The organism is Nocardioides epinepheli (genome assembly GCF_037936805.1).
Taxonomy (GTDB): Bacteria; Actinomycetota; Actinomycetes; order Propionibacteriales; family Nocardioidaceae; genus Nocardioides.
The window spans coordinates 115,343-173,013 of sequence record NZ_JBBMMC010000010.1; the positions used below are offsets into that span (position 1 = coordinate 115,343).

The 57,671-nt window shown below is 72.0% G+C and carries 45 protein-coding genes and 1 riboswitch (2 of these 46 running past the window's edge); of the genes, 30 read left to right on the forward strand and 15 right to left on the reverse strand.

What is annotated here, in order from left to right:
* Positions 1-269, reverse strand: the 5' portion of a protein-coding gene (locus WMR31_RS14835; RefSeq protein WP_340539631.1) for a TetR/AcrR family transcriptional regulator. 334 nt of this gene lie to the left of the window's left edge; the window shows 269 of its 603 coding nt (coding positions 1-269); it begins with the start codon at positions 267-269; the stop codon falls past the left edge of the window.
* Positions 270-458: 189 nt separating this feature from the next.
* Here WMR31_RS14835 and ligA point away from each other — a divergent pair, with 189 nt between their 5' ends.
* The 3 genes from ligA to WMR31_RS14850 are packed head-to-tail and all read left to right on the forward strand — an operon-like array spanning position 459 to position 4,543.
* A complete protein-coding gene (ligA, locus tag WMR31_RS14840; protein WP_340539705.1) occupies positions 459-2,573 on the forward strand; it encodes an NAD-dependent DNA ligase LigA in 2,115 nt (704 codons plus the stop codon).
* A 54-nt stretch (positions 2,574-2,627) separates the two neighbouring features.
* On the forward strand, positions 2,628-3,263 hold the full coding sequence (locus tag WMR31_RS14845; protein ID WP_340539632.1) for a helix-turn-helix domain-containing protein: 636 nt from the start codon (positions 2,628-2,630) through the stop codon (positions 3,261-3,263).
* A complete protein-coding gene (locus WMR31_RS14850) occupies positions 3,260-4,543 on the forward strand; it encodes an MFS transporter (RefSeq protein WP_340539633.1) in 1,284 nt (427 codons plus the stop codon). The genes WMR31_RS14845 and WMR31_RS14850 overlap by 4 nt, the downstream gene beginning before the upstream one ends.
* 7 nt (positions 4,544-4,550) lie before the next feature.
* Here WMR31_RS14850 and WMR31_RS14855 read toward each other — a convergent pair whose 3' ends face one another.
* Together WMR31_RS14855 and WMR31_RS14860 are read right to left on the reverse strand one after the other, a co-directional pair.
* On the reverse strand, positions 4,551-5,669 hold the full coding sequence (locus WMR31_RS14855) for a hypothetical protein (protein WP_340539634.1): 1,119 nt from the start codon (positions 5,667-5,669) through the stop codon (positions 4,551-4,553).
* Positions 5,662-6,186: a SigE family RNA polymerase sigma factor gene (locus tag WMR31_RS14860; RefSeq protein WP_340539635.1), complete on the reverse strand. Its 525-nt coding sequence runs from the start codon at positions 6,184-6,186 to the stop codon at positions 5,662-5,664. Before WMR31_RS14860 ends, WMR31_RS14855 begins: the two co-directional genes overlap by 8 nt.
* Positions 6,187-6,279: 93 nt before the next feature.
* Between WMR31_RS14860 and WMR31_RS14865 the strand changes: the two genes are divergently transcribed.
* Together WMR31_RS14865 and WMR31_RS14870 are read left to right on the forward strand one after the other, a co-directional pair.
* A complete protein-coding gene (locus WMR31_RS14865) occupies positions 6,280-6,798 on the forward strand; it encodes a MarR family winged helix-turn-helix transcriptional regulator (RefSeq protein ID WP_340539636.1) in 519 nt (172 codons plus the stop codon).
* The gene (locus WMR31_RS14870; RefSeq protein ID WP_340539637.1) at positions 6,795-8,960 is read left to right on the forward strand and encodes an MMPL family transporter; all 2,166 of its coding nucleotides are present in this window, start codon (positions 6,795-6,797) and stop codon (positions 8,958-8,960) included. Before WMR31_RS14865 ends, WMR31_RS14870 begins: the two co-directional genes overlap by 4 nt.
* A gap of 96 nt (positions 8,961-9,056) precedes the next feature.
* On the opposite strand, the gene WMR31_RS14875 is transcribed toward WMR31_RS14870, so the two are convergent.
* Genes WMR31_RS14875 through WMR31_RS14885 form a run of 3 tightly spaced genes read right to left on the reverse strand, consistent with a single transcriptional unit; the run spans position 9,057 to position 11,165 of the window.
* Complete coding sequence (locus WMR31_RS14875) at positions 9,057-9,215, reverse strand: hypothetical protein (RefSeq protein ID WP_340539638.1); 159 nt, start codon at positions 9,213-9,215, stop codon at positions 9,057-9,059.
* Between the two features lie 44 nt (positions 9,216-9,259).
* Positions 9,260-9,961, reverse strand: a complete 702-nt coding sequence (locus WMR31_RS14880) for a VOC family protein (protein ID WP_340539639.1) — start codon at positions 9,959-9,961, stop codon at positions 9,260-9,262.
* Positions 9,962-9,998: 37 nt separating this feature from the next.
* The gene (locus WMR31_RS14885; RefSeq protein WP_340539640.1) at positions 9,999-11,165 is read right to left on the reverse strand and encodes an acyl-CoA dehydrogenase family protein; all 1,167 of its coding nucleotides are present in this window, start codon (positions 11,163-11,165) and stop codon (positions 9,999-10,001) included.
* A gap of 70 nt (positions 11,166-11,235) precedes the next feature.
* Between WMR31_RS14885 and WMR31_RS14890 the strand changes: the two genes are divergently transcribed.
* Positions 11,236-11,949 (forward strand): TetR/AcrR family transcriptional regulator, encoded by a 714-nt coding sequence (locus WMR31_RS14890; protein ID WP_340539641.1) that lies wholly within the window; start codon positions 11,236-11,238, stop codon positions 11,947-11,949.
* Positions 11,946-12,362 carry a DoxX family protein gene (locus WMR31_RS14895; protein ID WP_340539642.1) on the forward strand — a complete coding sequence of 139 codons (417 nt, stop codon included), beginning with the start codon at positions 11,946-11,948 and terminating at the stop codon, positions 12,360-12,362. Before WMR31_RS14890 ends, WMR31_RS14895 begins: the two co-directional genes overlap by 4 nt.
* Before the next feature lie 181 nt (positions 12,363-12,543).
* Here the strand turns inward: WMR31_RS14895 and WMR31_RS14900 are convergent, their stop codons facing one another.
* On the reverse strand, positions 12,544-13,812 hold the full coding sequence (locus WMR31_RS14900; RefSeq protein WP_340539643.1) for a low temperature requirement protein A: 1,269 nt from the start codon (positions 13,810-13,812) through the stop codon (positions 12,544-12,546).
* 91 nt (positions 13,813-13,903) lie between these two features.
* Positions 13,904-14,434: an AAA family ATPase gene (locus WMR31_RS14905; RefSeq protein ID WP_340539644.1), complete on the reverse strand. Its 531-nt coding sequence runs from the start codon at positions 14,432-14,434 to the stop codon at positions 13,904-13,906.
* 129 nt (positions 14,435-14,563) lie between these two features.
* Between WMR31_RS14905 and gatC the strand changes: the two genes are divergently transcribed.
* From gatC to WMR31_RS14970, 13 genes are all read left to right on the forward strand, one after another.
* On the forward strand, positions 14,564-14,863 hold the full coding sequence (gatC, locus tag WMR31_RS14910; protein ID WP_340539645.1) for an Asp-tRNA(Asn)/Glu-tRNA(Gln) amidotransferase subunit GatC: 300 nt from the start codon (positions 14,564-14,566) through the stop codon (positions 14,861-14,863).
* A gap of 41 nt (positions 14,864-14,904) precedes the next feature.
* A complete protein-coding gene (gatA, locus tag WMR31_RS14915) occupies positions 14,905-16,395 on the forward strand; it encodes an Asp-tRNA(Asn)/Glu-tRNA(Gln) amidotransferase subunit GatA (protein WP_340539706.1) in 1,491 nt (496 codons plus the stop codon).
* Positions 16,392-17,912 (forward strand): Asp-tRNA(Asn)/Glu-tRNA(Gln) amidotransferase subunit GatB, encoded by a 1,521-nt coding sequence (gene gatB, locus WMR31_RS14920; RefSeq protein WP_340539646.1) that lies wholly within the window; start codon positions 16,392-16,394, stop codon positions 17,910-17,912. Before gatA ends, gatB begins: the two co-directional genes overlap by 4 nt.
* Before the next feature lie 158 nt (positions 17,913-18,070).
* Positions 18,071-18,192, forward strand: a riboswitch (cobalamin riboswitch).
* 82 nt (positions 18,193-18,274) lie between these two features.
* A complete protein-coding gene (locus WMR31_RS14925) occupies positions 18,275-19,873 on the forward strand; it encodes a prenyltransferase/squalene oxidase repeat-containing protein (RefSeq protein ID WP_340539647.1) in 1,599 nt (532 codons plus the stop codon).
* Between the two features lie 2 nt (positions 19,874-19,875).
* On the forward strand, positions 19,876-20,868 hold the full coding sequence (locus WMR31_RS14930) for a PT domain-containing protein (RefSeq protein ID WP_340539648.1): 993 nt from the start codon (positions 19,876-19,878) through the stop codon (positions 20,866-20,868).
* Positions 20,865-21,935, forward strand: coding sequence for an energy-coupling factor transporter transmembrane component T (locus WMR31_RS14935; protein WP_340539649.1), 1,071 nt, complete (start codon positions 20,865-20,867; stop codon positions 21,933-21,935). Before WMR31_RS14930 ends, WMR31_RS14935 begins: the two co-directional genes overlap by 4 nt.
* Positions 21,932-23,548 (forward strand): ABC transporter ATP-binding protein, encoded by a 1,617-nt coding sequence (locus tag WMR31_RS14940; protein ID WP_340539650.1) that lies wholly within the window; start codon positions 21,932-21,934, stop codon positions 23,546-23,548. The genes WMR31_RS14935 and WMR31_RS14940 overlap by 4 nt, the downstream gene beginning before the upstream one ends.
* Complete coding sequence (locus tag WMR31_RS14945; RefSeq protein ID WP_340539651.1) at positions 23,545-24,408, forward strand: ECF transporter S component; 864 nt, start codon at positions 23,545-23,547, stop codon at positions 24,406-24,408. The genes WMR31_RS14940 and WMR31_RS14945 overlap by 4 nt, the downstream gene beginning before the upstream one ends.
* A gap of 396 nt (positions 24,409-24,804) precedes the next feature.
* Positions 24,805-26,157, forward strand: coding sequence for an exopolysaccharide biosynthesis polyprenyl glycosylphosphotransferase (locus WMR31_RS14950; protein ID WP_340539652.1), 1,353 nt, complete (start codon positions 24,805-24,807; stop codon positions 26,155-26,157).
* The gene (locus tag WMR31_RS14955) at positions 26,157-27,452 is read left to right on the forward strand and encodes a glycosyltransferase (protein WP_340539653.1); all 1,296 of its coding nucleotides are present in this window, start codon (positions 26,157-26,159) and stop codon (positions 27,450-27,452) included. Before WMR31_RS14950 ends, WMR31_RS14955 begins: the two co-directional genes overlap by 1 nt.
* Positions 27,449-28,732 carry a glycosyltransferase family 4 protein gene (locus tag WMR31_RS14960; RefSeq protein WP_340539654.1) on the forward strand — a complete coding sequence of 428 codons (1,284 nt, stop codon included), beginning with the start codon at positions 27,449-27,451 and terminating at the stop codon, positions 28,730-28,732. Before WMR31_RS14955 ends, WMR31_RS14960 begins: the two co-directional genes overlap by 4 nt.
* Positions 28,729-32,997 carry an Ig-like domain-containing protein gene (locus WMR31_RS14965; RefSeq protein WP_340539655.1) on the forward strand — a complete coding sequence of 1,423 codons (4,269 nt, stop codon included), beginning with the start codon at positions 28,729-28,731 and terminating at the stop codon, positions 32,995-32,997. Before WMR31_RS14960 ends, WMR31_RS14965 begins: the two co-directional genes overlap by 4 nt.
* On the forward strand, positions 32,994-35,129 hold the full coding sequence (locus WMR31_RS14970) for an oligosaccharide flippase family protein (protein ID WP_340539656.1): 2,136 nt from the start codon (positions 32,994-32,996) through the stop codon (positions 35,127-35,129). The genes WMR31_RS14965 and WMR31_RS14970 overlap by 4 nt, the downstream gene beginning before the upstream one ends.
* On the opposite strand, the gene WMR31_RS14975 is transcribed toward WMR31_RS14970, so the two are convergent.
* Genes WMR31_RS14975 through WMR31_RS14985 form a run of 3 tightly spaced genes read right to left on the reverse strand, consistent with a single transcriptional unit; the run spans position 35,126 to position 38,392 of the window.
* A complete protein-coding gene (locus WMR31_RS14975; RefSeq protein ID WP_340539657.1) occupies positions 35,126-36,004 on the reverse strand; it encodes a sulfotransferase family protein in 879 nt (292 codons plus the stop codon). The genes WMR31_RS14970 and WMR31_RS14975 overlap by 4 nt on opposite strands.
* The gene (locus WMR31_RS14980) at positions 36,001-37,470 is read right to left on the reverse strand and encodes an O-antigen ligase family protein (protein ID WP_340539658.1); all 1,470 of its coding nucleotides are present in this window, start codon (positions 37,468-37,470) and stop codon (positions 36,001-36,003) included. The genes WMR31_RS14975 and WMR31_RS14980 overlap by 4 nt, the downstream gene beginning before the upstream one ends.
* Positions 37,460-38,392 (reverse strand): sulfotransferase, encoded by a 933-nt coding sequence (locus tag WMR31_RS14985; RefSeq protein ID WP_340539659.1) that lies wholly within the window; start codon positions 38,390-38,392, stop codon positions 37,460-37,462. Before WMR31_RS14985 ends, WMR31_RS14980 begins: the two co-directional genes overlap by 11 nt.
* 155 nt (positions 38,393-38,547) lie before the next feature.
* Between WMR31_RS14985 and WMR31_RS14990 the strand changes: the two genes are divergently transcribed.
* The 4 genes from WMR31_RS14990 to WMR31_RS15005 all read left to right on the forward strand — a co-directional run bounded on the left by WMR31_RS14990 (position 38,548) and on the right by WMR31_RS15005 (position 45,540).
* Positions 38,548-39,717 (forward strand): hypothetical protein, encoded by a 1,170-nt coding sequence (locus tag WMR31_RS14990; RefSeq protein ID WP_340539660.1) that lies wholly within the window; start codon positions 38,548-38,550, stop codon positions 39,715-39,717.
* A 183-nt stretch (positions 39,718-39,900) separates the two neighbouring features.
* On the forward strand, positions 39,901-43,485 hold the full coding sequence (mfd, locus tag WMR31_RS14995; protein WP_340539661.1) for a transcription-repair coupling factor: 3,585 nt from the start codon (positions 39,901-39,903) through the stop codon (positions 43,483-43,485).
* Positions 43,482-44,225 (forward strand): hypothetical protein, encoded by a 744-nt coding sequence (locus WMR31_RS15000; protein ID WP_340539662.1) that lies wholly within the window; start codon positions 43,482-43,484, stop codon positions 44,223-44,225. Before mfd ends, WMR31_RS15000 begins: the two co-directional genes overlap by 4 nt.
* Positions 44,218-45,540: a MazG nucleotide pyrophosphohydrolase domain-containing protein gene (locus WMR31_RS15005; protein ID WP_340539663.1), complete on the forward strand. Its 1,323-nt coding sequence runs from the start codon at positions 44,218-44,220 to the stop codon at positions 45,538-45,540. Before WMR31_RS15000 ends, WMR31_RS15005 begins: the two co-directional genes overlap by 8 nt.
* Positions 45,541-45,773: 233 nt before the next feature.
* On the opposite strand, the gene WMR31_RS15010 is transcribed toward WMR31_RS15005, so the two are convergent.
* The 3 genes from WMR31_RS15010 to WMR31_RS15020 form a co-directional block, all read right to left on the reverse strand.
* On the reverse strand, positions 45,774-46,124 hold the full coding sequence (locus WMR31_RS15010; RefSeq protein WP_340539664.1) for a hypothetical protein: 351 nt from the start codon (positions 46,122-46,124) through the stop codon (positions 45,774-45,776).
* Positions 46,125-46,808: 684 nt separating this feature from the next.
* Complete coding sequence (locus tag WMR31_RS15015; protein WP_340539665.1) at positions 46,809-49,490, reverse strand: esterase-like activity of phytase family protein; 2,682 nt, start codon at positions 49,488-49,490, stop codon at positions 46,809-46,811.
* Between the two features lie 76 nt (positions 49,491-49,566).
* Positions 49,567-50,862: an APC family permease gene (locus tag WMR31_RS15020; protein ID WP_340539666.1), complete on the reverse strand. Its 1,296-nt coding sequence runs from the start codon at positions 50,860-50,862 to the stop codon at positions 49,567-49,569.
* A 9-nt stretch (positions 50,863-50,871) separates the two neighbouring features.
* Between WMR31_RS15020 and WMR31_RS15025 the strand changes: the two genes are divergently transcribed.
* On the forward strand, positions 50,872-51,777 hold the full coding sequence (locus WMR31_RS15025) for a hypothetical protein (RefSeq protein ID WP_340539667.1): 906 nt from the start codon (positions 50,872-50,874) through the stop codon (positions 51,775-51,777).
* Entirely contained in the window at positions 51,774-52,901 is a 1,128-nt protein-coding gene (gene menC / locus WMR31_RS15030; RefSeq protein ID WP_340539668.1) for an o-succinylbenzoate synthase, read from the forward strand. Before WMR31_RS15025 ends, menC begins: the two co-directional genes overlap by 4 nt.
* 319 nt (positions 52,902-53,220) lie before the next feature.
* Here menC and WMR31_RS15035 read toward each other — a convergent pair whose 3' ends face one another.
* Positions 53,221-54,075, reverse strand: a complete 855-nt coding sequence (locus tag WMR31_RS15035) for a matrixin family metalloprotease (RefSeq protein WP_340539669.1) — start codon at positions 54,073-54,075, stop codon at positions 53,221-53,223.
* Between the two features lie 186 nt (positions 54,076-54,261).
* Between WMR31_RS15035 and eno the strand changes: the two genes are divergently transcribed.
* The 4 genes from eno to WMR31_RS15055 form a co-directional block, all read left to right on the forward strand.
* Positions 54,262-55,539, forward strand: coding sequence for a phosphopyruvate hydratase (gene eno / locus WMR31_RS15040; RefSeq protein ID WP_340539670.1), 1,278 nt, complete (start codon positions 54,262-54,264; stop codon positions 55,537-55,539).
* A gap of 31 nt (positions 55,540-55,570) precedes the next feature.
* Positions 55,571-56,224, forward strand: a complete 654-nt coding sequence (locus WMR31_RS15045) for a septum formation initiator family protein (RefSeq protein WP_340539671.1) — start codon at positions 55,571-55,573, stop codon at positions 56,222-56,224.
* Complete coding sequence (locus WMR31_RS15050; RefSeq protein ID WP_340539672.1) at positions 56,221-56,724, forward strand: DUF501 domain-containing protein; 504 nt, start codon at positions 56,221-56,223, stop codon at positions 56,722-56,724. Before WMR31_RS15045 ends, WMR31_RS15050 begins: the two co-directional genes overlap by 4 nt.
* 121 nt (positions 56,725-56,845) lie before the next feature.
* Positions 56,846-57,671 carry the 5' portion of a Ppx/GppA phosphatase family protein gene (locus WMR31_RS15055; RefSeq protein WP_340539673.1) on the forward strand. It continues 110 nt past the right edge of the window, so the window shows 826 of its 936 coding nt (coding positions 1-826); it begins with the start codon at positions 56,846-56,848; its stop codon lies beyond the right edge, outside the window.

Consider the following 57,671-nt stretch of genomic DNA (forward strand, 5'->3'; position numbering starts at 1 on the left):
CTGCGCAGGCTCCCGGTGTCGGGCAGCACCGGAGTGCCCTTCATCGAGGTGAGCGCATCGACGACGAGCGCCTCCTTGGTGCTCCAGCGCCGGTAGAGCGTGGCCTTGGAGGCGCGGGCGGCGCTGGCGACGGCGTCCATGGTGAGGCGGTCGTAGCCGACGTCGATGAGCACGTCGAGGGTGGCGTCGCGGATCTCCTGCTCGCGGTCGCCCTCCACCCGGGGCCGCGTCGCGGCCTCGGCCGAGGTGTCGCCGGGGGCGGGAGTCATCGGGAGGTCCTCTCACAAGATGGAACGGAACAGTTTCGTACTGATGAAGACAGTACGACCTCGTTTCATTCCCGGCAAGTCGATTTCTCTTGATCGACCGCCTGACCGCGTCGGAGTCATCGCCCGGTCGTTCCGGAGTGCAGCCGGACGAGTGTCCGCGGCACCCGGCAAGATGTCCTCGTGTCCGAGATCTCCCACGTCGACAGCAGTGACTCCTCGGCCCCGAAGGCTCCCGGCGACGAGGCACGCGAGGAGCACCGCCTGCTCGCCGAGGAGGTCGAGGACGCGCGCTGGCGCTACTACGTCCTGGACTCCCCGACCCTCGACGACGCCGACTTCGACCGCCGGATGCGCCGCCTGGAGGAGCTCGAGGAGGCGTTCCCCGAGCTGCGCACCCCGGACTCGCCGACGCAGAAGGTCGGGGGAGCGGTCTCCACGGAGTTCACCGCCGTCGACCACCGCCAGCGCATGGAGAGCCTCGACAACGCCTTCTCCTTCGACGAGCTGGCGTCCTGGTACACCCGCCTGGGTCGCGACGGCATCGATTCGCCCGCGCTGCTGTGCGAGCTGAAGGTCGACGGCCTCGCCATCAACCTGCTCTACGAGAACGGTCGCCTGGTCCGCGCGCTCACTCGCGGCGACGGGCGCACCGGTGAGGACGTCACCCCCAACGTCCGGACGATCGAGTCGGTGCCCGACCGGCTCACCGGCACCGAGGAGTTCCCGGTCCCCGGTCTCGTCGAGGTGCGCGGAGAGGTCTTCTTGCCCGTGGCGGCCTTCGAGCGGCTCAACGAGTCGATGACCGAGGCCGGCAAGCCGCCCTTCGCCAACCCGCGCAACGCCGCCGCCGGATCGCTGCGGCAGAAGGACCCACGCGTCACCGCGACCCGCGCGCTCGGGATGGTCTGCCACGGCACCGGTGCACGCGAGGGCTTCGAGCCGAAGGCACAGTCGCAGTCCTACGAGGCTCTGGCGGCCTGGGGACTCCCGGTCTCCGAGCAGGTGCGGGTGGTGCCCACCCTCGCCGACGTCGAGGCCTACATCGAGAACGCCGGGGAGAACCGGCACACGATCGTGCCCTACGAGATCGACGGCGTGGTGGTCAAGGTCGACGACGTCGCGCTGCAGCGCCGGCTCGGCTCCACCAGTCGCGCTCCCCGCTGGGCGATCGCGTTCAAGTACCCGCCTGAGGAGGTCAACGCCAAGCTGCTCGACATCCGGGTCAACGTCGGGCGCACCGGCCGGGTCACTCCCTACGGCGTCATGGAGCCCACGCGAGTCGCGGGCTCGACGGTGGAGAACGCCACCCTCCACAACGCCCACGAGGTCAAGCGAAAGGACGTCCGACCCGGCGACACGGTGGTGCTGCGCAAGGCCGGCGACGTGATCCCAGAGATCGTCGGTCCGGTGCTGCCGCTGCGGCCCGAGGGGCTGGCCGAGTGGGTGATGCCGACGCAGTGCCCGGCCTGCGGCACCGCGTTGGCCGAGCAGAAGGAGGGCGACAAGGACCTGCGCTGCCCCAACCACGAGAAGTGTCCCGGGCAGGTGCGCGAGCGGGTGTTCTTCGTCGCCGGGCGCAGCGCCTTCGACATCGAGGGCCTCGGCTACGAGGCGGCCACGGCCCTGCTCGACGCCGGCGTCATCGACAACGAGGGCGACGTCTTCTCCCTCACTGCCGACGACCTGCTCCGCACGCCGCTGTTCACCCGGGCGCCGAAGAAGGGCGAGGAGGGCCCGCAGCTGAGCGCCAACGGGCAGCGCCTGCTCGACAACCTCGGCGCGCGGCTCGAGGTTCCGCTGTGGCGGGTGCTGGTGGCGCTCTCGATCCGTCACGTCGGCCCGAGCGCGGCGCGCGCCCTGGCCCAGGAGTTCGGCTCGATGGAGGCGATCCGGGCGGCCACCGAGGAGCAGCTCGCCGCCGCGGAGGGCGTCGGGCCGACCATCGCCGAGGCGGTGATCGCCTGGTTCGAGGTGCCCTGGCATGTCGCCATCGTCGAGAAGTGGACCGCGGCCGGCGTCGCCATGGCCGACGAGCGCGACGAGTCCACCCCGCGCACCCTCGAGGGCCTGACCGTCGTCGTCACCGGATCCCTCGTCGACTTCAGCCGCGACTCCGCCAAGGATGCGATCCTGGCCCGTGGCGGCAAGGCGGCCGGGTCGGTCTCGAAGAAGACCGACTACGTCGTGGTCGGCGAGAACGCCGGGTCCAAGGCCGACAAGGCCGAGCAGCTCGGCGTCCCGGTCCTCGACGAGGACGGGTTCAAGGCGCTGCTGGAGTCCGGACCCCCGCCCGCATCAGACTGACCCCAGCATGCGGAACACTTGTGCATAATAAGTGTGCACAACTATCCTGCACGCATGGGTCTCGAACGCCCCGGCCCGAACGACGACCATGCCGGCTCTTCCGATCACTCCGGTCAGTCCGGCCTGCGGCTGGACGCGGCCGCGCTGAAGGTGCTGGCCCATCCACTACGCTCACGGCTGCTGTCGGCACTACGTCGCGGCGGCCCGGCCACCGCCACCGACCTCGCCGCGGACCTGGAGACCAACTCGGGCGCCACCAGCTACCACCTGCGCAAGCTGGAGTCGGTCGGGCTGGTGGCCGACACCGGCAAGGGTGAGGGCAAGCGGCGTCTGTGGGCGGCAGCCACGGACACTCACCAGTGGGTCGCCAGCGACTTCAGCGGTGACGAGGACTCCGAGACGGCGCTGAACTGGCTGGTGCGCGACTACCTGCGTCACCTGGCGGAGCGGTTCGGGCGATGGCTCGACGTCGAGGCCGCCTGGCCGTCCGCCTGGCGCGACGCGGTGGGCATGAACGACGACTTCGTCGTCGTGACCGCGGCTCAGCTCCAGCAGCTGACAGACGAGATCGGCGAGGTCGTCGCCCGCTACCGCCGTGCGGGGGAGGGCGATCCGGAGGCGAGGCGGATCGCGGTGTACTCGGTGACCTTCCCGATCGACCTCGACGAGGACCCCGAGGATCGCGCGTGACCACCCACCTGTCGCCGAGCGCGGCACAACGCGTCTTCCTCGTCCTGACGGCCACCCGGTGGCTCCCGGTCGGCTTCGTGATCGGCGTCTTCACGCTGTTCGCGATCGAGCGCGGGCTCACCGTGCAGCAGACGCTCAGCTACGGCGCGGCCCAGGGCCTCGCCGTGGTGCTGCTCGAGCTGCCGACGAGCGGCTTCGCCGACGCCTTCGGGCGCAAGTCGGTCCTGGTCGTGGCCGGCGTGATCGACGTGATCACCGGCGTGCTGTACCTGACGGCGACCTCGTTCTGGCAGTTCATGGTCGCCGCGGCGTTCATGGGGATCTACCGGGCGCTCGACTCCGGGCCGCTGGAGGCCTGGTTCGTCGACACCGTGCACGAGTCCGAGCCGGGCGCCGACGTCGACCAGGCGCTGGCCAGGCAGGGCACGATCGTGGGAGTCGCGATCGCCGGGGGCTCCCTCGCGTCGGGCGGGCTGATCGCCTGGCACCCGGTCGCGGGGGCCAGCGCGCTGGCACTGCCGATCGCGGTGTCCATCGGGTTCGCGGTGCTGCACCTGGTGCTGACGCTCACGCTGGTGCGCGAGTCGCCGCGATCGGTGACCGGGTCCCGGGTCGAGCAGGCCATCGAGTCGGCCAAGCAGACCCCGACGGTCATCAAGGACGGTCTGAGCCTGCTGCGGCACAACCCGATCCTGGCCGGCATCGTCGGGGTCGAGCTCTTCTGGGTGATCGGCATGACCGTGTTCGAGTCGATGCTGCCCATCCGCCTGGCCCAGCTGCTCGGAGGCGAGGCCGAGGCCGGCGCTCTCCTCGGCCCGGTCGCCGCGGGTGGCTGGGCCGTGTTCGCTCTCGGGTCCACCCTCGCCGGGCGCCTGATGCGCCGGTGGGGTGTCGTGCGCGCCGCGATCGCCGCGCGGATCCTGAACGGGCTGGGCGCCGCCGTCATGGGCCTGATGCTCGGGCCGGCCGGGCTCGTCGGCGCCTACCTCGTGACCTATCTGCTGCACGGCATGGGCGGAGCGCCCCACGCGACCCTGCTGCACCGCGAGGCCACGGCACGCAACCGCGCGACGGTCCTGTCGATGAACTCGATGGTGATGTTCGCCGGCGGCGCCGTCGCCGGTCCGGCGATCGGCTGGCTCGCGGAGGCCACCTCCGTACAGGCGGCTATGGTGACCGCCGGCCTGGTCAGCGTGCTGGGTGCGGCGCTCTACCTGCCGGCGTTCCGCCACGAACGCGGCGCAGCGTCGCTCGCCGATCCTGACCTTCTGCGTGGCTGAGTGACTTCTATTGCACGTCGCCGGCCAGCAACAGGTCGTCGCTCGGATCCTTGTCGACTCCGCCGACTGGCGGTGGAGTCTGGTTCGGGCGCACCACGAGATCGAGTTGTCGCGACGAGCACTCTCCGGTCGTGGGCACGCAGGTGATCAGTTCACCCCCGTCGGTCACGGCGAAAGGAACGTCGGCGGGGGTCCACCCGAACTCTGCGGCACCGCTGTCCAGCCTGACCCGAGTTCCATCGGCGAGGTCGTAGACGAAGCTCTCTCCGTCGCCGCGGTACCAGCGCGCGTATCGGCCGTTCGGCGAGATCGCGAAGCGCGAGTCGGGGCTTTCAGAGGCCTCCGCCTCGGCAAGCCGCTCACCCGTGGTCGGATCGATCACGAACGACACATCTGTATCCAGATCGGTTCCCGCGATCGGACCCGGCCGTGGAAGCTCATCCGACGGCCTCGCCGTGGCGGTTCCGGTCGCCAGATCGACCACCGCGGCGCCCTCGGCGGCATCCACCACGAGGTACTGCCCTGTCATCCAGGTCACCGCTCCCTTGCTGACCTCGACGGGCAATCGGACGCGATGCACGTCACGATCGGTCGCAACGTCGTGGACGACTGCGGTCGTTACCGCCCCGCGTCGTTCGATCCAACCCAGATACGGCAACGCCGGATCGGCCGAGGCATCCCTGGCCTTCGGCTCGGTGGAGAGTGGGGTGAGACGTCCATCCGCGGTCACCAACGAGAAGCGTGGGTCGCCCCGTCGGGATCCAGGGTCCTCGTGTTGGACGACGAGCCCCGCTGAGGTGAGGTAGAGAGCCTGCACCGCGCGTGCGGGAACGGTTGCTGAATGCGCACCGCCGTCGACGTAGACGACGTTGCCGATCGCAAAGGCGGCGCCGATCCCGTCCGCCGTGGCAGGCGCCGGGTCGAGGCCACGTCGGTCGTCACCGGGACGGAGCAACGCAACGCCGCTGCCGAGTGCGATCACAGCGGCCAGGGCCGCGGCGCCGATGGCGCTGCGACGACGACGCCGTAGCTGCCGTCCTCGCGTGAGCACGGCCGCGGCCGGAGGGGCCGGGATCTCGAGATGCTCGGCCTCTCGGTTCATCAGGTGGGTCAGTGGCTCAGTCATGGTGGGCTCCGTTGGTCTGGGGGAGGGCGTCCTCGCCGAGCAGCACGCGGAGCTTGGCCAGGGCATCGGAGGTCTGGCTCTTCACGGTGCCGGTCGAGACGCCGAGGGCGGTCGCGGTCTGGGAGACGCTGAGGTCGTCGTAGTACCGCAGGACGACGACGGCGCGCTGTCGCGGCGGCAGCTGGCCCAGCGCCGCGATCACCGCGGGCCGGTCCGTCGGGTCGTCGACGTGGATGTGGGCCGGTTCGGGGAGCTCTGCGGTGGGTCGCTCGTTGCGCCACGATCTTCGGCGGAACCAGGCGGTGGCGGTATTGACCAGGGTGGTGCGGGCATATCCGGGTGCGGCCTCCAGCGAGCGCACCTTGCCCCACGACGCGTAGGTCTTGGCCAGCGCTGCCTGCACCAGGTCCTCGGCCTCGGCCCGATCGCCGAGCAGGAGATAGGCTGTGCGGTACAGCGACGGCCAGGCGGCATGCACCATCTCGGTGAAGTCGTCGTCGCTCGGCGGTCGTGCCATCGGGTCTCCTGGTGCCGGTGCTGGGTCACCCTGACAGATGCGCCGTGGACGGGATCGGTTGGTCGTACGCACCGATCAGTAACATTCGGCTCAATGACCACACGTCCCACCGGCTCGCCCGGACGAGATCCGATCGCCGAGGCCCGCCGCCAGTGGCTCGCCCACGGCTGGGACGACGCCGCCGACGGGATGGCGGCGGTCACCTCGGTGATGCGGGCCCAGCAGCTCATGCTCACCCGCATCGACACCCTGCTGCGTCCCTTCGGTCTCACCTTCGCCCGGTTCGAGCTGCTGCGCCTGCTCAGCTTCGCCTCGGAGCAGGAGATGACGATGCTGCGCGCCGGGCATCGGCTCCAGGTCCATCCCACCTCGCTCACCAGCCTCGCCCGCCGCCTGGTGGACGACGGCCTGGTCGAGCGGAAGTCGAATCCCGACGACGGACGCTCGGCCATCCTCAAGCTCACCTCCCAGGGGCTCGAGCTGGTCGAGGAGGCCACCGCTGTCCTCAACGCCGAGGTTTTCGAGCACGTCGGCCTGACCGCCGACGACATCGCCACGCTGGTCGAGGTTCTCGGCCGCTACCGCCAGGACCAAGGAGACTTCGCCGGATGACCCCACCCCAGCATGGTTCGAGAACCAGCCGTCGGCTGCCGCACCTGGTGGGTCCCAGGCTGAGCTGGGTCGTGGTGCTGGTCGCCGTGCTGCTCTCGGGTCTCGCGCTGGCGTCCGGCATCACCGCCGAGGAGTCCGAGAACGGGGTGGCCAATGTGCCCACCGACGCCGAGTCGGTCGAGGCCGGCCGGCTCGCCGACGAGATCGCGGGATCCGACGTCGTGCCGGCGTTCGTCGTCGTGGATCGCAAGGGCGAGCCGCTCACCGGCGAGGACCGGGGCGTCATCGAGAAGCTAGTCGGCGAGCTGGCCGGCATCTCGCAGGAGGCCCTGGGCGCCGAGGGGGGCAAGTCCGCAGAGGTGTTCCCGATCCCGGCCGAGGACGGAGCCGCCTTCCTGATCGGGGTTCCTCTGCCGGCCGGGGACACCGACACCGTCGAGCCGTTCGTCACCGACCTGCGTGACGCACTCGAGAACGCCGGCCTGCCCGATGGCCTGCGGGCCCAGGTGACCGGTGGTCCGGCGTTCGCCGTCGACCTCTCGCAGGTCTTCGACGGCGCCGACATCCGTCTGCTCGCCTTCACCGCCGCGGTGGTCGCGCTGCTCCTGCTGCTCACCTATCGCAGCCCCTGGCTGTGGCTGGTGCCGCTGGCGGTGGTCGGCGTCGCCGACCGGGTCGCGCTCACCGTCGTCGCGATCGGCACCAAGGTTCTCCCGTTCACTACCGACGGGGCCTCGGTGGGCATCACCTCCGTGCTCGTCTTCGGGGCCGGCACCAACTACGCACTCCTGCTGATCGCGCGCTATCGCGAGGAGCTGCGGCGGCACGAGGACCGCTACGAAGCGATGCGGGTGGCGATCGACCGCGCGGGACCGGCGATCCTCGCCAGCGGTGGGACGGTCATGGTCGCGCTGCTGTGCCTCGGCTTCGCCGACAGTCCGGCCAGCCGCAACATCGGCCTGGGCGGAGCACTGGGCATCTTCACCGCGCTCGTCTACGCGCTGCTGGTGCTGCCCGCGGCGATGACGGTGCCCGGACGCCGGCTCTTCTGGCCGTTCGTGCCCCGCGCCGGCGACGACCGCGAGCACGGTGGTACCTGGTGGAAGGTCGCCGGTCTGGTGACCGGCCGGCCGGTCCTGGTGGCGCTGGGCAGCGTGGTGGTGCTGGTGCTGCTCGCCCTTCCCCTCTTCGGCCTGCGTGCGGGGCTGTCGGAGACCGAGCAGTTCCGTGCCGAGCCGGAGTCGGTGGGTGGACAGGAGGTGCTCGGTGAGCACTTCCCGGCCGGCTTCTCCCAGCCCACGACGATCGTCGCCGACGCCTCGGCGGCCGGCGAGATCCGCGACGCCGTCTCAGAGCTTTCCGACGTCCGGGCGGTGGAGGAGGGCGGCGACCGTGAAGGGCGTGCCCTCCTCAACGTCACCCTGACGACCGAGCCGGCCAGCGGCGCGGCCTTCGACGCGATCACCGAGATACGGGATGCGGCGACGGCGGTCGATCCGGATGCGTTGGTAGGCGGCTCGGACGCCGAAGCCCTCGACGCCGACGAGGCGGCCGCGCGCGATCGGCTCCTGATCATCCCGTTGGTGCTGCTGGTCGTGCTCGGTGTCTTGCTGTTCCTGCTCCGATCGGTCGTCGCCGCGGTCGTGCTGGTGGCGACGGTCGTGGCGACGTACGCGGCCGCGATGGGGGCGGGCTGGCTGGTCTTCGAGCACCTCTTCGGCTTCCCAGCGCTCGATCTGACGATCCCGTTGCTCTCGTTCCTGTTCCTGGTGGCACTCGGCGTCGACTACAACATCTTCCTCGTCACCCGGGCCAAGGAGGAGGCTGAGGTGGAGGCCGCGGAGGGACACCTCGACAGCGGTCGCGCGATCTCGGTGGCGCTGGCGGTGACTGGCGGTGTCATCACCAGCGCCGGCATCCTGCTCGCCGCGGTCTTCGCCGTACTGGGGGTGCTCCCGCTGATCACGCTCACCCAGATCGGCGTGATCGTCGGCATCGGCGTCCTGCTCGACACCCTGCTGGTGCGCACCCTGCTCGTGCCGGCCCTGGTGACCCTGCTTGGGCGCTGGTTCTGGTGGCCGGGGCGTCTCTCCCGGAGTCACGGCCCGAGCGAGCCGCGGCGCGATGCTGAGAGCGAGTCGGCTAACGCCGGGCGTCCTTGACGAACAGGTGACCGGCGAAGCCGAGTCCGGCGCCGATGATGGCGCCGGGCGCGATGCCGATGGCTGTCCGAGCGTGTCGGACCCGGCTCCACCGGACTAGTGCCGGCTCCCGTACTTGAAGCCGTGAGCCGCCCAGCCCAGACCGCCTCCGATGATCGCGCCCGGCGCGAGCCAGAGGAAGTCGAAGATCACGAGGGCGAGCACCGCTCCCACTACTGCTCCGACGCTCGCCCAGACGACAGCTTCCGAGTTCATGCCAGCATCGTGCCAGCGTGACCCGAGTCTTGGCGTCGCCCGATTCAGTCGGTGGACAGGCTGAACTCGTTGCCGTCCGGGTCGGCGAGCACCGCGCTCGCGCCGGTACGGGTGAGCACCGAGGCGCCGAGGGAGACCAGACGGTCGACCTCCTCGTCCAATGACCCACGATCGGTGACCAGCTCGAACCATTCCGGGTTCCTGCGGTCCTTGGCTTGGACCGGCGGGCCTCCCCAGGCGACCTTCGTGCCGCCGTCGGGCGACTGGATGGCGGTCTCCTCGTTCTCGTCCCACACCAATGGCCAGTCCAGAGCGGCGGACCAGAACAGCCCGACCGCGCGGGTGCCGTCGCAGGCGACCTCGCCCAACGGGCCGCAGCCGGCGAGGTAGGAGTTCTCCTCCTCGATCACGCAGAACGCATTGCCCTCGGGGTCGGCCAACACGATGTGGCCCTCGTCGGGCTGCTGGCCCACGTCGAGATGGGTGGCGCCCAGCGCGAGAGCTGCCGCGACGACACTCTCCTGATCGGTGTCGTCGCTGGTGACGTGGAGGTGCAGGCGCCGGCCGCCGGCCGGCTCGTCACCGAGGCGCCGGAACTCGAGCCCGACCTGGGTGCCGCTGCCGAGCACGAACGCCGCCGACCCACGCCAGACGGGGTCGGGGCGGCCCAGCACGGCGGCCCAGAACCGCGCCAGGAGGGCAGGGTCGGCGGCGTCGGAGGTCACCGCACGAAGTCGGGAGGCCATGACGTCGACGGTAGGCCGACGTCATGGCGGGTGCGACCTATTTGTTGCCGGCCAGCAACTGGCGCGCCATCACGATGCGCTGGACCTGGTTGGTGCCCTCATAGATCTGGGTGATCTTGGCATCGCGCATCATCCGCTCGACCGGGAAGTCCTGGGTGTAGCCATAGCCGCCGAGCAGCTGGACGGCGTCGACGGTGATCTCCATGGCGACGTCGGAGGCCAGGCACTTGGCCGCCGCGCCGTAGAAGGGGAGGTCGGGGTCGTCGCGCTCGGACTTCGCGGCGGCGACGTAGACCATCTGGCGGGCGGCCTCGAGCTTCATCGCCATGTCGGCGAGCATGAACTGGATGCCCTGGAAGTCGGCGATCGACTTGCCGAACTGCTGACGCTCCTTGACGTAGCCGACCGCGAAGTCGAGGGCGCCCTGGGCGATCCCGACCGCCTGCGCGCCGATCGTGACGCGGGTGTGGTCGAGGGTGCGCAGCGCGAGCGCGAGGCCGGTGCCGGGCTCGCCGATCATCCGGTCGGCGGGGATGCGGACGTTGTCGAAGAGGAGCTCGCGGGTGGGGGAGCCCTTGATGCCGAGCTTGCGCTCCTTCTCCCCGAAGGTGAAGCCCTCGTCGGACTTCTCCACGATGAAGGCGCTGATGCCCTTGCCGCGTCCGGCGTCGGGGTCGGTGACGGCCAGGACGGTGTAGAACTCCGAGACGCCGGCGTTGGTGATCCACGACTTCTGGCCGTTGAGCACGTAGTCGTCGCCGTCGCGCACCGCGCGAGTCTTCATCGAGGCGGTGTCGGAGCCGGCGTCGCGCTCGGAGAGTCCGTAGGAAAAGCCCTCGCCGGCGGCCAGGCGCGGCAGGTAGCGCTGCTTGAGCTCGTCGGAGCCGCCGAGGATCAGCGGCATCGAGCCGAGCTTGTTGACCGCGGGGATGAGCGAGGACGACGCACAGCCGCGCGCGACCTCCTCGATGATGATGCAGGTCGCCAGGGCGTCGGCCCCGACGCCGTCGTACTCCTCGGGCACATGCGCGGCGTGGAAGTCGGAGGCGACCAGTGCGTCATGAGCGGCCTGCGGGTAGCTCGCGTTCTCGTCCACCTCGGCCGCGTGCGGGGCGATCTTGGCCTCCACCAGCTCGCGGACGGCGGCCCGCAGCTCCTCGTGGTCGTCGCTGGTGCGGAAGAGGTCGAACTGAGAGCCGGTCATGTCACGTCCTGTGAAACTCGGTATCGTTTGGGTGATACTGAGTGTCACACATCGAGCGGAAGGTCTCAACATGGGCTCCGACACGCGCCAGCGGATGGCCGATGCCGCCTTCGCGCTGTTCGAGGAACACGGCTACGACGCGACGACGGTCGACCAGATCGTCGAGCGGGCCGGGGTGAGCCGCTCGACGTTCTTTCGTGCGTTCGGCTCGAAGGAGGAGGTGATCTTCCCCCGCCACGACGACCTCCAGGCCAAGATCACCGCGCGGCTGGAGAGCGGCAACGCCCAGACCTTCCGTCTCGCGATCGCCGAGGCGGCCGGGCTGGTGCTCGCCCAGTACCTCGACGAGGGACAGGTGGCGCTGACCCGCTATCGCCTCACCCGCTCGGTGCCCGCGCTGCGCGATCGCGAGATCGCCAGCACGCTGGGCTACCAGCGCCTTTTCCGTGAGCACGCCCGCGGGTGGCTCGCCGAGCTCGGTGGCCCCGACGTCGACCTGCACGCCGAACTGCTCGCCGCCTCGGTCGTCACCGCGCACAACGTCGTCCTGCGGCGCTGGCTGCGCGGCGAGACCGCAGCGCCCTGGCGAGAGTTCGACGACGCGATGGTGGCGGTGTTCCGCGGATTCGACCCCGCTCCGACGGGCGGGGGCTCGACCGTCGTCGTCGTCGGCTCGGACCTGCCGCCCGATGAGGTCGCCGCGCGCGTGCGCGTCGCCCTTGCCGGTTCCGACCCGACGCTCGCCCCGGCGGACCGGCTCGATGGGCCTACGCTGGGGCGATGAGGAGCCTTCCCGCCACCGTTCTCCGACTCGTCCTCGGCTCGTTCATGGTCACCGCGGGCGTCCTGCACCTGACCACCCAGCGCCAGGAGTTCACCGCGCAGGTGCCGGAGTGGTTCCCGGTCGACGACGACCTCACCGTCGTCGGCTCCGGAGTCGCCGAGATCGCGCTCGGCGCGGGCCTGGTGGCCCTTCCCGCCAAGCGGCGACTCTTCGGTGGCCTGCTCGCGGTGTTCTTCGTCGTCATCTTCCCCGGCAACATCGCGCAGTACGTCGAGGGCACCGACGCCTTCGGCCTCGACACCGATCGCAAGCGCCTGGCGCGCCTCTTCTTCCAGCCGGTGCTGGTGCTCGCGGCGCTCGCGGCCGGAGGCTGGCTGCGGCGGTCGGGCTCGCGTGGAGGCAGCGCGAGCTAGCTAGCTAGGGCATGTCTCCCTATTCATGGCGGCATTCACGGCGGCGCCGGACGCCGCCCAGGCCGCACGCTGACGGACACCGCAGCTGCTTTGAATACGCCCGGTATGCCGACGCACCTACGGCACCGTCTTCGCACGACCTAGACGACGCCGGCATCCACCAGCAATAGGGCGACACGCCCTAGCCCTGCAAGGAGGCCAGGTCGGCGGCAACGTGCCGGTGGCCGATGGTCTCGTACCCGACGACGAGGACCACCGGCGCCAGCATGACGACGATCAGGCTCCACCCCATCGACACCCCGGCGGCCGCCAGCGCCACGCCGGCCGCGAGCACCGCGATGCTCAGGCCGAGCAACAGCAGGTGGAAGGCATCGGCGGTCCGCAGGAGCAGCGAGTAGAGCACGATCAGCATCACCACGAACAGCAGCACCGGGCCGGCGACGGTGAGTACGGCCTCGGTGTTGCTCAGGTGCTCGGCCTTGCCCTCGATGACGTAGCCCGCGACGTGCAGTCCCGCACCGGTGCCGGCGATGCCGATGTACAGCAGGATGTGGCCGTATCCCCACCCGAAGCCGCGCGCGGGATTGGCGTGCAACGCCGATGCCCAGTCGATGCCGAAGTAGGTCCACCACATCCCGAACGTGAGGCCCACTCCGGCGATGACGACCAGGACCGCCTCCAGGGTCCAGCCGCCGGCCTCCTGCACCGCTCCCGACAGCGCCGCGACGGTGCCCACGACGCCCTCGCCGAGAGCGATGATGGCCAGCAGGGAGTACCGCTCGGCGATGTGGTGCGGATGCCACGGCGTCGCCATCACCACGCCCTCGCGCCGTCGGCTCCGCTCGCCGAAGATCGGCCCGGAGAGCTCGATCAACAGGGTGGGAATCGCGACGATCACGAAGACGGTCAGCGTCGTGTGCGCCAGGGCCAGCGCCACCCAGACGACTTGGGAGATCAGCAGCGATCCGATGTACCACAGCGCGACGCGGCCGCCGTGCGGCGCCTGCAGATAGACGCGTCCCCACTGGATGAGCATCGCCACGCGCATCACGACGTAGCCGAGCACCATCGTGGTGTTGTCGACGTGACCGTGGTGCAGTGAGGCGAAGAACGTCGGCAGCCCCAGCGCCAAGATGATGACGCCGACCATCTGGAGCATGGTGACGAGCCGGTAGAGCCAGTCGTCGGTGTCGAACGCGGAGGCGAACCAGGAGAAGTTGATCCACGCCCAGACCGCCGAGAAGATCGCGAAGACGAAGCCGAAGAGGCCGACGGCCAGGTGCCCGGTGGCCGCCAGATGCGCGAACTCGTTGCCGGCCACCCCGAAGGCCACGACGAACGTCAGGTCGAAGAGCAGCTCGAGGCTGGTGGCGACGCGACCGCGTTCGTGTGGATCGCGTCCGGTCATCCTGACCAGGCGGTGCGACAGATCCGTTGCGGGGTTGGACATGCAGCTCCGATCGAGCCGAGACGGGCAAGCGGGACAGCCTAACCCCGCAGCTGCCGCAGCAGGGTCGCGATCGGCGCCCATCGGTGGGGAGTCACGGGTCCCACGCCAGGACGGCGTCGCGCAGGCCTTCGCGCGGCGTTGCGCTGTCCAAGCGCAGGACCGGCTGGGTCAGGCTGGCCAGCCATTCCTCGTGAGCGACCCGGCTGCGCCCCTGGAACCCGGGGTCGTCGTAGCCGCGCGCCCAGGTGAGGAACGCCGCCCAGGCCGGCTCGTCGAAGCTCCCGCCGGCGCGTCGCGACACCTCCCGGGCCTCGAGTCGACGCAGCCGTTCGTCGGGGTCGAGGGTCAAGAACACCACCGCGTCGCACTCGGCCACGACCTCCTCGCCCCAGCCGAGCACCGAGCCCGAGAGCACCCATGCCTCGCGAGGCACGAACATCTCGCGCATCAGCGCCACCCTCCGCTCGGGGGCTCGCTTCTCCAGGTATGGCGGGTCGGTCGGCATCCAGAAGTAGTCGTCGGCGTCGGCGTGCGGGACCGCCCAGTGGTCGGCGAGCGCCCGCGCCAGCGTGGTGGTGCCCGACCCGCTCGCCCCGATGATGTGCACGCGACTCCGCTCCATGGGCCCATCCTCGCTGGCGGGCGCAGGTCGGGGGCCGGGGGATCGGAGCCCGCCCAGATGCCGGGAGACCGGCGAGCCTCCCGCTGCCCGCGAGGCGGGCCGGAGAGCAGCGGTCCTAGGATCGACGCCATGCCTGAGATCACTCGTGACGAGGTCGCCCACCTGGCGATGCTCGCCCGGATCGACCTGGACGACGCCGAGCTCGACCACCTCGCGCCCCAGCTGTCGGTCATCCTGGAGTCGGTGGCCTCGATCGCCGGGGTCGCCGGCGACGACGTGCCCGCCACCTCGCACCCGCTGCCGATGACCAACGTCTTCCGCGACGACGTCGTGGTGCCGGGCCTTACCGCCGAGCAGGCGCTGTCGGGCGCGCCCGCCTCCGAGCAGGACCGCTTCGCCGTCCCGCGGATCCTGGGGGACGAGCAGTGAGCGCCCCGAGCACCGGAGGGATCCGCCGGACCGCCGCCGAGATGGCCGCCGCCCTCGCCGACGGCAGCACCACCTCGGTCGAGCTGACCCAGGCCCACCTCGACCGGATCGCCGAGGTCGACGGCGCGGTCCACGCCTTCTTGCACGTCGACCCCGAGGGTGCGCTCGCCGCCGCCGCGCGCTCCGACGAGCGCCGGGCCGAGGGCGCCACCGCGTCCGCGCTGGACGGGGTGCCGATCGCGGTCAAGGACGTGCTGGCCACCGAGGGTCTGCCGACCACCTGCGGATCGCGGATCCTCGAGGGCTGGATCCCGCCGTACGACGCCACCGTGGTCGCCAGGATCAAGGCCGCGGGCCTGCCGATCCTGGGCAAGACCAACATGGACGAGTTCGCGATGGGCTCCTCTACCGAGCACTCCGCCTACGGGCCGACCCACAACCCGTGGGACCTCGACCGGATCCCCGGCGGCTCCGGCGGTGGTTCGGCCGCGGCCGTCGCCGCCTTCGAGGCCCCGCTCGCGCTCGGCACCGACACCGGCGGCTCGATCCGCCAGCCGGGCGCCGTCACCGGCACGGTCGGCGTCAAGCCCACCTACGGCGCGGTCTCGCGCTACGGCCTGGTGGCGCTGGCCAACTCCCTCGACCAGGTCGGCCCCGTCACCCGCACCGTGCTGGACGCCGCGCTGCTCCAAGAGCTCGTCGGCGGCCACGACCCGCGGGACTCCACGTCGGTCGACCAGCCGGTCGGCGGGCTCGTCGAGGCCGCCCGCCGCGGCGCCGACGGCGACATGAGCGGCGTCCGCGTCGGGGTCATCACCGAGCTGGCCGGCGACGGCTGGCAGCCCGGCGTCATGGCCCGCTTCCGCGAGTCGCTCGACCTGCTCGTCGACGCCGGCGCCGAGGTCGTCGAGGTCTCGTGCCCGCACTTCGTGCACGCGCTGGCCGCCTACTACCTGATCCTCCCGGCCGAGGCGTCCTCCAACCTGGCCAAGTTCGACGCCATGCGCTACGGCCTGCGGGTGCTCCCCGAGGGCATCGACAGCCCGTCGGCGGAGGAGGTCATGCGCGCGACCCGCGACGCCGGATTCGGCGACGAGGTCAAGCGCCGCATCATCCTGGGCACCTACGCGCTCTCCAGCGGCTACTACGACGCCTACTACGGGCAGGCCGGCAAGGTGCGCACGCTGATCGCGCGCGACTTCGACGCCGCCTTCGAGGACGTCGACGTGCTGGCCTCCCCGACGGCGCCGACCACCGCGTTCCGGCTGGGGGAGAAGCTCGACGACCCGCTGGCGATGTACCTCAACGACCTCGCGACGATCCCGGCCAACCTCGCCGGCGTCCCCGGCATCTCGGTGCCCAGCGGCCTCGCCGACGAGGACCAGCTGCCCGCGGGCTTCCAGATCCTCGCCCCCGCGCTCGCCGACGAGCGGTGCTACCGGGTCGGCGCCGCGCTGGAGACGTTGCTGGAGAAGAAGTGGGGTGGGCCGATCCTCGACCGCGCCCCCGGCCTGGAAGGAGCGGCGCGATGAGCACCGACACCGACGTCACGCTGGTGCCCTTCGACGACGTCCTCGCCGCCTACGACCCGGCCCTGGGGCTCGAGGTGCACGTCGAGCTGAACACGAACACCAAGATGTTCTGCGGCTGCCCGGCCGTCTTCGGCGGCGACCCGAACACCCAGGTCTGCCCGACCTGCCTCGGCCTGCCCGGCGCGATGCCGGTGGTCAACGGCAAGGCCGTGGAGTCGGCGATCCGGATCGGCCTCGCGCTCAACTGCGAGATCGCGGAGTGGTGCCGCTTCGCCCGGAAGAACTACTTCTACCCGGACATGCCGAAGAACTTCCAGACCTCCCAGTACGACGAGCCGATCGCCTTCGACGGCTGGATGGACGTGAGCATCCCCGGCGACGACGGCGAGGTCGAGACCTTCCGCGTCGAGATCGAGCGCGCCCACATGGAGGAGGACACCGGCAAGTCGCTGCACGTCGGCGGCGCCACCGGCCGCATCCACGGCGCCGACTACTCCCTGGTCGACTACAACCGGGCCGGCATCCCCCTCATCGAGATCGTCACCAAGCCGATCGTCGGGGCGGGGGAGAAGGCCCCGCTGGTCGCCCGCGAGTACGTCAAGCAGCTGCGCGACCTGATCGTGGCGCTCGGCGTCTCCGAGGCCCGGATGGACCAGGGCAACCTGCGCGCCGACGTCAACCTCTCGCTCGCGCCCCGGGGCAGCGACGTGCTCGGCACCCGCACCGAGACCAAGAACGTCAACTCCTTCCGCTCGGTGGAGCGGGCGGTGCGCTACGAGATGGGCCGCCACGCCGCGGTGCTGAACGCCGGGGACTCGATCCTGCAGGAGACCCGTCACTGGCACGAGGACACCGGCATCACCACCAGCGGCCGGGAGAAGTCCGACGCCGAGGACTACCGCTACTTCCCCGAGCCCGACCTGGTGCCGGTGGCGCCGTCGCGCGAGTGGGTCGAGGAGCTGCGCGCCACCCTGCCGGAGAACCCGACCCAGAAGCGCGCCCGGCTCCAAGCAGAGTGGGGCTACACCGACCTGGAGATGCGCGACGTCGTCGCGGCCGGCGCGGTCGAGCCGATCGAGGCCACCGTCGCGGCCGGGACCACCCCGCAGGCCGCCCGCAAGTGGTGGCTGGCCGAGCTCGCCCGCCGCGCCAACGACGCCGGCGTCGAGCTCACCGAGGTCGGCGTCACGCCCCAGCAGGTCGCCGACGTCCAGGCGCTGGTCGAGGCCGGCACCATCAACGACAAGCTCGCCCGGCAGGTCTTCGACGGCCTGATCGCCGGCGAGGGCACCGCCGCCGAGATCGTGGAGGCCCGCGGGCTCGCGGTCGTCTCCGACGACGGCGCCCTCGGCGCCGCCGTCGACGCCGCCATCGAGGCCAACCCCGACGTCGCGGCCAAGATCCGCGACGGCAAGCACGCCGCCGCCGGAGCCCTGATCGGCGCGGTCATGAAGGAGATGCGCGGTCAGGCCGACGCCGCCCGGGTGCGCGAGCTGATCCTGGAGAAGCTCGCCTGACGTCGTCCGACGCGCTGACGACGCGACTTGTTACTGACCGTTCTTACCTCTGACCTGCGCTTGCAAGAGCAGGTCAGAGGTCACAACGGTCGGTAACAAGCCCGGCCCGCGAACGGCGAGTGGGCGCACCCGCGCGACGGGAGTAGGGTGCGGGCGTCCTACCAATCACCGTCCGTGGCGGGGGAAGCCGGTCGAAGTCCGGCGCTGACCCGCAACCGTAGGCAGGACCCGAGCGATCGGGCCTGCGAGCCGGAGCACCTGTCACGGGTCGCCTCACCGAATCGCTGTCGTGGAACACAGTGGGTGCACCCAGGAAGTCAGGCCTGGGGCCCGCTGGGCTTGCAGCGGGAAGGAAACCGCACATGTTGAACGGCTCGCTGCGACGCGGCGCCGCCCTGGTCACCACCGGGCTGGCCGGCGCCGCGCTCACCCTCGGCGGCCTCGTGGCCGTCGCCCCCTCCGCCTCGGCGGCCCCCGCCGACCCGGCCCCCGCGCAGCGCGGCGCCGCCTGGCTGGCCGGCGAGCCGGCCGGGGGACTCGTGTCCAGCCAGTACGGCGGCCCGGACGGCGGCCTGACGATCGACGTCGCCCTCGCGCTCGCCGCTGTCGGCGGGAACGGCCCCGCCGTCCAGTCGATCGCCGACGGCATGGCCGGCCTGGTCGACGCCGGCGGCTACGTCTCCGGCGAGGAGTACGGCGACGCCGGCAGCACGTACGCGGGAGCGGTCGCGAAGACCGTCGTCCTCGCCCAGGCCGCTCGCCGCGACATCAGCACCTACGGCGGCGAGGACTTCCTCGTCCGGCTGGAGCAGGTGACCAACGACGAGGGCCGGATCACCGACGTCTCCACCTACGGCGACTACGCCAACACCCTGGGCCAGTCCTTCGCCGCCCGCGCGCTCTACGACGGCGGCAGCGAGGAGCACACGATCGCGCGCGACTTCCTGCTCGCCCAGCAGTGCGAGGAGGGCTTCTTCCGTACCGACCTGGGCGCGACGATCGCGGCGGACTGCGACGCCGATCCGGCCGCCGCCCCGAGCACCGACACCACCGCGCTCGCCGTCCTCAACCTGCTCAGCCAGCGCACCAACGACACGGTGGCGCCGGCGCTCGAGCAGGCCTCGCGGTGGCTGCTTGCCGCCCAGCGGCCCGACGGCTCCTTCGGCAGCGACGCCGACATCCCGACCGGGAACGCCAACAGCACCGGTCTGGCCGGGTGGGCGCTCGGCGAGCTCGGCCACGCCGACGCCGCGGCCAAGGCGGCCGTGTGGCTGCGGGCCCGCCAGGTGGTGAACCCGGTCGGGCAGCGGGTCTACCTCCCCGACCTCGGTGGCGCCGTCGCCTACGACGCGGCCGACCTCACCCTCGCCCAGAGCGGCCCGATCGAGCCGGTCGACCGCGACCGGTACCGCCGCGCGAGCGTCCAGGCGGCCCCTGCGCTCCGCTACGCCCCCGACGGCGTCTCTCGGGTCGCCCAGGCGCCGACCCGGTTCCTGCGCGCCGGCAGCACCCAGCAGGTCACCGGCTCCGCCGCGCCCGGCGACGTCGTCGGCGTCCGGACGGCGAAGCCGACGGTCACCCACGCCGGCGCCACCGGCTCGTTCCGGGTGCGGATCACCCTGCCGTCGAAGACGGGCATGGTGCGCTACCAGGTCGCCGACAGCGACGGCGTCCTCGGGACCGTCACCTACCGCGTGCTCGGCAAGGCCACGGTCAAGGTCGTCGCACCCACGTCGGTCAAGCGCGGCACGCGCGTCGTGCTGAAGGCGCGCGGCCTCGTCAACGGCGAGCAGGCCACGTTCGTCGTGGGGGGCAAGAAGGTCGGGAAGGCCGTGGTCCGCAAGGGCGTCGCCAAGCTGCGGGTCAAGGTGAAGGCCAAGCCCGGCCGGGTGAAGGTCCGGGTCAACGGCGCCTTCGCGAACCTGCGGCACGGCGCCGCCACCGTCCGGGTCACCCGCTGATCATGACCTCGACTCAGCGCACGCCGGCTCGGCGCGTGCGGCTTCGCCGACTGCTGCTCGCCCCGGTCGCCGCCCTGCTGGTGGCGGCCGGGGCGAGCGCGCCGGCGGTCCTCGCTCCGGCTCCCGCGCAGGCGGCGGCCTGCACCGGCACGACGGGGGTCACCGTCGTCGTCGACTTCAACTCCCTCGGCGGCGGGGTGCAGGGCGCCTGCGTGAAGAGCGGCGGCAAGGCCGCCGGCCTGTTCAGCGACGCCGGCTTCACGCTCCGGTTCGCCTCGCGTCAGCCGGGATTCGTCTGCCGGGTATCCGACAAACCGGCCTCCGACGAGTGTGTCAACACCGCTCCGGCCAGCGCCTACTGGTCGCTGTGGTGGTCCGACGGCAAGAGCGGGAAGTGGACCTACTCCACGCGGGGGGTCGACGGCCTCAGCGTCCCCGACGGCGGCTACGTGGGCCTGTCGTTCGACGACCAGCCGGGCAGCGACGCGCCGTCGTTCACCCCGGTGGTGCGCCAGAGCCCGCCGAGCAGCACCCCCACCCAGCAGCCGACGCACCAGCCGACCCAGCAGCCGACCCAGCAGCCGACCCAGCAGCCGACCCAGCAGCCCACCGGGCAGCCGTCGCAGCAGCCCACCGGCCAGCCGTCGACGACGCCGTCGCAGCAGCCGCCGGACGCCACCACCGGCGCTGCGACCGACAGCCCGTCGACGAGTCCCACGACGGGCGCGCCGCGACCGGGCCGGACGCCGTCGCGCTCGGCCTCGCCCACCGATCCGGCGAGCACGACGCCGGGGGAGACGCCGGCCACCGACGCGAGCACCGACTCCGCCGTCGAGCAACTGGCCGAGCCCGCGGAGGTCGAGGAGTCGAGCGAGGCCGCGAACAGCGACGACGGGGGACTGCCCGGGTGGCTGGCGCCCGTGGTGATCGTCCTGCTGTTCCTGGGAGCCGGCGCCGCCGTGCTGATCCGCAGACGGGGATCACCACAGCCGTGAGGGGCCTGCCGCGCGACCTGCACCCGGTGGCCTGGTGGCTCTGGGCGATCGGGCTCGCGACGGCGGCATCACTGACCACCAACCCGCTGGTCCTGCTCATCATCGTGGGCGTGGTCGCCTTCGTGGTGAGCTTCCGTCGCGCCGACCACCCGTGGGCCCGGTCGTTCCGGTTCTACGTGTGGCTCGGCGTGATCGCGGTCGTCCTGCGGGTCCTGTGGCGGGTGATCCTCGGCGGCGGCTACCCCGGCGAGGTCGTGCTCGACCTGCCCGAGATCCCCCTGCCGGACTTCGTCAACGGCGTCCGGCTCCTCGGTCCGGTGACCCGCGAGGCGCTGCTCGCCGGGCTGTACGACGGACTCCGCCTGGCGACCCTGGTGATCTGCGTGGGGGCCGCGAACTCGCTGGCCAATCCCAAGCGGCTGCTGCGCAGCCTGCCGCCGGCGCTCTACGAGATCGGCACGGCGCTGGTGGTGGCCGTCACCGTGCTGCCGCAGTTCACCCAGAGCATCGCCCGCGTGCGGGCCGCGCAGGCGCTGCGCGCCGGCGACACCGGTCGGGTCAAGCGGCTGCGGCGCTTCCTGGTGCCCGTGCTGGAGGACACCTTCGACCGCTCGCTCGCGCTTGCCGCCGGGATGGACACCCGCGGCTACGGCCGCTCCGGCGAGGCCTCGGTCGCCGCCCGCCGGCTGACCGGCGGGCTCCTGCTCGGCGGGCTGTGCGGCGTCGGCGTGGGCGTCTACGCGATGCTCGACCAGACGGCGCCGCGGCTCCTCGCCGCGCCGATGCTGGCGACCGGCGTGCTCGTCGCCGCGGCCGGCCTGGTCGCCGCCGGACGCCGAGTGCAGCGCACGCGCTACCGGCCCGACCGGTGGCGCGCACCCGAGATCGCGGTCGTGGTCGTCGGGCTCACCGTCGCCGGCCTGGGCTGGTGGGTCAGTCACCACCAGGTGCTGATCGCCTATCCGCTCCTCACCGCGGCCCCCGAGGTCAGCGTCGCGGCGTTGGCCGCGGCCCTGCTCGGCCTGGCCGCCGTCCTGGTGACCCCACCGCCGGCGGTGCTGCGATGAACGCCGCTGCTCACCCGGCCGCCGACCTGCTCGCCCTGCGCGGGATCAGCTTCGGATACGGCGAGCCGTCGCCGCCGGTCCTCGCCGACGTCGACCTCGGCATCGAGGAGGGCGAGCTGGTGCTGGTCTCCGGGCCCACCGGCGTCGGGAAGTCCACGCTGCTCGGCGTCGTCACCGGACTGGTGCCGCGGTTCAGTGGCGGCATCCTGTCCGGCGACGTGCTCCTGGACGGCGAGAGCATCGTCCACACCGCGCCGCGCGATCGCGCGCACGCGATCGGCTACGTGGGCCAGGACCCGGTGGCGGGCTTCGTCACCGACACCGCCGAGGAGGAGCTCGCCTACGGGATGGAGCAGCTCGGTCTGCCGCCGGAGACGATGCGCCGCCGCGTCGAGGAGACCCTCGACCTGCTCGGCATCGCCGACCTGCGCCGTCGTGACCTGCGCACGCTGTCCGGGGGGGAGCAGCAGCGGGTGGCGATCGGCTCGGTGCTCACGATGCACCCGCGTCTGCTCGTCCTCGACGAGCCGACCTCCGCGCTCGACCCGACGGCCGCCGAGGACGTGCTGGCCACCCTCACCCGGCTGGTGCACGACCTCGGGGTGTCGGTGCTGCTCGCAGAGCACCGGCTCGAGCGGGTGGTGCCCTTCGCGGACCGGATGGTGCTGCTCACCGGCGGGGGACAGGTGGCGGTGGGGGAGCCCGCCGAGCTGTTGGAGACCTCGCCGGTGGTGCCACCGCTGGTCGAGCTCGGCCGGGCGGCCGGCTGGCGCCCGCTGCCGCTGAGCGTGCGGGAGGCGCGTCGCGCAGCCCGTCGTCTCTCACTCGTCCCGCCCGACGACGTCGTCTCCTCCAACGGCGCGCGTCCGGCGCCCCTGCTCGAGGCGAGCGGGGTCGGCGTGAGTGTCGGCGGCTCGGTGGTGCTGCGCGAGGTCGACCTCACCCTGGGCGCGGGCCGGGTCACGGCGTTGATGGGACGCAACGGCGCCGGGAAGTCGACCCTGCTCTGGACCCTCCAGGGCACCCGGCGACGTCAGTCGGGTCGACTCCGGGTCGGCGCCGGTGGCACGGACTCGCCGGCCGACCCGGCGGATCTGGACGCGTCCGGACGCCGCGGCCTGGTCGGCTTGCTGCCGCAGACCGCCTCGGACCTGCTCTACCTCGAGACCGTCGCCGAGGAGTGCGCGGCCGGCGGGCCCGGCGCGCGGGAGATCCTCGACCGGCTCGCTCCCGGGATCCCCGACGACCAGCACCCCCGCGATCTCTCCGAGGGACAGCGCCTCGCGCTCGCGCTCGCGCTGGTACTCGCGCCGGAGCCCCGTGTCGTCCTGCTCGACGAGCCGACCCGCGGCCTCGACTACGCCGCCAAGGCCGAGCTCGCGGCGATCCTGCGCGACCTCGCCGCCCGGGGCCATGCGGTGCTGGTGGCCACCCACGACGTGGAGTTCGTCGCCACCGCGGCCGACGACGTCGTCGTGCTCGCCGACGGCGAGATCGTCTCGGCCGGGCCGACCCGCCGGGTGGTGGCCGAGTCGCCGGCGTTCGCGCCGCAGGTGACCAAGGTGCTCGGTGCGCCGTGGCTGCGCGTCGACGAGGTGGTGGGGCAGCTGTGAGCTCCCACGACGTCGCCGCCGTCCCGCTGGCGTGGCGGAGCCGGCTGATCCTGCTGGTGGCCTCACTGGTGGGACTGATGATGCTGTGCTGGCCGCTGCTGGTGCACGTGCCGGCCGAGGCGGCCGGCGGCGCCGACCGGGTCGACCCGCCGTTCCTGTTCCTGGTGCTGCTGCCGGTGGTGATCGCGGTCGTCATCGCCGAGATGAGCGAGGGCGGGATGGACTCGCGCGTGCTCGCCGTCCTCGGCGTGCTGGCCGCGATCAACGCGCTCATGCGGCTGCTCTCGGCGGGCACCGCGGGCATCGAGCTGGTGTTCTTCCTGCTCATCCTCGCCGGCCGGGTCTTCGGCCCGGGCTTCGGCTTCGCGCTCGGGGTCACCTCGCTGTTCGCCTCGGCACTGATGACCGCCGGGGTCGGACCGTGGCTGCCCTTCCAGATGCTCTGTGCGGCGTGGGTCGGGATGGGCGCCGGACTGCTCCCGCGCCGAATCGGTCGGCGCCGGATCACCGGCCGTGCGGAGATCGCGATGCTGGCGGCCTACGGCGTGGTCGCGGCCTATCTCTTCGGCGCCTTGATGAACCTCTCCAGCTGGCCGTTCCTGCTCGGGATCACCGTGCCCGGGCACGAGGGCAACCTGTCCTTCGACCCGCAGGCCGGGCTCGCCGACAACCTGCGCGCCTTCGGTGTCTACACGCTCCTGACCTCGACCGGCAGCTTCGACACCGGGCGGGCCATCACGACCGCGGTTGCGGTCGTCGTGCTCGGCCCGGCCGTCCTGACGACCCTTCGCCGGGTGGCTCGACGCGCGACCGTGGTGGGCTCCACCCTCGGATCGGACCCCGCGCACCCAGTGGTCTAGCCCGGCGTCGCCGGGTGCCTTGCCCGAGCTCGGGTGGAGAGGCGGACGCGAGGGTGTCCACAGCCACATTCGCCAAGGGGCACCACCCCGTCGAGGTCCGATAAGGTCTAGACACCACCGCCGCCGGGTGCAGGCAGATGCGGGCATTCGTCGCGGGTTGGGGTTGAATAGCGACTGATTCGGCGTCGACTGGCCGAGTCTCCTGGTTTGCCCAGGGAGTTGGGGGGAAGTCGAAGATCCTGGGGGGATCACCTGATGGTTTATTTGTTCGGCACGCCCGAGGTCTCACTTGAGGCCCCACGCGAAGAGCCTTCGCAGGTTGCCGGGTCGGCGTACTCGGAGCCGGCGCATTCGGAGTCCGGCACACCGCAACCGGCCTATGGTCCGGTGCCGCGGGTGCGCGCCCGGATCGTGGCGGGTCTGGCCGGCCTGCCCTGGGCGGCTCTGTTGAGCATCACGCTCGTGATCGACGTCGCCGCGATCCTGATCCGGGCCGATCTGCTCGCCACGGCCGCGGTCTTCGTCCTGGTGTGGACCCAGGTGCCGGCCGCGCGCCGACGCTCCGGACCCGCCGTCGGCGCGGTCACGATGGCGGTCGCCCGGCGTCTGGTCGTGGGCACGGCCCTGTTGGTCACCGGATTCCACGTGGTCGCCGGGAGCGCACACGCGCTTCTCGACGACACCCTCCGACTCGGCGCGGTCGCGGTGCTCGTCGCATTGCCGGCCATCGCCCTCGACGCCCGGCAGGCCCAGCCGCCGCGCGTGCTGCTTGTCGGCGACCTGCCCCAGATGCGTGGCATGGTCGCGCGCTGGATGGACGACGGCAGCGTTCGCGTGGTCGGCGGCCTCGCCCTCGGCGTCTCCAGCGAGATGGCCGCCTCCGGGCTGAGCGACCTCGGCATCGCCTCGCTCGGCACGCTCGAAGAGGTCGCCGACCACCTGCGCGGCAACCCCGCCGACCTCGTCGTCGTCGCACCCGGCGCATCGGTCACCGCCGAGGACCTGCGCCGGCTGTCGTGGCGGCTCCAGGCCACCGACACCCGGCTCGCGGTCTCCAGCGTCACCGACGACGTCGCCCCGCACCGCATCGAGATCGCCACCGTCGGCGGCTCCACGGTCGAGCTCGTCGCGGCCCCGGGCGGCGGCATCGTCTACGCCGCCGCCAAGCAGGTGATCGACCGCGTGCTCGGCATGGTGCTCCTGGTGGCGGTGTCGCCGGTGCTCGCGGTCGCCGCGCTCGCGATCCGCCTCGACTCTCCGGGGCCGGCCCTGTTCCGCCAGGTGCGCATCGGCCGCGACGGCGTCCCCTTCACCATGTACAAGCTGCGCACCATGACCACCCAGGCCGAGGACCTGCGCGAGGGGCTCGACGAGCTCGACGAGGGCAACGGCGTGCTGTTCAAGATGCGCAACGACCCGCGCGTCACCAGGGTGGGAGGCCTGCTGCGCCGTACCTCGCTCGACGAGCTCCCGCAGCTGTTCAACGTGGTGCTCGGGTCGATGTCGCTCATCGGTCCGCGCCCGGCGCTGCCCGAGGAGGTCGCCAAGTACAGCGACGGCGAGCTGCGCCGCCTCGCGGTGAAGCCCGGGATCACCGGACTGTGGCAGGTCAGCGGTCGCTCGTTGCTCAACCGTGAGCGCTCGATGTGGCTTGACACCAGCTATGTCGACGACGGCCGCGCCAGCACCGACGCCTCGATCCTGGTGCGCACCGTCACCGCGGTCGTCACGCGCCGAGGCGCCTTCTGATGCGGATCCTGCACGTCAACAAGTTCCTCTACCGGCGTGGCGGGGCCGAGTCCTACCTCCTCGACCTCGCCGCGGCGCAGCAGGCGTCGGGCCACGAGGTGTCCTTCTTCGCGATGGCGCACCCCGACAACCTCGCCGACCCCAACGACGACCTCTTCCCCACGCGGATGGAGCTCGACCCACCCCCCGAGGGTGGCCTCGAGCGGCTGCGCACCGCGGCTCGCATCGTCCACCGCCGCGATGCCCGCGCCGCGATGGCGAGGATCCTCGACCGGGTGCGACCCGACGTGGTCCACCTCCACAACATCTACCACCAGCTCTCGCCGTCGATCCTCGCGCCGATCACCGACCGCGCGATCCCGTCGGTGATGACCCTTCACGACTACAAGCTGGTGTGCCCGACCTACCAGCTCCTCGACGCCGACGGTGAGATCTGCGAGGCCTGCCTGCCGGGCAGGTTCCGCAACGCCGTGCGCCGCCGGTGCAACCGCGGATCGCTCACGGGCAGTGCGCTGTCCGCGGTGGAGTCCCGGGTGCACCGCACCACCGGCGCCTACGACGGCATCGACGTGCTGGCGTGCCCCAGCGACTTCCTGCGCGCCAAGATGGTCCAAGGCGGAATCGCGGCCACCCGGCTTGCCCACCTCACCAACTTCTGCGACCTCAGCGGCATCGAGGCAGCCACCGAGCCCGGCCGCGGTGTGCTCTACGCGGGCCGGCTCAGCCACGAGAAGGGCGTCGACGTCCTGGTCGAGGCGGCACGCCACCTGCCGCAGGGCCTGCCGATCACCATCGCCGGCGACGGCCCGGAGCGGGCTGCTCTCGAGGCACGCGCCGACGCCGTGGCCCCCGGCCGGATCACCTTCCTCGGTCGGATCTCCGGTGCCGAGGTGCACCGCCGGATGCGCGAGGCCGCGGTCGTCGTCGTCCCGTCGCGGTGGTACGAGAACCAGCCGATGACCATTCTGGAGGCCTACGGCGCCGGACGTCCCGTGGTCGCCTCGCGCCTGGGCGGCCTTCCCGAGCTGGTCGACGACGGCGTCACCGGCGCGCTGGTCGCGCACGACGATCCCCGCGGCCTGGCCGAGGCCGTGCGGATCCTGGCCCTCGACCCCGAGACCGCACACGCACACGGCCGCGAGGCGCGGCGGCGCGCGGAGGAGCGGTTCGGGCTCGCCGATCACCTCGACGGGGTCGAGCGGCTCTACGCCCGAGCCGCCTCGCATCGCGAGGCGCGCACCGGTGGCGGTACAGCCACGTCACGCCAGGCACCGGACGCGGCGAGGGCCGGGTGAAGGGCCTGCGGATCGCGATGCTCGGGACCAGGGGCCTGCCGGCCACCTACGGCGGCGTCGAGCATCACGTCGATCAGATCGGGTCCCGCCTCGTCGAGCGGGGGCACGAGGTCACCGTCTACTCCCAGAGCGGCTACGCCGGCGAGCCGGTCACCGAGCACCACGGCATGCGCGTGCGCACGCTGCCGTCGGTACCGGTCCGTGGTCTCGAGGCGATCAGCCACGCGGCGATGAGCACGCTCGACGGACTGTTCCGCCGCCACGACGTGGCCCACTACCACGCGGTCGGACCTGGCCTGGCGGCCCCGCTCGCTCGCTTCGCCTCCCGTGCCGCGATCGTGCAGACGATCCACGGACTGGACGCCGAGCGCACCAAGTGGGGACGCGGTGCGCGTTCGGTGCTCAATCTCGCGACCTGGATGAGCGCGCGGGTGCCCGATCGCACGATCACCGTGTCGCGCACCCTGGCCGAGCACTACGCCGAGCAGTACGCACGCGCCTGCACCTACGTACCCAACGGCCTCACGCCACGTACCCGGCGCACGGCCGACCTGATCACCGAGCGCTACGGACTCCGTGGCGGTGACTACGTGCTCTTCGTCGGGCGCCTGGTGCCCGAGAAGCGCCCCGACCTGCTCCTCAAGGCGTGGCGCCGCCTCGACACCGATCTCCGCCTGGTCGTCGTGGGCGGCTCCAGCCATACCGACGACTATGTGGCCGAGCTCTCCCGGCTCGCCGCCGACGACCCGCGCGTCCTGCTCACCGGCTACTGCTACGGCGCCGAGCTCGACGAGCTGTTCACCAACGCGGTCGCGTTCGTCCAGCCCTCCGAGCTCGAGGGACTCCCGCTGACCCTCCTGGAGGCGATGGGCTGCGGTCTCCCGGTCGTAGCCTCCGACATCGCGCCGCACCTCGAGGTCGTCGGCGCCGACCGGCCCGGAGCCCGGCTCTTCGCCGAGGGTGAGGTGGACTCGTTGGCAGCAGCGCTCGGTCGGGCCCTGACCGCGCCGCACCAGGAGCGCCGGGCCGCCGAGTCGGCGCGGCGGGCCACCCACGCCGCCTACGACTGGGACAGCGCCGTCGACGAGATCGAGGCCGTCTACGCCGCGTCACTCCAGGCCCGCGCGCGACGTCGTCGCTTCCGCCGCTCTGCCCACAAGTCCACACCCACCACGTCCCAGCGCGGCTCTGCCGGCCGCCTCGTCGAGGTGCCCGCGTCCGGGCGCCGCGACGACGCGACCGGATCTCTCGCATCCCAAGAACGGACCGACACCGCATGACCATCAGCTCTCGTCGGAGCGCACTCGCCCTCCGTGTCCTCGTCTGCCTCGGCCTCGCGCTCGGCACGCTCGCCTTCACCGCGACGACGCCGGCGCACGCCGAGCCGAACGTGGTGGTCAGTCCGACGCCCGACCCGAAGGCACCCCGCGTCGCCAACGGGCGGGTGTACGCGATCGACAGCTACGGTCCGCTGGTCGTGGTCGGCGGCAGCTTCACCAACGTCCGCGTGGGAGCAGGCGGCTCCGACATCCCGCGGCAGTGGATCTTCCTCTACAACCGCGACACCGGATTCATCGACACCGCCTTCGTCCCGGAGCTCAGCGGGCCCGCGCCGGCCCCTGACAACGGCCTGGTCAAGGACCAGCCCGGAGTCGAGGCGGTGCAGTTCGCCCCCGACGGACAGTCGATCTACGTCGGCGGCTGGTTCACCTCGGCCAACGGCACCCCCAAGAACCGCCTGGTGCGGCTCAACCTCGACGGTGAGGTCATTCCCGGCTTCAACCCCGACGTGAACGGCGTCGTCAACGACTTCGCGCTCACCGGTGACCGCCTGATCGTGGGCGGCAGGTTCGGCCGGGTCAACGGCCAGCCCGTCGACCGTCTGGTCTCGCTCGACCCGCGTACCGGCGCCACCCAGACCGACTTCAACCTGCCTGCCAGCGTCTCGCGCAACCAGTACGGCGCCTACGTCAACGAGCTCGACGTCTCGCCCAACGGCCGGTGGATGGTCGTGTCCGGCAGCTTCAAGCAGATCGGCAACAAGCCCCGCAACCAGCTCGCCGTGATCGACCTGGGCGGCACCCCGAAGGTGGCCAACTGGTCCACCGACGCCTATACGCCCAACTGCTCGGCGGCCAGCACCGAGGCCGGCTCCTACATCCGGGGACTCTCGATCAGCCCCGACAGCTCCTACTTCGTGGTCAACACCACCGGAGCCTTCGTCGGCGTCGAGACCACCTGTGACACCTCCGTGCGCTGGGAGCTGCCGCCGAAGGCCACCGGCGACGGCCAGACCTGGACCTGGCGGGCCAAGACCGGCGGCGACACCCTGTGGGCGGCCGAGATCACCCGTGCCGCGGTCTACGTCGGCGGACATCAGCGGTGGATGAACAACCCGCAGCCCACGCCCGGCGGCGACAACGACGGCCCCGGCTCGGTGGAGCGTCCGGGTATCGCAGCACTCGACCCCACCACCGGCGTCCCGCTCTCGTGGAACCCGGGCCGCGACCGCGGCCGCGGGGTGGAGGCGATGCACTTCGACGACCAGTTCCTCTACCTCGGTCACGACACCAACCTGTGGGACGGGGCCATCCGGCAGCGGCTGGCACAGCTTCCCTTCGCGGGAGGCACCACCAATCCGCAGCCCACCGAGGCCAAGCTTCCGGTGCAGCTGTGGTTCACCACCGGCGACAGCCTCAACCGTGCCGCGTTCGACGGCGCGACCGTCGGCGGAGCCACGTCGGTGAGCGGCCCTCCGCTGGACGGCGAGAACTGGTCCAGCAACCGCGGCGGCTTCGTCCAGGACGGCCGGCTGCACTACTTCGGTGCCGACCAGGCCTTCTACAGCCGCACCTTCGACAACGGCGTGGTCGGCGCTCCCACGAACCTGTCCACCTCGGTCGGCTACGTCGACACCAACTTCGACCAGACTCCCTACGACCAGCCCTTCGGCGTCGCCGAGACGCGCGCCGCGACCTATGCCGACGGCCAGATCTACTACGTCAAGTCGACCGACTCCAAGCTCTACAAGCGCGGCTACTCCCTCGAGAGCGGGATCATCGAGGGCAGCGAGTACGTCGTCTCGAGCAAGAACTTCTCCGGGGCCCGCGCCCTCACCTACATCGGCGAGTGGCTCTATGCCGCGTGGAGCGACGGCAAGCTCTACCGCTTCTACGCCCCCGACGGGAAGGTCGACTTCGACTCCCGCACGCTGGTCGACTCCGGCTCCGGCATCGACTGGAACAGCGTCCGCGGATTCTGGACCACCCCCGGCTACGGCCTGCCGGTCCAGCCGCCGGTGCCGGCGCCGGTGACCTGCTCCGGTGAGACTCCCTGGAAGGCCTCCTACTGGCCCAACGCCACCTTGCAGGGCACGCCGAACACCACCCGGTGCGAGGCTGCCATCGACTACACCTGGGGCACCGGTGCGCCCGCCGGCGCCGACGTCCCCGGCGACAACTTCTCCGCCAGCTGGACCCGCACCATGACCCTCACCCAGCCCGGCGCGATCAAGGTCCAGGTGGAGGCCAACGAGGGTGCTCGCGTCTATGTCGACGGCGTCCGCGTCATCGATGCGTGGACCACCGGCGCCGGCACCAACACCGGGGTCTCGCAGGCGCTCGAGCCCGGCGAGCACCAGGTGCGCGTCGACTACTTCGAGCGCACCGGCGACGCCACCGCCCGGGTCAGCACCGAGATCGTCGCGCCACCCGCGCCGCCGGCCGAGCCCGACAACCTGCCCGGCGAGACCACGATCATCGCTCCGCCCGCCACGGTCGGGGGCAACGCCCCGGTCGCCGTCACCGCGGCCGGCGAGGCTACCGACAACGTCGGGGTCACCGCGGTCCGCGTCTCGGTGCAGAACCGGGCGACCTCGCAGTGGCTGCAGGCCGACGGCACGTGGGGCTCGGCCTTCGCGCTCCACCCCGCCACGGTCGACAGTCCGGGTGCGACGTCGACGACCTGGAGCTTCGGCATGTCACTGCCGCACGGCGACTACGCAGTCGAGGCGCGCGCGGTGGACGCTGCGGGCAACGAGGACCTCTCGCCTGCACGCCGGGTGTTCACCGTGACCGACCCGTTGCCCCCCGCCGACACCGAGAAGCCCACGGTCACCGTCACCGCGCCGGTCAACGGCGAGACCGTCACCACGCCGATCACCTCGATCTCCGGCTCCGCCCAGGACGACATCGCCCCCACCGCGGTGCGGGTCGCGGTGTGGAACCGGGCCGGCACTGCCGAGACCCGCTGGCTCCAGGCCGATGGCACGTGGGGCCCGAGCTACGCGTTCCGGACCGCCACGCTGGCCACGCCCGGTGCGGCGAGCACCACCTGGTCGCTCGACGTGCCGCTGCCCGACGGGCAGTACGCACTCGACGTCCGGGCCCGCGATGACTCCGGCAAGGAGAGCGATCCCCGAGCGTGGGTGCCGTTCGTCGTCGACACGAGCCCGCCCGACGCAGCCAACCCGACGGTGACGGTCACCTCGCCCACCAACGGCGCGCAGGTGACCACCTCCACCGTGCCGGTGCGCGGCAGCGCCGCCGACGACATCGCCCCCACCGCGGTGCGGGTCGCGGTGTGGAACCGGGCCGGCACTGCCGAGACCCGCTGGCTCCAGGCCGATGGCACGTGGGGCCCGAGCTACGCGTTCCGGACCGCCACGCTGGCCACGCCCGGTGCGGCGAGCACCACCTGGTCGCTCGACGTGCCGCTGCCCGACGGGCAGTACGCACTCGACGTCCGGGCCCGAGACGCCGCCGGCAAGGAGACCGACCCGCGCGAGTGGGTGCCGTTCACCGTCAACACCGCGCCGGCCGACCACACCGCTCCGACCGTCACCGTCAAGGCGCCCGCCAAGAACGCCACCGTGACGTCGCGGACCGTGAACGCCTCCGGCACCATCGCCGACAACGTCGCGATCGGACAGGTGCGGGTCGGGATCTACGACCGGACCGCGCCGGCCGGCCGTCAGTGGCTGCAGGCCAATGGCACGTGGGGTGGCAGCTACGCCTTCCGTGCCGCCCAGCTCAGCGGCGACGGCACGTCCGCGAGCTGGTCGCTCCCGGTCAACCTCGCCGACGGCCTCTACGCCTTCGACGTCAAGGGTGTCGATGCGGCCGGCAACGTCAGCGTCTCCACGTGGCATCCGTTCGTGGTCAACGCACCCGATGCCGACACCGTGCGCCCGCGGGCCGCCCTCGCCGCTCGCGACGGCGTCGTCGTCAAGGGCAACCGGGTGACGCTCAAGGGCAACGCACGCGACAACAAGGGATTCGGCAGCGTCCTGGTCTCGGTGGCCAGGCCCGGTGCGCCGGCGAACAAGCGATGGCTCCAGGCCAATGGCACGTGGGGTGAGGTGCAGAGCTTCCGCAAGGCCAAGCTGGCCAAGCCCGGCACGCGCGACACCGGCTGGCGGTTCGGGCTCCGGCTGCCGGCCGGCACCTACCGGATCGAGGTCATGGCCACCGACAAGGCCTCGAACCTCCAGCGGTCGCCGGTCACTCGGACGGTTCGGGTCAAGGCCCGCACCAAGGCAGGGTGACCGCGGCCTCGGCCGTCAGCAGCCCGACCTCGGGCGGGCGGAGCCTGGCCGGCGACAGCGGCCGCGCGATCGTGGGGGCGATCGTCAGCAACGTGTGCAACGTGCTGGTGATCTTGGTGATCGCTCGCGCGCTCGGCAGCGGCGCGGTCGGCGAGTACACCATCGCCTTCGCCATCCGCGCGATCCTGCTGCTGGTGTGCGGGGTCGGGATGCGCACGGCGATGACCCGGTTCGTCGCCGCCCACCTGGCCCGCGAGGAGCATGACCGGGCGCGGGGCGCCGTCATGGCCGGTGTCGCGGTACCGACCGCGTTCGCGATCGTGGTGGCGGTCGCGTGGTTCCTACTCGCCGGAACCCTGGCCGCCGAGGTGTTCCACGAGCCCGCGCTGGAACTGCCGCTCAAGATCTTCGCGGCCAGCCTGCCGTACTTCGTCTTCACCGACGTCGCGCTCTCGGCCACTCAGGGTTTCCGCACCATGCGCCCCTACGTGTGGGTGGGTCAGGTCCTGGAGCCGGCGGGCCGGCTGACTCTCACCGTCGTCGTCCTGGTGGCCGCCGGTGGCATCGTCGGCGCGTCGTACGCGCTGCTCGTCGCGAGTGCCGTATCCGCCGTCGCCGCGGGCTGGTCGCTGTGGCGGATGCTGGGGCGCGTGCCGGGCTCGGGCTACCGGACCGACTGGCGCGAGCTGACGTCGTTCGGCGCGCTGAGCTGGCTGGCCTCCATGGCGACCCAGGGGCTGCTCTGGGCCGACATCGTGATCCTCGGGGTGTTCGTCAGCGCGGCCGAGGTGGGCGCCTACCAGGTGGCGGTCCGGGTGGTCCTGATCGGGATGTTCGTCATCACTCCGCTCACCGCGGCGATGGCCCCCCGGATCGCGCACCACTGGGCTCGGCACGACGCCGCCGAGGTCGCCAACGCCTACACCTCGGTGGTGCTGTGGAGCGCCCGACTGAGCCTCCCCGTACTCGCCGGCCTCGTCGCGGCGCGAGGCCCGGTGCTGGAGGTCTTCGGGACCACGTTCCCCGAGGCGGCACCGGTGGTGCTGATCCTCGCCGCCGGGGCGTTCGTGGAGTCCTTCGGCGCACCCTCCGCTGTGGTGATCAACCAGATCGGTCGCAACGGGGTCAACGTCGTCATCAACGTGTCGGCGCTGGCACTCAACCTCGGACTCAACGTGCTGTTGATCCCGCTGTGGGGGATCGAGGGCGCCGCGGCGGCCTGGGCGGTGACGATCCTGCTCAGCGCGACCGCGCGCGTCGTCGTGGTGCATGTGCTCGACGTCGCGCCCTGGCCGTGGGGACGCAGGCTCGCGGTCGCCATGCTCGGCGCGCTGATCGCGGGGGAGTGCGCGGTGGTCGCCGTGACCCTGCTGCGCGGCCATCTGGTGCTGGAGCTCGCGGTGGCCGCCGTCGTCGTCCTGCTCGTGCACATCGGGATCGTGGTGTTCCTCGGCCTCTCCCGAGCAGAGCGCCAGGCACTCTCACGACAGGTGAGCACCCGGCTTCCGGTGGTGCGGCGGTGGCGGGAGCAGCACCGGCTGCGGGACGCCGAGGCCGGCGCGGATCCGCTGCCGATCCTAGAGCTCATCAGTCCGTTCCGTGCCGACGTCCTGGCCCGCCTGGACCTCTTCTACGCCGCCCGCGACCACCAGGACCTCTATCGCGACAAGCCCGACGCCTTCATCGACCTGGCCTGGGCCGGCCCCTACGGCGGCTGGTTCCGTGAGGTGGTCGTCGCACGCGGACACCTCAGCGACACCTCGCCCGCGGCACTGCGACGGACCTTCCATGCCATCGTGGTCGACGCGATGCGGATCTCCGAGCGCTACTACCAGTCCGGCCGCTCGGTGGGTGCGGTCACGATCACGCGGCTCCCGGCCGGCGTCGACCTCGACGGCTGGTACCTGGAGGAGGACCGCTGGGTGCTGCTGGACGGCGGGCACCGAGTCGCGCTCGCCCTCTTCGACGGACGCGACACCCTGAGCCCCGACGAGTACGTCGTGGTCGACTGGGATCCAGAGCACCCGCCCCCGAACAACTCTCGGCTCATGCTCACCTCCGGGGTCCTGCCGCCCGAGGTGGTCAAGGGGCTGATCGACCAGGCCGGGGTGCAGGTGCACACCTCGTCCTAGGCCCAGCCGATCCCGGGCGCGAGCTCGGTCAGCGCGAGGAGATCGTCGGACACCGCGCTCTCGACGGCGGCGCGGAAGTCCGCGGGCACCGAGGCGTCGCCGAGCGCCTTGTGGGCCCGGTGCTCGCGGCCGCGGTGGGCCGGCAACCCGAGGTGCTCGAAGACCCGGCCCATGGTCGCGTCCGGCTCGGCGAACAGGCTCTCGCTCTTGAGAACGAGCACCTGTTCGGGGGCGAAGTGCCGGTGCAGCCGGGCCAGTTGGGCGGCGTACCGGGAGCGGGAGAGATAGCTGAAGTGCCGGTGTGCGAACGCGAGGGTCGAGTCGTCCAGCGGCGCCGGGTCGTCGGCGGCGAGGTCGAGGCCGGCGAGCCGGTCGGCCTCGGCGGCCAACGCCTCGAGCGGCCCGAGGGTCTCGAAGCCGCGGGCGACCTCGTAGCGGTAGTGCGACCAGGCGCGCTGCACCGGGTCGCGCAGGACGAACAGCAGGCGTGCGTCCGGGACGTCGTCGGCGATCCGGCGCGCGGCGTCGGGGTGGAAGGAGTAGTAGGGGCTGGACTCGCCGACGATCGGGCGGCCCCCGAGCCGGCGGGTCCGACGATCGACGTCGGCGACGAGGGGGAGGTGACTGCGGAACCAGGCGGGCCCGCGCCCGTAGTTCACGTCGTAGTAGCGGCACCCCTTCTCGACCAGGCCGCGCAGCACCAGCGGGTGGTCGACGATGTACTCGTCGAGGGAGGTGGTTCCAGCGCGCTTGGCCCCGACCACGAAGTACGTCGGCAGCTCGCGCTCACCGCGACGCAGGGACTGCACCCGCCGCGCGAGCACGTGCCGGGCTCGACGCGACACCGGTGGGAGCAGGCTGCTGCGAGCGCTCATGGCTGGGCCTCCTCGGGCTCTGCCGGTCCGAGCTCGCGGCGAAGGTCCTCCGGGTCGGCCGAAGCGACCCACTGGGCCAGCGCGAACAGCGGAAGGGTGGCCCACAGGTAGGTGACGTTGTCGATGAGGTTCTCACCGATCGCGCCGACCATGACGGCCACCGAGTACGCGGCGGTCGCCGCGAGGCCACCGACGAGCAGGGTGGCGTCGGGCGCTCGGGCGCCCAGCGCTCGCACTCGCCGCAGGTCTCGCGGGACGCGGCGCCAGGCCCGCCACGACACGGACACCGACGCGAGCAGAAGCCACAGGTAGACCGCGAAGCCGACACCTCCGGTCTCGACGGCCGCCTTGAGGTAGTCGTTGTGCGCCTCCTTGCCGGTGAGGCGGTTGCTCTGTCCGGGGCCTCCACCCAGGACCGGGTTGACCGTCAGGTCGGGTGTGAGGCGGCTCCACTGATCCAGTCGCCAGGCGAAGGAGCTCTGTGAGTACGGATCGTCCGGACTGCTCGCCAGGTTCGCGATCCGGCTCGTGATCGGTGGCACCGTCAGGGCCGCGACGAGCAGCGCCGCGATGGCCGCCACCGCGACCGCGCGGTTGAGGAGCGCGCAGACGATCAGGGCGCCGACCACCCCCGCGATCCAGGCGCCGCGGGTCTGGGTGAGCACGAGCTCGACGAACGTCACGCCGGTCACCGCGACGGCGGTCCACTGCATCCGGCCGCGCGCTCGCACCGCGACCGCGATCGCGAGCAGTAGCACCGGCACGAGCGCGAAGGCGAAGTTGTTGGACAGGAAGTAGACCGAGCGGAGGGCGGTGACGTCGTCCTTCTGGTGTGTGACCGGCGCTCCGACGAGGCCGAGCAGGGGATAGAGGACCGGGATCACGTTCGCGAGCAGCACGATGTGAAGCACGTTGACCGGACGAAGCCGCCGGGTCGCCAGCAGTGCATCGACCACGAAGAACACCGCCACGCCGGTGGTGATCCGCAAGGTCGCGATGATCCCGCCGACGGGGTCGGTGCTGCCGACGGCCGCCAGGAGGTACACGCCGACCAGGGCCACCAGGGCGAGGGGGAGTGGTGCCAGGATCCGCGCCGCGACGACTCGCCACTGCAGTGCCAGCCAGCACAGCATCACGGCGAGGACACCGACGCCGAACAGCTCGGTGAGAGCGAGTCCGGATCCACGCGGCCCGGCGGTGAGATCCACCAGGGGCCGCGCGCAGCAGGCGGCGACGAAGAACTGGGCGAAGGTGCGCAGGCCGAGGCCCCACACGAGGACACCGACGACCACCAGCGCTCCGAGTGCTGCCGCGATCTTGACGTCGCCGCTCACGAACGCGCCCAGGATCGCGAGCGAGAGCGCGGCTGCCGCGCCGATCAGCACCGGTCGGCTGACCGGCCGGGACGTCTCGGCCGGGTCGCCGGTCGCGAGGTCCCTTGCGGGTCCGGCCATCTCAGTAGCCATGGACCCACCTCCGCGCAGCGGTGATCGCGGAGACCATCCGGCGCTCGCTGGTCGGCATCCGGCTGGCCCACTCGTCGTCGGAGCGCACCATGATGGGGCCGCTGCGGACCCGGTTCGGGTTGCCGGCGACCGCATGTGAGTCCGCCAGCGACAGCTCGCTCGCACCGGGGGTCCCACCGACGATCCGGTCGACGGCGCCGGGGCGGTCCAGGCCGGCGAACTCGGCGATGCGGTGCAGGGTCTCGCGCGGGTCGGCCACGAAGTCCTCGTAGCGGACGACGATCCGGCCGCGATGGTCTCGGCGGGCGAGTGCGGCGACACTGCTGGAGGACTCCAGCCACATCAGGCTCGACTTCACCGGCGAGAAGCGCTCCATGTCCTCCTCGAAGCCGGAGACCTGCTGGGAGGCGCTGTGCCGCTGCCACGACCAGGCGACCGCGCGCGGATCGCGCACCAGGTGGACGGTGCGCACGTCGAGCCGGTCGCTGCGAGCCAGCAGTGCGCCATAGGCGGGCAGCTTGGAGGAGTCGACGATCACCTCGACGTCTGCGGCCCTGGCCAGCGCCGTGAGCAGTCGCCCCAGCAGGTCGGAGAGCTCGGCGACCTCGGTGCTGGTGCGTGCGGCCAGCCACCACGGCGTCGTCCGGGTGCGGACGGCGGCAGCGAGCCGGTCGTCGAGGCGGGCGGCCTCGGCGCGGGTCGGGATCGCCCCGAAGGTCTCGGTCAGCGCCGAGGTCCACACCGGGCACTCGCGGACCAGCCGCCGGCACCCGCAGAAGCCGTCCTCCACCAGGCCGCGCCGGAAGCCGAGCTTCACCTCGCCGACCGAGAGGGCCCCGGGGAGCGAGCCGATGGTGTTGCCCAACAGGGTGGACCCGCTGCGGCCGGTACCGGCGACGTAGACCACCGTCGTCCTGCTCACCGTGGCCCCCGCCTCGTCATGGCCCCCAGGCTCGTCCCGGATCACTGTGCCGGTGCGCCCCACCGCCGGTTATCGTATCGGGGCGTGCCGGTAGGTCGGCAGCCAGTCAGTTGCGGCGGGCCGACCCGGTCCGGCGCGGGGGGAAGAGAAGCACGATGGCATCGAAGTCGAACGCCGGTGGCAAGGGCACGAACGGCGAGCCCGACCAGCCCGGCAAGGGCGGTGGACCGCAGGGCCCGGCGAGCCGTCGACCGTCCGGGAAGGCCACGACGAGGGCGACGTCCAGCACGCCCGGCCAGAGCAAGCCGGGCCAGAGCAAGCCCGGACAGAGCAAGCCCGGACAGAGCAAGCCCGGACAGGGCAGGCCGAGCGCGGCAGCGAAGACGTCGTCGGAGCCTCCGGCCCCCGACCCGCGACCCGCGCCTGTCGCCGGGACCACCACCGACCCCACGAGCCAGGGGCGCCCGGCCTGGCTCTCCGACGTGCTCAGGCTCGCCTGGCTGCCGCTCGTGCTCGGCCTGGTGGTGGGCGTCGCGGTGGCCGCCTGGTCGGGCACGTCGGTCGGGCACACGACCGACGCGGTGATCAACACCCGCGTGGCCGCCAGCCAGCCCAACGAGCGGGTCGACCTCATCAACGACCTCGCCGCGCTGCCGCGAATCACCTCGGTGATGGAGCCGGTCGCCGAAGCCGCGAACCTGTCGCCGGCCGAGCTGCGCGACTCGCTCCAGGTCACCCGGATCGAGGCCTCGACCATGGTCAAGGTCAGCCTCACGACCGCCGAGGGCGACGACACCTACCGGCGAGCGGTCCTCCAGGACTTCCTGGACGCCGCCCAGGAATACCTCCAGCCCTCCTCGGAGCCGTCTCCCGCGCTCGAGGCGGCTCAGACCGCCGAGGACGACGCGATCGACGCCTACTACGAGGCGATCGCCAAGAACCGGGGGATCGCCCCCGACGTCGCCCTGTCCGACCTCCAGCGCGACCTCGCCGCCGCGATCCGGGCCGGCAACCAGGCCGAGGTCGCCCGGCTGAACAGCCAGATGCCGCAGGCAGTCGAGAACGCCACCGAGTTCGCCAAGCTGACCGCGGCACGCGAGCGGGCCTCGGTCAACGTCGAGGCCATCGCCCAGAGCGAGGCCGAGACCTCCTCCACCGGGCCGGCCAACCTCCGCCTGACCTATCTCGACAACACCGGCGGCCGCGACGGCATCACCTCCTCGGTCGCCCTGCGCCGCGGCCTGGCGTCCGGCGTCGCCGTCGTGATCGTCGTCGGAGCCCTGGTCATCCTGCTCGGACGCCGTCGCCGTCTGGCCACGACCTGATCCCAGGTCGATTCGCGGCAGGTCGGCGTGCCCACGCGCCGACCAGGGGTCGTCGCGGGCCGATTAGAGTTGGGCGGGCATCGCGCATCCCCCTCCCACCCCGCATCCGGGTCGGACGGGGGCTGTTCGCGTTGCCCTGCTCGCGCCTGACCCGCATCCGCACCTCTCGACTCGGAGTCCCACGTGTCGCAGCCATCCCTGGCAGCTCTGGCCCGCCTCGTCCTGGAGACGCCGCCCTACGTCGCCCTCACCAAGCGGGCGCGCGATGCCTCGGCGGCGGGGGACCCGACCCTCGACCTCACCGGTCCGCCGGCACTGCGGCCCTTCGTCGCCTCCGCACTGCTCGAGGCCGGCCGCACGGTCCTGGCGGTCACCGCCACCACCCGTGAGGCCGAGGAGCTGACCGCAGAGCTCGGCGACCTGATCGGGGCCGAGCACGTCGCGCACTACCCGAGCTGGGAGACCCTTCCGCACGAGCGGCTGAGCCCACGCAGCGACACCGTCGGGCGCCGCCTGGCGATCCTGCGCCGCCTCGCACACCCCGGCGACGACGTCGGCAACGGGCCGTTGCGCGTCGTCGTCGCGCCGATCCGCTCGGTGCTGCAACCCCAGGTCAAGGGCCTGGCCGACCTCGAGCCGGTCGAGCTCGCGGTCGGCGACACGGTCGGCCACGACGAGCTCGTCCAGCGTCTCGCCGACGCCGCCTACTCCCGTGTGGACCTCGTGGAGAAGCGCGGGGAGTTCGCGGTGCGTGGCGGCATCGTCGACGTCTTCCCGCCCACCGAGGAGCACCCGCTGCGCGTCGAGCTGTGGGGCGACGACGTCGAGGAGATCCGCTCGTTCTCGGTGGCCGACCAGCGCACCCTGGAGGCCGTGCCCCGGCTGTGGGCGCCGCCGTGCCGCGAGCTGCTGCTCACCGACGAGGTCCGTGCCCGCGCCGCCGAGCTGGGCCGCGCGCATCCCCAGCTGCTCGAGCTCACCGACAAGATCGCCGCCGGCATCGCCACCGAGGGCATGGAGTCGCTGGCCCCGGTCCTCGTCGACGACATGGAGCTGCTGATCGACCTGCTGCCGGGCGACACCCATGTGCTGGTGCTCGACCCGGAGCGGGTCCGCAGCCGCGCGCACGACCTGGTCGCCACCAGCGAGGAGTTCCTGGGTGCCAGCTGGGCGGCTGCGGCGAGCGGCGGCACCGCGCCGATCGACCTCGGCGCGGCCTCCTACCGCACCATCGGCGACGTCCGCGAGCACGCGCTCGCCGACGGCCGGGCATGGTGGACGCTGAGCCCGTTCGGCCTCGACGACGGCGCGGAGCCGGTCGACCAGAACGACCCACTGGCGCGGCTCGACACCGACGTCACCCTCCCCGCGACGCCCGCACCCACCTACCACGGCGACGTCGCCAAGGCGATGGACGACCTCGCGGAGTGGAGTGCCGACGGCTACCACGTCGTGGCGGTCCATCCCGGGCACGGCCCCGCCCAGCGACTGGTCGAGGCCCTCGGCGAGCGCGAGGTCACCGCCCGGCTCGCCGGCGACACCGACGAGCTGCCGCAGGCCGCGGTCGTCACCGTCACCTGCGGAACGCTGACCCACGGCTTCGTCGACGAGCCGAACCGGATCGCCGTCGTCACCAGCGAGGACATCTCGGGCCAGAAGGCCTCCACCCGCGACATGCGCGCCATGCCGGCGCGCCGCAAGCGGCAGATCGACCCGCTGGAGCTCAAGGCCGGCGACTACGTCGTGCACGAGCAGCACGGCGTCGGCCGGTTCGTGGAGATGAAGCAGCGCGAGATCCAGGGCGCCAAGCGGGAGTACCTCGTGCTCGAGTACGGCGCCAGCAAGCGCGGCGCCCCGCCGGACCGGCTCTACGTGCCCGCCGACGCCCTGGATCAGGTGACCCGCTACGTCGGCGGCGAGCAGCCCAGCCTCGACCGGCTCGGCGGCGCCGACTGGACCAAGCGCAAGAACCGGGCGCGCCGGGCGGTCCGCGAGATCGCCGCCGAGCTCATCAAGCTCTACGCCGCCCGCCAGGCCACCAAGGGCTACGCCTTCGGTCCCGACACGCCGTGGCAGCGCGAGCTCGAGGACGCCTTCCCGTTCACCGAGACCCCCGACCAGCTCAGCACGGTGGAGGAGGTCAAGTCCGACATGCGGCAGGTCGTGCCGATGGACCGGCTGATCTGCGGCGACGTCGGCTACGGCAAGACCGAGATCGCGGTGCGCGCGGCGTTCAAGGCGGTCCAGGACGGCAAGCAGGTGGCGGTCCTCGTGCCGACGACCCTGCTGGTCACCCAGCACCTGAGCACCTTCTCGGAGCGGATGAGCGGCTTCCCGGTCGAGATCCGCGGCCTGAGCCGGTTCCAGACCGACAAGGAGGCCAAGGAGGTCGCCGCCGGGCTCGCCGACGGCAGCATCGACATCGTCGTCGGCACCCACCGCCTGCTCAACCCCGACATCCGGATGAAGGACCTCGGCCTCATCGTCGTCGACGAGGAGCAGCGCTTCGGTGTCGAGCACAAGGAGCAGATGAAGCGGCTGCGGACCTCGGTCGACGTGCTCAGCATGAGCGCGACGCCGATCCCACGGACCCTGGAGATGTCGATCACCGGCATCCGGGAGATGTCGACGATCACCACCCCGCCCGAGGAGCGGCACCCGGTGCTCACCTACGTCGGCGCCTACGAGGACCGTCAGGTCACCGCGGCCATCCGGCGCGAGCTGCTGCGCGACGGCCAGGTGTTCTACATCCACAACCGGGTCAACTCGATCGAGAAGGCGGCCGCCCGGATCCGCGAGCTGGTGCCCGAGGCACGGGTCGCCACCGCGCACGGCCAGATGAACGAGAAGCAGCTCGAGCAGGTGATGCTCGACTTCTGGGAGAAGCGCTTCGACGTGCTGGTGTGCACCACCCTGGTGGAGTCCGGCCTCGACGTCTCCAACGCGAACACGATGATCATCGAGCGCGCCGACACCCTCGGCCTCTCCCAGCTGCACCAGCTGCGCGGCCGGGTCGGGCGCTCACGCGAGCGCGCCTACGCCTACTTCCTCTACCCGCCCGAGAAGCCGCTCACCGAGACCGCCCACGAGCGCCTGGCGACCCTCGCGCAGCACTCCGACCTCGGCGGCGGCATGGCGATCGCCATGAAGGACCTCGAGATCCGCGGCGCGGGCAACCTGCTCGGCGGCGAGCAGTCCGGCCACATCGCCGACGTCGGCTTCGACCTCTACGTGCGCCTGGTGGGGGAGGCGGTCAACGAGTTCAAGGGCGAGAGCGAGCCCGAGCTGAACGAGGTCCGCATCGAGCTGCCGGTCGACGCGCACCTGCCCCACGACTACATCGAGAGCGAGCGGCTGCGCCTGGAGATGTACCGCCGCCTCGCCGAGGTGCGCACCGACGAGGACGTCGACCTGCTGGCCGAGGAGATGGTCGACCGCTACGGCGAGCCGCCGGTCGAGGTGCTCTCGCTCCAGCTCGTCGCACGGTTCCGCGCCCGGGCCCGCCAGGCCGGCATCGGCGAGGTCACGATCGCCGGCCGCAATGTCCGGTTCGCGCCGGTCACGCTGCCGGAGTCGCGCACCATCCGGCTGCAGCGGCTCTACCCCAAGTCGATCGTCAAGCCCGCGGTCGAGACCGTCCTGGTGCCCCGTCCGGGCACTCCGGGAGCCACCGGACGACCGCTGGAGGGGATCGCCCTGCTTGAATGGGCTCGGGGCGTCATCGACAGCGTCCTCGATCCGTTGCCCACGCAGGAGTCGTCATCGTGACCAGTCGTATCCCGCGCCGCCTCGGCGCCCTCGCCGTCGGCGCGCTCAGCGCCGCCCTGCTGTCGGGCTGCGGTGTCTCCGACGCCCAGTTCGACCCCGGTGCCGCGGCCCGGGTCGGCGACCAGACCGTCTCGATCAACGACGTCGACGAGATCGTCGACGGCGCCTGCCTGTACTTCGCCGACCAGGCGGGCGCTCAGCCCGCACCGGGGCAGCCGGCCGCGCGAGCGGTGCCGCGCGGGGACGTCCGCGGCCAGATCGTGCAGCTGCTCGCGCAGCGCGCCGCGTCCGAGCAGCTGCTCGACGAGTACGACGCCGACCTCGCTCCCGCCTACGGCCAGGCGGTCGCCCAGAACGAGAAGCAGTACGCCGACCTCCCCGCCGACCAGCGCGACCCGCTCGTCACCGGCAACGAGGCCGGCATCTACTACCAGGCGGCGCTGCTCGGCGTCGGTACGAAGATCCTCGAGGATGAGGGCACGGCGGCCGCCGACCAGCAGGCCGCGGCCGAGCGGGGACTCCAGGCGTTCCAGGAGTGGGTCGAGAGCAACGACGTGGCGATCAACCCGATCTTCGACGTCTCCGTCACCGACGGTGCCTTCGTCGCCGAGTACGCCACGCCGGTCTCGGTGCCGGTGAGCGACCTGGCCAAGCTCGCCCTCGTCGAGCCGCAGGCGCAGGGCGACCAGGTCCGCGAGGACTACGCCGCGGTCCTGCCGGCCGATCAGCGGTGTGGCTGACCTGACGCCTGGTCCGTCCCGTCCCGCGGCGGGTGCCCTCGAGGAGTTCGGCGACGTCATGCGCCGGCTGCGCGCCGAGTGCCCGTGGAAGCGAGCCCAGACCCACCGCTCGCTGGTGCGCTACCTCCTCGAGGAGGCCCACGAGACCGTCGAGGCCATCGAGGCCGGCACCGTCGCCGACCTGCGTGAGGAGCTCGGCGACCTGCTGCTGCAGGTCTACTTCCATGCGGTGATCGCCGAGGAGGACGGCGACTTCACCCTCGACGACGTCGCCGCCGACGTCGCCGCGAAGATGCGGCGGCGCAACCCGCACGTGTTCGGCCCGGACGCGGGCACCTCGCCCGCGGACGCCGCGTCGGTGAACGAGCTGTGGGAGTCGGTGAAGGCCGCGGAGAAGGATCGCGACTCGGTGCTCGACGGCCTCGCGCCCTCGCTTCCCGCCCTGCTGTACGCCGACAAGGTGGTCGACCGGCTGAAGCGCTCGGGTGCGCTGCCCGCGCCCCCGCGCTCCGATCCCGCGAGCCCCCTGCTCGTGCTCGTGCCGAGCCCCTTCCTCGGGCCGGCCACCTGGCGCCCGGTGGCGTGGTGGCTGGAAGGACGCGGGCACGACGTCGTCGTGGCCGACCTCGGCTCACGGCCGCGCACCCCGTCCGTCGTGATCGAAGGCGTGCGGGCGGCCGCCGCAGAGCGCCCGGTGGTGCTGGTGATGCACAGCAACGCGGGGCTCTACGGACCTCACCTCGCCGCCGTCCTCGACGTCCGCGCCACCATCTACGTCGACGCCGCCCTCCCGCTGCCGCCGGCCGAGTCCGAGGTCGCCCTCGCTCCGGCGCCCCTGCGCGACTCCGTCGCCGCACTCGCCGTCGACGGCGTGCTCCCCGTGTGGACGACGTGGTGGGAGGACGCCGACGCCGCCGCGCTGTTCCCCGACGCCGCCACGCGCGCGGCGGTCGAGGCCGAGCAGGTCCCGATCCGGCTCGACTACCTCGACCAACGGGTGCCCGTCCCGCCCGAGTGGACCTCGGCGCCGTCGGCCTACCTCGCGTTCGGGGACACCTACGACGCCGAGCGGACCTTCGCTACGACCGCGGGCTGGCCCGTGCGCTCCCTGGACGGAAACCACCTCCACCCGCTGTGGTCGCCCGCCGAGGTGGGCGCGGCGATCGAGGACCTGCTGGCCGCACTGCTTCCTGACGACGCGTGGGGCGAGCGCCTGCTCGAGCTCGTCGAGCAGGCCCACGCCGCCGGCGTCGACCCCGAGCAGGCCCTGCGCGACGCCGTCCGGCGGCTGGTGACCGCAGCCGAGCGCGCGTAGGTCACCCCCCGGCGGTGGCCTCTCCTCGCTGCGCCGTTCTGAGGGCTTCGCTCGACTACGCGCCGCGTTCGGCTGACACCGAACGCACTATGTCCACCCACGACCCGGGACCCGGAGAACCGCTGCCGGCAGCGCCAGCCGGACCATCAGCGACCCCAACCAGCCGCCGCGGACTCCCGACCCAGTGCCACCACCAAAATCACGCCACTCCGCGGCGGCGTGAAATGTCGAGGCTAACTAGACACGGGGATCCCACTTTCTCTATTCAATCGGCTCGTGCCATTTTCAAGAATGTGCCAGATGTCCCAAGGGCACATCTCCTCCTCAAGGATCGTGAATATCTCCCTGTCGTCCGTGTGAACGACCATTCTAAATTCTTGGCACTCTGCCACCTCCAGGCTCGCACGCTCGCCGGGCAGGATCACTGAGTCGTTTGTTCTCCGATCCCAGTCCAGAGTCAACGTCCTATCGGTGTCGTTCACGACATACATGGGTGGGTGTCGGTCCCTATCCGCTCCATTGAGGACAATCTTGAAACCAACAACGGCGCCCGTTGCCAGCAGTCCCGCGATCAGCAGGATCACGGCGCAGCCCAACGTGGCTGATCGGATGTCTTCTCCTGGACCCACTCGCACGTGTCACCGCCTCGTCCTTTAGCCGATCCAATTTCGGTCAGGAAGTCGCGGGATTCTTTCCAGCGCGGGCTGCCCGACTCGGGTACCAGTAGGTACCTCGCTAACGGGGCCATCGATTGCGCGCCACACATCCGCCTCACGTAACCGCTCCGGGACGGGGACGCCTCGGTCACCAACGAGTCATCCGGGCCCCGGAACGTCTGAGAAGTCGCCGTCGTCAGACCCGGCACCAACCGAAGCACCGAAGACTCATCCACTCCATCAGGCTCTGTCGTAGACGGCGGCTCGACCGCCGCGTTCACACCCTCCGGCAGCGTCTGATCATCCGCAGGAGGCTCTGCTGCGACAGACTGACCGATCAACTGAGGCATTGGAGCCGCCGCGGCCAGCGCAGCAACTACGCCGCGCACCGAAACAGACGACAAGAACCGAGACACCACGGCAACCCCTAGCCGCGCCCCCACGGCGCTGCGGATGAACCTGACCGGCGTATCGTGACCCAACCGAGCCCAGAATGTTACTGAACCTCGAATCTGCTTCAGTTTGCGTCGGTGGGGTCCGGGTCGTTACACCGTTCGGCGCAATCGCGCGGTTCGTGCCGGTGCGACCCCGGACCCTTCCCGACCAGCAGGATCACCGCCCGCGCTTGGCCTTCACCACCCGCACCACGACCATCCGCGAGGTCGAGCCCAGCGAGTCGTCGTCGCCGGCGTAGGTCGCGCGCAGCTCGTGGCGGCCGGGCTTGAGGCGCAGCCACACCTTGGCGACGCCGTCGCGGAGCGCGAGCGAGCGCAGCTGCCGGTCGCCGTCGAGCAGGCGCACGGCGCCGGACACCGACGACGACGGCCGCACGGCCACCTGGACCTTGACCGGCTTGCCCGCCCGCACCTTGCGCTTGGACACCGCGAGCGAGGTCCGGGTCGCGAGGCTGGAGGCGAACACCGACTTCAGCGCCCCGAGGTGGAAGAGCTGGGTCTCGCCGGTGGCGTCCTTGAGGCCGTCGTTGTCGGTGACGGCGAAGACCTGGCCGCCACTGCTGATGCCGAGGCCCTCGAGCTTCTCCTGGGTCCAGCCGCGGCGGGCGGCCATGGCCGGGAGCAGGTCGAGCGCGAGCCGCTTGGACACCGGCGTGAGACGGCCGGGCGCCCCGGCCGGGAGGTCGACGGTGTAGATCCGCTTGATCCGGGCGCGGGTGCCGGCGAGCTTGTCGCGCTCGACCACCGCCACCGTGTCGGCGTCGACCATCGTCACCTCGGACAGGCCGATCCAGTCACCGGGCGTCGCGGTGGACGAGAGCGGGTAGCCGAACCAGGTCCACGTACCCGCCGCGACGTCGTAGCGGCCGATCCGGGCGACATCGCCCTCCTGCGGCACCACGTCGCCCGCGGACACCGTCGGGTCCACCCACAGCGGACGCTGGAGCGCGACGACCAGCTGCTCGGAGCGGCCGGTACCGCTGACGGTGACACCTTCCAGGCCCCAGTTGCGCACGTGCGCGGCGACGTCGGCCGGGAGCGGCACGCGCTGCCGGATGACCCCGGCGGCGTCGGTGCGCACGAGGGCGTTCCCGCCGCCGGTGGCGCCCTCGACGGCCAGCCAGAACCCGCCACCATCGACGGCCGATCGGGTGGCGAGGCCCTCGATGTCGAGCGCGGGCGCGGTGCCGTCGGGCTCCCGCACGGTCAGCGCGCGGGTGATGACGGCCGGCGTCTGCGACACGTCGAGGCTGTAGATCCGGCCGGTGGCATAGGCGGCGTCGCTGGCGGCGTACATCCGGGTCGGGTCGCCCGGGACGCCGGACAGCGCGCCGAGCGCGCCCCACCCGATCGGCTGCGGCGCGCCGACCGGATTGGCCGAGACGACCGACGGGAACGCGGGGCGTCCGGTGCCCAGCTGGTACACCCCGACGCTCGCCCGTACCTGGGCGGCGGCGTCGTCGACCTCGGAGGAGACCACCAGGAGATCGCGGGAGGGGATCGGCAGCAGGCCCTCTGGGCCGTTGGTCGCCGGAAGCGCCTGACGGAAGACCGGCGCCGTGGGGTCGGTGAGGTCGTAGACGGCGACGAAGTTGCTCCGCTCGGACCCGACGAACGCGGTGGGGACGCCGTCGAGCACCTCGAAGGCCAGTCCCTCCGGCTCGGGGCCCTTCTTCTCGGCGCGGTCGTTGTTGAACAGGCCGTGCGCGACCGCGATCTCCTCGAAGGTGTTGCCCGAGTCCCACACGACCTTGCCGGTGGCGGTGTCGAAGACCGACCAGCCGCGGCTGCCGCCGAACAGGTCGCCCTCGTTGGCCGTGGCGACCAGGCCGTCGCCCACCCACTGCACGGCGTCGGGCTCCCGCGGCTTCTCGATCGAGCCGTGGGGGTTGAACAGGCCGTCCTTGGTGGTGTCGATGTTGGAGACGCGCGCCTGGCCGGCGGAGAACGCCGTGACCAGCCGGCGGGTCGGCAGGTCGATGACGACGACGCCGTTGTTCTCCTGCAGGGTCAGCACGACCTGGTTGTCGTCGTTGATGTCGACGTACTCCGGCTCGGGGTCCTGGGGGGCGTAGAGCCCGGCGGCGGCCAGGGCCGGGAGCGGGTCGCCGTCGGCCTCCACGAGCGGGACGTCGGCCGCCGTCCACGCCGCCGGGTCGGGACCCAGCGTGAGCACCTGGAGCGAGCCCGCGGGGAGCTGCGGCAGCTCGCCCTCGCCGGCGCCGGGAGGGGTGAACCCCTCGTCGCGCTGGTTCTCCATGGCGATCGCGGCATAGCCGCCGTCGGGACTGACGGCGATCGAGTCGGGCTGGCCGCCGAGGTCGATGCTGCGCACCACCTTGCGGTCGGAGAGGCGGACGACGTCGACGCGTCCCGCGGGGTGCGTGAAGTCCCCGCCCGACTCGTCGATCACCACCAGCACGTAGTCGCCGACGGCGGCGACCGACGTCGGCTGGTCGTCGGGGTGTCCGAGCTCGGCGAGGTCGAGGGTGCCTCTCCCGACCGGCTTGCTGGGGTCGGTGATGTCGAGGAAGCCGATCCGCTTGCCGAGCGCGTCGGTGTAGACCACCGTGCGGCCGTCGGCGGTGACGGTGGAGATCTCCGCGACGGTCGGCTCGTCGGGGTCGACGCCGGCCGGCACGTTCTGGAAGACGGGGTAGGTGGCCACCCTGTCGAACAGCGGTCCGGAGACGTCGGAGACTCCGGAGCGCGCCGGGGCGGCCGGGTCGCCGGGCGCGCCCGCGGGGGAGGCGGACGTCGGTCCGTTGGGCGCGATCGTGAGCGCGGCGACGGTGAGGGAGCAGGTCGCGGCGAGCGCGAGGCCTCTGACGAGGTGCATGCGGTGGGTGCCTTCCAGGGAGCTGAGGGTGACAACCCGTCACGCTCTCGGTCGTGGACGACCCAGCGGTGTCGCGTCAGTGACGCGGCGGTGAATCCGAGTCGACCGTCTGCGCGGTGCCCGACCGGTCCAGCCGGAGCCGCACCGCGCGGCCGCCGAGCCCGATCGCCACCACGATCACGCCGCCGATCACGGCGGCGAGCGGCAGGGTGACCACGAGCACCAGGCAGCCGGCGAGGCCGACGAGGTTGAGCGCCCGCGGCCACCGCCGTTCGGCGGCGGGCTGCCGCATCGCCGAGAGGTTGGCCACCGCGTAGTACACGAGCACGCCGAAGGAGGAGAAGCCGATGGCGCCGCGCAGATCGGCCACGAGCACCAGCGCCACGACCGCGATGCCGACCACGGCCTGCGCCCGGTGCGGGATCCGGGTACGCGGATGGACCGCGGCCAGTCCGGTGGGGAGGTCGCGCTCGCGGGCCATCGCCAGCGCGGTGCGGGAGATCCCGGCGAGCAGCGCCAGCAGCGCGCCGAGCGCCGCGGCCGCGGCCCCCACCCGCACCACCGGCTCGGCCCAGGCGGCGCCGGCCGCCGTCACCGCCGCCGCGACCGGGGTGGCCTCCCCGGCGAGGTCGCGGCCGAGCACCCGGAGCAGCGCGACGCCCACGAGCGCGTAGAGCGCCACGACGATCCCCAACGCGATCAGTACCGCCCGACCGAGCATCTCCGGCTTGCGGACCTCCTCGGCGAGAGTGGCGATCCGGGCGTAGCCGGCGAAGGCGAAGAACAGCAGTCCGGCCGACTGGAGCACGCCGTGGACGCCGCCGGTGGCCGCCCACGGGTCCACGACCGGCTCGGTGGGCCCACCGGCCATCACGACGAGCGCCACGACCAGCGTCACCGACGTCGCCGCCAGCAGGATCCGCGCCACCACGGCGGTGCGGGTGATCCCGCCGAGCGTCGCTGCGGTGAGCGCCGCCACCGCCGCGACGGCCGCGAGGCGTCGACCCCACGGGCCCGCGGCGTCGCCGGGCAGCGCGTAGGCGGCGAAGGTCATCGCCATCGCGGCGCACGAGGCGGTCTTGCCGACCACGAACCCCCAGCCGGCGACGAACCCCCACCACGGGCCGAGGACCTCCCGGCCGAACAGGTACGTGCCGCCCGAGGCCGGATAGCTCGAGGCGAGTTGCGCCGAGGCCACCGCGTTGCACAGCGCGACGACCGCGGCGACCGCCAGCCCGACCAGCAGCGCCGAGCCGGCCGCGGCGGCGGCCGGCGCGAAGGCGGAGAACACCCCGGCGCCGATCATCGCGCTGAGCCCGACCACGACGGCGTCTCCGGTGCCCAGTCGCCGAGCCAGCGTCGGTTCGCTCACGTCGTCATCATGACCACCGCCGTCCGGGTGCCGCTTGACCGGGCTTGCTCCGAGCGACTGCGCGGCTACTGTGGCCCGATGCTTTCCGGGGAGTCCGCGTCCACGGCGTGGGAGGAGGCCCGCGCGGCCGCGACGCGCGCCGACGTCGTCTTCGAGCCCTGCCTCGACGCCGACTCCGCGGGCGCGCTGATCGAGGCCTTCAACCTCACGTGGGACGCCGACCCGCGCGAGCCGGTGATCGACCTCTCGACCGCCGTAGCGCTGGCAGCCAGCGGCAACTACGTCGTCGCTGCACTCCAGGACGAGCGCGTCATCGGCGGCGGTCTCGCCTTCTTCGGGCCGCCGGCCGCCGAGAGCATGCACTCCCACATCGTCGGCATCGTGCCCGGCCTCACCGCGCGGGGTCTCGGCCTGGCCGTCAAGCTCCACCAGCGGGCCTGGTGCCTGGACCGCGGGGTGACCACGATGACGTGGACCTTCGACCCGCTCATCGCGCGCAACGCCTACTTCAACCTGGCCAAGCTCGGTGCGCGGGCGGTGGCCTACCACCCCGACCACTACGGCGTGCTCACCGACGGGCTCAACGCCGGCCAGGCGACCGACCGGATCGTCATCGCCTGGGACCTCACCGCGCCGCTGCCGGGTCCGCACGAGCCCGACGCCGTCGACTCCGCGGCCGGGCTGGGGCGCGCCGGCGATGCGCCGGGGGAGTGGGTCGCGCCCCGGCCGAGCGACCGGGTCGCCTCGGTCGCGCTGCCCGACGACGTCGAGGGCCTGCGTCGCACCGACCCCGATCTCGCGCGACGCTGGCGCACCGCCACCCGCGCGGCGTTCGACGACCTGGCCGCCGACGGCTGGCGCGTCAACGGGTTCGACTCCGGCCATTACCGCTTCGCACGAGAGGACGACCGATGAGGCTCACCGGCCTGCGCCTGCACCACGTGGAGATCCCGTTGGTGACGCCGTTCACGACGTCGTTCGGGACCGAGACGGTCAAGGAGACCTATCTGGTCGAGGCGACGCTGGCGACCCCGGACGGGTCGGCGACCGGCTGGGGTGAATGCGTCGCCTCGCCCGATCCACTGTACTCCTCGGAGTTCCTCACCGCCGCCGTCGACGTCACCCGCCGGTGGCTGGCTCCCGCGCTCTACGCCGCGGGCGACGACCTCACGGCCGAGACGGTCGCGCATCTGCTCCGGCACATCGTCGGGCATCCGATGGCCAAGGCCGCGCTGGAGATGGCGGTGCTCGACGCACAGCTCCGCTGGCGCGACACCTCCTGGTCCGCGCACCTCGGCGGCGTCGTCGACCGGGTGCCGTCGGGGGTCTCGGTCGGGATCCAGGAGGACGCCGAGGCGATGGTGCGCACGGTGGGCGGCTACCTCGACGACGGCTACCGGCGGATCAAGCTGAAGATCAAGCCGGGCGCCGACCTCGAGCCGGTGGCCGCCGTCCGGCGCGCGTTCGGCGACGACCTGCTGCTCCAGGTCGATGCCAACGCCGCCTACACGCTGGCCGACGCCAACCACCTGCGCCGGCTCGACGAGTTCGGACTGCTGCTCATCGAGCAGCCGCTCGGCGAGGCCGACCTGCGCCAGCACGCCGTCCTGGCGAGCCAGCTCTCCACGCCGATCTGTCTCGATGAGTCGATCGTGTCGGCCGAGGCCGCCGCCGACGCGATCATGCTCGGCGCCACGTCGGTGATCAACGTCAAGCCGGGCCGGGTCGGCGGCTACCTCGAGGCGCGCCGGATCCACGACGTCGCCCGCGCCCACGGCATCCCGGTCTGGTGCGGGGGGATGGTCGAGACCGGCGTCGGACGTGCGGCGAACGCCGGCCTGGCCGCCCTTCCGGGCTTCACCCTGCCCGGCGACATCTCCGGCTCGGACCGCTTCTACGAGGAGGACATCCTCACCGAGCCGATCCTGATGCACGACGGTTACGTGGACGTCCCGACCGGTCCCGGCACCGGCGTCGAGATCGACCCGGCTCAGCTCGAACGCCGTCGCGTCGCCGTCACCGACGTCCCCGCAGGCTGAGAAGCAAGCGCCGAGGAGCGCTGACGAACACCCGGCCACTCCGGATCGGCCCAGCCGGAGGTTGAGCAAGCGAGCGTCAGCGAGCGCCGACGAAACCCCGGCAACCGTGCCTGCCAGAGTTGGCAGGGTCGGTCCCGAGGTTTCGTCGGCGCCGACGAGTTCGTTCCTCACTCGTCGGCTTGCTCAACCTCCGAGGAGTCGCCTCGCGGCCGGAGGTCGAGCGCCGACGAAACCCCGGCAACCGTGCCTGCCAAGGTTCCTCAGGGCGGTCGCGGGGTGTCGTCGGCTTGCTCAACCTCCGAGCTGGCGTGGCTTCGTCTCAGTAGACCGACTTCACGCCCTCGGCGTCGAGCGCGGAGAAGGTCAGGTCGTCCGAGCCGCCGTTGCACTGCGGGTAGTGCATGATCGAGACCGAGTCGTACGGCGTCAGGGGACGCCAGTTGTTGTCCTCGAAGCAGGTGCCGGACTCCGGGCGGGTGTGCTCGTGGCGGAAGCCCAGCGTGTGCCCGAGCTCGTGGGCCATGATGTTGGACGGGGCCCAGCCGGACGACACCAGGGACTCGGCGTTGACCAGCACGTTCATCTCCGAGTCCGGGGAGCTCGGGAAGAACGCGCGGGCGATGAACGAGGTGTCGTCGGTGGGCTCGACCGGGAACAGCACGGCATCGTTGCTCGTGGTGCAGTCGGCGTCGGCGGTCTCGTCGTAGACGAAGTCGATGCTGGACGCCTCGGCCTCCCACATCGCGGCGCCTTCCTCCATCGCCGCGGCGACGGTGGCCTTGTCGGTGCCGAACTCGTCGCTGATGCAGTAGGTGAGGTTGCCGGCCTGGCTCGAGCTCCACAGGTCGTCGCCGGAGGGGCCCTGGTTCACGATCAGGCTGGTCGAGCCGTCGCCCTTGCCGGAGTCGGCCATCATCCGGTCGTAGTAGGCGCGCAGCTCGGCGCGGTCCGAGAGGGCCTCGTCGCCGTTGACGATGTAGAGGCCGAGATCGTCGCGATGGGTCGCGGCGGCGAACTCCTCGAACGTCGGTGGCGCGTCCTCCTTCACCGAGTCGTCGGAGCCCGTCGCACCTCCCTCCGCGCCGGACGCCGTCGGGACGACGCCGGCGCCGAGTCCGGCGGCGACGACCGCGACGGCGGCCAGAAGGGTGCGGGGACGTCGAAGGTGCTGCATGGGTTCGCTCTCCTCGAAGGTGGGGGACTGGTGCGGATCGGGCCGGAGGCCCGACGCCACGGTGCCGAGCACTCCGCCATCTCGTTAGCGGGCTATCCCTTGGCCGGACCCTCGGGTCGAGGCCCGTGGCCGATACGCTGGCCGGACTCGTCCTATCGGCACCCTCATCGGCACAGGAGCAATCACGTGGCAGCCATCGAAGCCGTCGGAGCACGCGAGATCCTCGACTCGCGCGGCAACCCCACCGTCGAGGTCGAGGTCGCCCTCGACGACGGCGCGTTCGCCCGGGCCGCGGTGCCCAGCGGCGCGTCCACCGGAGCGTTCGAGGCGGTCGAGCTGCGCGACGGCGGCGACCGCTACCTCGGCAAGGGCGTCCTGCAGGCCGTCGACGCCGTCATCACCAAGATCGCCCCGGCCATCGAGGGCATGCCCGTCGACGACCAGCGGCTCATCGACCAGACCATGCTCGATCTGGACGGGACCCCCAACAAGGCCAACCTCGGCGCCAACGCGATCCTCGGCGTCTCGCTGGCCGTGGCCCGCGCCGCCGCCGACTCCTCGGGACTCTCGCTCTACCGCTACGTGGGCGGACCGAACGCCCACGTCCTGCCGGTGCCGATGATGAACATCCTCAACGGAGGCTCGCACGCCGACTCCAACGTCGACGTCCAGGAGTTCATGATCGCGCCGATCGGTGCGCCGACGTTCCGCGACGCCCTGCGGCAGGGCACCGAACTCTACCACGCCCTCAAGTCGGTGCTGAAGAAGAAGGGCCTGGCCACCGGCCTCGGCGACGAGGGCGGCTTCGCGCCCAACCTCGACTCCAACCGCGCGGCCCTCGACCTGATCGCCGAGGCGATCGAGGCGGCCGGTCTCGGTCTCGGCACCGACATCGCGCTCGCGATGGACGTCGCGGCCAGCGAGTTTCACAAGGACGGCGCCTACGCCTTCGAGGGCGGGATGCTCTCCGACGCCGAGATGATCGCCTACTACGCCGAGCTCTGTGACGCCTACCCGATCGTCTCCATCGAGGACCCCCTCAACGAGGAGGACTGGGCCGGCTGGAAGGCGATGACCGACGTGCTCGGCGACAAGATCCAGATCGTCGGCGACGACCTGTTCGTCACCAATGTCGAGCGGCTCCAGCGCGGCATCGACGGTGGCCAGGGCAATGCGCTGCTGGTGAAGGTCAACCAGATCGGCTCGCTCACCGAGACCCTCGACTCCGTCGAGCTGGCCCACCGCAACGGCTTCCGCTGCATGATGAGCCACCGTTCCGGCGAGACCGAGGACACGACGATCGCCGACCTCTCCGTGGCGGTCAACTGCGGCCAGATCAAGACCGGTGCCCCGGCGCGCTCGGAGCGGGTCGCCAAGTACAACCAGCTGCTGCGCATCGAGGAGGAGCTCGGCGACGCCGCACGCTACGCCGGAGCTTGGGCTTTCCCGCGTTTCGTCCGCTGATCGACGGCTCGTTCGGGGGAGGATGACGGGCATGTCGCAGTCTGGGCCGTCCTCTGGTCGCCGCACGCCCGCGCGCGGCCCCCGGACGACGCGGCGCCCTGGGTCCGAGCGTCGCACCCGGCCGGCCCGGCCCAGTGCGAGCCCGGCGCGCCCCACGTCGACGAAGGCCGGGAAGCCGGGGAAGGCCGCGAAGACTGCGAAGGCCGGATCCGGGCGTCCCGAAGCGCGACCGCGCCCGAGGCTGACCAGCCGTGCCGCGATCCTGGTACTGATCGTGGCGGTGCTGGCGGTCTCCTACGCCTCGTCGTTGCGCGCCTACCTCCAGCAGCGCGACCACCTCAACGAGGTCCAGGACCGCATCGCCAGCAGCGAGGCGGCGATCGCCGACCTGGAGAGGGAGAAGCGCCAGTTCGACGACCCGGCCTACATCGAGCAGCAGGCGCGCGGGCTCGGCTACCTGATGCCGGGTGAGTCGCCTTTCGTCGTGCTGCGCGACGGCAAGCCGGTCGACGTCTCCAGCTCGCTGGGCGATCCCGCCGCGATCGACCCGAGCGAGCCGGAGGCCTGGTGGGACGGCGCCTGGGAGTCGATGAAGGTTGCCGGCCACCCTCCGCGCAAGACCGACCCGCCGCCGTTGACGCGGGTCGAGGACCCCGAGGGCGCCCCCAGCGAGGACGGCTCGTGATCGATCCCGACGACGAGCGCGCGGTGCACGCGCAGCTCGGTCGCCCGCCGCGCGCGGTCGCCGCGGTCGGGCACCGGTGCCCGTGCGGCAACCCCGACGTCGTCACCACCGAGCCGCGGCTGCCCGACGGCACGCCGTTCCCGACGACGTTCTACCTCACCTGCCCGCGCGCGGCCTCGCTGATCGGAACGCTGGAGGGCGGCGGGGTGATGAAGCAGATGCAGGCGCGCCTGGCCGAGGACCCCGAGCTCGCCGAGGCCTACCGTCGCGCCCACGAGGCCTACCTCGCCTTCCGAGCCACCCTCGGCGACGTGCCGGAGATCGAGGGCGTCTCCGCCGGCGGCATGCCCGACCGCGTCAAGTGCCTCCACGTCCTGGCCGCCCACGCCCTCGCCGCCGGCCCCGGCGTCAACCCCCTGGGCGACGAGGTCCTCGAACGCCTCGGCGAGTGGTGGGCCTCCGGCCCCTGCGTCGTCGTTACGGACGCCGAGCCGGGATAGTTTGAGGCGTAATCAACCTGATTGGGCCCCGATGAGGTTGATAACGCCTCAAACTATCCCCGCGACCCACCCTCGACTCACCCCCGACGGCCGGCCGCAGTCGATCTCCAGAGGACGCTTGGTGACCCCCTCCCGACCAGCCGCGGTGGCCGCGATCGACTGCGGCACCAACACGATCAAGCTGCTGATCCGCTCGGGCGGCGAGCAGCCGCACGACCTGGTGCGGGAGGCCCGGATGGTCCGCCTGGGCCAGGACGTCGACCGCACCGGCCGGCTCGCCGAGCAGGCCTTGGCACGCACCTTCGCGGCGGTGGACGAGTACGCCGCCCTGATCGGCGAGTTCGGCGCCGAGCGGGTCCGGTTCTGTGCCACCTCGGCCACCCGCGACGCCGCCAACGCCGAGGTCTTCCGCCACGGCGTGCGCGAGCGGCTCGGTGTCGAGCCGGAGGTGATCGGCGGCGAGGCCGAGGCGGCGCTGGCGTTCGCGGGCGCGGTCCGCGGCCTCCGGACGACGCCGGACTGGCCGGTGCTGGTCCTCGACGTCGGCGGCGGCTCCACCGAGCTGGTCCTGGGCGACGCACCCGACCGGGGCGGTGTGCGAGCCGCCCACTCGATGCAGATCGGGTCCGTGCGACTGCACGAGCGGCATGTCGCCGACGACCCGCCCACCCCCGAGCAGGTCGCCGCGGTGGTCGCCGACATCGACGCCGCCCTGGACGCCTGCCCGGTCGATCCCACCGGGGCCGGCACCGTCGTCGGCGTCGCGGGCACCGTGACCACGCTGGTCGCGGGCGTGCTCGACCTCCCGGCCTACGACCGCGAGGCGATCGACCAGTCCGTCCTAGGTGCCTCCGACGTCCACGACCTCACGATGAGGCTGGTCGCGATGCCGCGGGCAGAGCGCCTCGCCCTCCCGTGGCTGCACCCGGGCCGCGCCGACGTCATCG

Excerpts from the sequence above, each read along its gene's own strand:
- WMR31_RS14980 (WP_340539658.1), bottom strand. The coding sequence starts at position 37,470 with ATGGCTACTGAGATGGCCGGACCCGCAAGGGACCTCGCGACCGGCGAC.
- WMR31_RS14925 (WP_340539647.1), top strand. The coding sequence starts at position 18,275 with ATGTTGAACGGCTCGCTGCGACGCGGCGCCGCCCTGGTCACCACCGGG.
- WMR31_RS14855 (WP_340539634.1), bottom strand. The coding sequence starts at position 5,669 with ATGACTGAGCCACTGACCCACCTGATGAACCGAGAGGCCGAGCATCTC.
- WMR31_RS14905 (WP_340539644.1), bottom strand. The coding sequence starts at position 14,434 with ATGGAGCGGAGTCGCGTGCACATCATCGGGGCGAGCGGGTCGGGCACC.
- WMR31_RS15025 (WP_340539667.1), top strand. The coding sequence starts at position 50,872 with ATGACCACCGCCGTCCGGGTGCCGCTTGACCGGGCTTGCTCCGAGCGA.
- WMR31_RS14990 (WP_340539660.1), top strand. The coding sequence starts at position 38,548 with ATGGCATCGAAGTCGAACGCCGGTGGCAAGGGCACGAACGGCGAGCCC.
- WMR31_RS15045 (WP_340539671.1), top strand. The coding sequence starts at position 55,571 with ATGTCGCAGTCTGGGCCGTCCTCTGGTCGCCGCACGCCCGCGCGCGGC.
- WMR31_RS14940 (WP_340539650.1), top strand. The coding sequence starts at position 21,932 with ATGAACGCCGCTGCTCACCCGGCCGCCGACCTGCTCGCCCTGCGCGGG.
- WMR31_RS14880 (WP_340539639.1), bottom strand. The coding sequence starts at position 9,961 with ATGGCCTCCCGACTTCGTGCGGTGACCTCCGACGCCGCCGACCCTGCC.
- menC (WP_340539668.1), top strand. The coding sequence starts at position 51,774 with ATGAGGCTCACCGGCCTGCGCCTGCACCACGTGGAGATCCCGTTGGTG.
- WMR31_RS14895 (WP_340539642.1), top strand. The coding sequence starts at position 11,946 with ATGAGGAGCCTTCCCGCCACCGTTCTCCGACTCGTCCTCGGCTCGTTC.
- WMR31_RS14975 (WP_340539657.1), bottom strand. The coding sequence starts at position 36,004 with ATGAGCGCTCGCAGCAGCCTGCTCCCACCGGTGTCGCGTCGAGCCCGG.
- WMR31_RS14845 (WP_340539632.1), top strand. The coding sequence starts at position 2,628 with ATGGGTCTCGAACGCCCCGGCCCGAACGACGACCATGCCGGCTCTTCC.
- gatA (WP_340539706.1), top strand. The coding sequence starts at position 14,905 with ATGGCCGCCGCCCTCGCCGACGGCAGCACCACCTCGGTCGAGCTGACC.
- WMR31_RS14870 (WP_340539637.1), top strand. The coding sequence starts at position 6,795 with ATGACCCCACCCCAGCATGGTTCGAGAACCAGCCGTCGGCTGCCGCAC.
- WMR31_RS14900 (WP_340539643.1), bottom strand. The coding sequence starts at position 13,812 with ATGTCCAACCCCGCAACGGATCTGTCGCACCGCCTGGTCAGGATGACC.
- gatC (WP_340539645.1), top strand. The coding sequence starts at position 14,564 with ATGCCTGAGATCACTCGTGACGAGGTCGCCCACCTGGCGATGCTCGCC.
- WMR31_RS14930 (WP_340539648.1), top strand. The coding sequence starts at position 19,876 with ATGACCTCGACTCAGCGCACGCCGGCTCGGCGCGTGCGGCTTCGCCGA.
- WMR31_RS15035 (WP_340539669.1), bottom strand. The coding sequence starts at position 54,075 with ATGCAGCACCTTCGACGTCCCCGCACCCTTCTGGCCGCCGTCGCGGTC.
- WMR31_RS14885 (WP_340539640.1), bottom strand. The coding sequence starts at position 11,165 with ATGACCGGCTCTCAGTTCGACCTCTTCCGCACCAGCGACGACCACGAG.
- WMR31_RS15015 (WP_340539665.1), bottom strand. The coding sequence starts at position 49,490 with ATGCACCTCGTCAGAGGCCTCGCGCTCGCCGCGACCTGCTCCCTCACC.
- gatB (WP_340539646.1), top strand. The coding sequence starts at position 16,392 with ATGAGCACCGACACCGACGTCACGCTGGTGCCCTTCGACGACGTCCTC.
- WMR31_RS14860 (WP_340539635.1), bottom strand. The coding sequence starts at position 6,186 with ATGGCACGACCGCCGAGCGACGACGACTTCACCGAGATGGTGCATGCC.
- WMR31_RS14865 (WP_340539636.1), top strand. The coding sequence starts at position 6,280 with ATGACCACACGTCCCACCGGCTCGCCCGGACGAGATCCGATCGCCGAG.
- WMR31_RS14890 (WP_340539641.1), top strand. The coding sequence starts at position 11,236 with ATGGGCTCCGACACGCGCCAGCGGATGGCCGATGCCGCCTTCGCGCTG.
- WMR31_RS14965 (WP_340539655.1), top strand. The coding sequence starts at position 28,729 with ATGACCATCAGCTCTCGTCGGAGCGCACTCGCCCTCCGTGTCCTCGTC.
- WMR31_RS14955 (WP_340539653.1), top strand. The coding sequence starts at position 26,157 with ATGCGGATCCTGCACGTCAACAAGTTCCTCTACCGGCGTGGCGGGGCC.
- WMR31_RS14875 (WP_340539638.1), bottom strand. The coding sequence starts at position 9,215 with ATGAACTCGGAAGCTGTCGTCTGGGCGAGCGTCGGAGCAGTAGTGGGA.